The organism is Streptomyces sp. NPDC007901, assembly GCF_042959465.1.
Taxonomy (GTDB): domain Bacteria; phylum Actinomycetota; class Actinomycetes; order Streptomycetales; family Streptomycetaceae; genus Streptomyces.
The window spans coordinates 880,909-936,737 of the sequence record NZ_JBIBKW010000002.1 but is presented as its reverse complement, the minus strand read 5'-3'; the positions used below and the strand labels follow the sequence as shown (position 1 = coordinate 936,737).

At 73.0% G+C, this 55,829-nt stretch carries 55 protein-coding genes and 1 riboswitch (2 of these 56 only partly in view); of the genes, 28 read left to right on the top strand and 27 right to left on the bottom strand.

Going from position 1 to position 55,829, the window contains the following annotated elements; genetic code table 11:
- Positions 1-1,314: the 3' portion of a CoA transferase gene (locus ACFZDK_RS10095; protein WP_390971540.1), read on the top strand. 78 nt of this gene lie to the left of the window's left edge; the window shows 1,314 of its 1,392 coding nt (coding positions 79-1,392); its start codon lies off the left edge, out of view; its stop codon occupies positions 1,312-1,314.
- A gap of 132 nt (positions 1,315-1,446) precedes the next feature.
- Complete coding sequence (locus ACFZDK_RS10090) at positions 1,447-2,457, top strand: CopD family protein (RefSeq protein WP_390971539.1); 1,011 nt, start codon at positions 1,447-1,449, stop codon at positions 2,455-2,457.
- 72 nt (positions 2,458-2,529) lie between these two features.
- Here ACFZDK_RS10090 and ACFZDK_RS10085 read toward each other — a convergent pair whose 3' ends face one another.
- The 8 genes from ACFZDK_RS10085 to ACFZDK_RS10050 all read right to left on the bottom strand — a co-directional run bounded on the left by ACFZDK_RS10085 (position 2,530) and on the right by ACFZDK_RS10050 (position 10,220).
- Positions 2,530-3,576, bottom strand: a complete 1,047-nt coding sequence (locus ACFZDK_RS10085; RefSeq protein WP_390971538.1) for a zinc-binding dehydrogenase — start codon at positions 3,574-3,576, stop codon at positions 2,530-2,532.
- Between the two features lie 36 nt (positions 3,577-3,612).
- Positions 3,613-4,278, bottom strand: a complete 666-nt coding sequence (locus ACFZDK_RS10080) for a lysoplasmalogenase family protein (protein ID WP_390971537.1) — start codon at positions 4,276-4,278, stop codon at positions 3,613-3,615.
- A complete protein-coding gene (locus ACFZDK_RS10075) occupies positions 4,275-5,141 on the bottom strand; it encodes a sterol desaturase family protein (RefSeq protein WP_390971536.1) in 867 nt (288 codons plus the stop codon). Before ACFZDK_RS10075 ends, ACFZDK_RS10080 begins: the two co-directional genes overlap by 4 nt.
- Before the next feature lie 100 nt (positions 5,142-5,241).
- Positions 5,242-5,955 carry a VIT1/CCC1 transporter family protein gene (locus ACFZDK_RS10070; protein WP_390971535.1) on the bottom strand — a complete coding sequence of 238 codons (714 nt, stop codon included), beginning with the start codon at positions 5,953-5,955 and terminating at the stop codon, positions 5,242-5,244.
- Positions 5,956-6,000: 45 nt separating this feature from the next.
- Complete coding sequence (locus tag ACFZDK_RS10065) at positions 6,001-7,233, bottom strand: amidohydrolase family protein (RefSeq protein WP_390971534.1); 1,233 nt, start codon at positions 7,231-7,233, stop codon at positions 6,001-6,003.
- Positions 7,230-8,516: an amidohydrolase family protein gene (locus ACFZDK_RS10060; protein WP_390971533.1), complete on the bottom strand. Its 1,287-nt coding sequence runs from the start codon at positions 8,514-8,516 to the stop codon at positions 7,230-7,232. The genes ACFZDK_RS10065 and ACFZDK_RS10060 overlap by 4 nt, the downstream gene beginning before the upstream one ends.
- Before the next feature lie 25 nt (positions 8,517-8,541).
- The gene (locus tag ACFZDK_RS10055) at positions 8,542-9,426 is read right to left on the bottom strand and encodes an SDR family NAD(P)-dependent oxidoreductase (protein ID WP_390971532.1); all 885 of its coding nucleotides are present in this window, start codon (positions 9,424-9,426) and stop codon (positions 8,542-8,544) included.
- Positions 9,426-10,220, bottom strand: coding sequence for an acetoacetate decarboxylase family protein (locus ACFZDK_RS10050; RefSeq protein ID WP_390971531.1), 795 nt, complete (start codon positions 10,218-10,220; stop codon positions 9,426-9,428). Before ACFZDK_RS10050 ends, ACFZDK_RS10055 begins: the two co-directional genes overlap by 1 nt.
- Before the next feature lie 208 nt (positions 10,221-10,428).
- On the opposite strand from ACFZDK_RS10050, the gene ACFZDK_RS10045 reads away from it, so the two are divergent.
- The 5 genes from ACFZDK_RS10045 to ACFZDK_RS10025 all read left to right on the top strand — a co-directional run bounded on the left by ACFZDK_RS10045 (position 10,429) and on the right by ACFZDK_RS10025 (position 15,197).
- A complete protein-coding gene (locus tag ACFZDK_RS10045) occupies positions 10,429-11,421 on the top strand; it encodes a DEDDh family exonuclease (protein WP_390971530.1) in 993 nt (330 codons plus the stop codon).
- 79 nt (positions 11,422-11,500) lie between these two features.
- Positions 11,501-11,734 carry a hypothetical protein gene (locus tag ACFZDK_RS10040; protein ID WP_046727968.1) on the top strand — a complete coding sequence of 78 codons (234 nt, stop codon included), beginning with the start codon at positions 11,501-11,503 and terminating at the stop codon, positions 11,732-11,734.
- A gap of 49 nt (positions 11,735-11,783) precedes the next feature.
- Positions 11,784-12,581, top strand: a complete 798-nt coding sequence (locus tag ACFZDK_RS10035) for an SURF1 family cytochrome oxidase biogenesis protein (RefSeq protein ID WP_390971528.1) — start codon at positions 11,784-11,786, stop codon at positions 12,579-12,581.
- A gap of 70 nt (positions 12,582-12,651) precedes the next feature.
- Positions 12,652-14,436, top strand: coding sequence for a glycoside hydrolase family 15 protein (locus ACFZDK_RS10030; protein ID WP_390971527.1), 1,785 nt, complete (start codon positions 12,652-12,654; stop codon positions 14,434-14,436).
- 5 nt (positions 14,437-14,441) lie between these two features.
- On the top strand, positions 14,442-15,197 hold the full coding sequence (locus tag ACFZDK_RS10025) for an SDR family oxidoreductase (protein ID WP_390971526.1): 756 nt from the start codon (positions 14,442-14,444) through the stop codon (positions 15,195-15,197).
- Between the two features lie 85 nt (positions 15,198-15,282).
- Here the strand turns inward: ACFZDK_RS10025 and amaP are convergent, their stop codons facing one another.
- Genes amaP through ACFZDK_RS10000 form a run of 5 tightly spaced genes read right to left on the bottom strand, consistent with a single transcriptional unit; the run spans position 15,283 to position 17,505 of the window.
- Positions 15,283-15,861, bottom strand: coding sequence for an alkaline shock response membrane anchor protein AmaP (gene amaP / locus ACFZDK_RS10020; RefSeq protein ID WP_390971525.1), 579 nt, complete (start codon positions 15,859-15,861; stop codon positions 15,283-15,285).
- A gap of 4 nt (positions 15,862-15,865) precedes the next feature.
- Complete coding sequence (locus ACFZDK_RS10015; protein ID WP_390971524.1) at positions 15,866-16,471, bottom strand: DUF6286 domain-containing protein; 606 nt, start codon at positions 16,469-16,471, stop codon at positions 15,866-15,868.
- A complete protein-coding gene (locus tag ACFZDK_RS10010) occupies positions 16,471-16,830 on the bottom strand; it encodes an Asp23/Gls24 family envelope stress response protein (protein ID WP_390971523.1) in 360 nt (119 codons plus the stop codon). The genes ACFZDK_RS10015 and ACFZDK_RS10010 overlap by 1 nt, the downstream gene beginning before the upstream one ends.
- Positions 16,827-17,021, bottom strand: a complete 195-nt coding sequence (locus ACFZDK_RS10005; RefSeq protein ID WP_355716039.1) for a hypothetical protein — start codon at positions 17,019-17,021, stop codon at positions 16,827-16,829. The genes ACFZDK_RS10010 and ACFZDK_RS10005 overlap by 4 nt, the downstream gene beginning before the upstream one ends.
- A 19-nt stretch (positions 17,022-17,040) precedes the next feature.
- The gene (locus tag ACFZDK_RS10000; protein ID WP_355716036.1) at positions 17,041-17,505 is read right to left on the bottom strand and encodes an Asp23/Gls24 family envelope stress response protein; all 465 of its coding nucleotides are present in this window, start codon (positions 17,503-17,505) and stop codon (positions 17,041-17,043) included.
- A gap of 87 nt (positions 17,506-17,592) precedes the next feature.
- On the opposite strand from ACFZDK_RS10000, the gene ACFZDK_RS09995 reads away from it, so the two are divergent.
- Positions 17,593-18,288 (top strand): nucleopolyhedrovirus P10 family protein, encoded by a 696-nt coding sequence (locus ACFZDK_RS09995; RefSeq protein ID WP_390971521.1) that lies wholly within the window; start codon positions 17,593-17,595, stop codon positions 18,286-18,288.
- 86 nt (positions 18,289-18,374) lie between these two features.
- Here the strand turns inward: ACFZDK_RS09995 and ACFZDK_RS09990 are convergent, their stop codons facing one another.
- The 4 genes from ACFZDK_RS09990 to ACFZDK_RS09975 all read right to left on the bottom strand — a co-directional run bounded on the left by ACFZDK_RS09990 (position 18,375) and on the right by ACFZDK_RS09975 (position 22,422).
- Positions 18,375-19,178: an enoyl-CoA hydratase-related protein gene (locus ACFZDK_RS09990; RefSeq protein WP_390971520.1), complete on the bottom strand. Its 804-nt coding sequence runs from the start codon at positions 19,176-19,178 to the stop codon at positions 18,375-18,377.
- Positions 19,179-19,306: 128 nt separating this feature from the next.
- On the bottom strand, positions 19,307-19,525 hold the full coding sequence (locus ACFZDK_RS09985; protein ID WP_046727957.1) for a helix-turn-helix domain-containing protein: 219 nt from the start codon (positions 19,523-19,525) through the stop codon (positions 19,307-19,309).
- A 360-nt stretch (positions 19,526-19,885) separates the two neighbouring features.
- Positions 19,886-21,484, bottom strand: a complete 1,599-nt coding sequence (locus ACFZDK_RS09980; protein ID WP_390971519.1) for an ATP-binding cassette domain-containing protein — start codon at positions 21,482-21,484, stop codon at positions 19,886-19,888.
- A gap of 92 nt (positions 21,485-21,576) precedes the next feature.
- Complete coding sequence (locus tag ACFZDK_RS09975; RefSeq protein ID WP_390971518.1) at positions 21,577-22,422, bottom strand: hypothetical protein; 846 nt, start codon at positions 22,420-22,422, stop codon at positions 21,577-21,579.
- A gap of 234 nt (positions 22,423-22,656) precedes the next feature.
- On the opposite strand from ACFZDK_RS09975, the gene ACFZDK_RS09970 reads away from it, so the two are divergent.
- Complete coding sequence (locus tag ACFZDK_RS09970; RefSeq protein ID WP_390971517.1) at positions 22,657-23,547, top strand: neutral zinc metallopeptidase; 891 nt, start codon at positions 22,657-22,659, stop codon at positions 23,545-23,547.
- Between the two features lie 148 nt (positions 23,548-23,695).
- On the top strand, positions 23,696-24,109 hold the full coding sequence (locus ACFZDK_RS09965; protein ID WP_390971516.1) for a VOC family protein: 414 nt from the start codon (positions 23,696-23,698) through the stop codon (positions 24,107-24,109).
- Between the two features lie 27 nt (positions 24,110-24,136).
- On the opposite strand, the gene ACFZDK_RS09960 is transcribed toward ACFZDK_RS09965, so the two are convergent.
- From ACFZDK_RS09960 to ACFZDK_RS09950, 3 genes are all read right to left on the bottom strand, one after another.
- A complete protein-coding gene (locus ACFZDK_RS09960) occupies positions 24,137-25,525 on the bottom strand; it encodes a hypothetical protein (protein ID WP_390971515.1) in 1,389 nt (462 codons plus the stop codon).
- Between the two features lie 344 nt (positions 25,526-25,869).
- Entirely contained in the window at positions 25,870-26,997 is a 1,128-nt protein-coding gene (locus tag ACFZDK_RS09955) for an alpha/beta fold hydrolase (protein WP_390971514.1), read from the bottom strand.
- A gap of 78 nt (positions 26,998-27,075) precedes the next feature.
- On the bottom strand, positions 27,076-27,810 hold the full coding sequence (locus tag ACFZDK_RS09950; protein ID WP_390971513.1) for a class II aldolase/adducin family protein: 735 nt from the start codon (positions 27,808-27,810) through the stop codon (positions 27,076-27,078).
- A gap of 196 nt (positions 27,811-28,006) precedes the next feature.
- Between ACFZDK_RS09950 and ACFZDK_RS09945 the strand changes: the two genes are divergently transcribed.
- The 10 genes from ACFZDK_RS09945 to cobI all read left to right on the top strand — a co-directional run bounded on the left by ACFZDK_RS09945 (position 28,007) and on the right by cobI (position 41,819).
- Entirely contained in the window at positions 28,007-28,765 is a 759-nt protein-coding gene (locus tag ACFZDK_RS09945) for a GH25 family lysozyme (protein WP_390971512.1), read from the top strand.
- A gap of 176 nt (positions 28,766-28,941) precedes the next feature.
- Entirely contained in the window at positions 28,942-30,180 is a 1,239-nt protein-coding gene (locus ACFZDK_RS09940) for an inorganic phosphate transporter (RefSeq protein ID WP_390971511.1), read from the top strand.
- An 18-nt stretch (positions 30,181-30,198) separates the two neighbouring features.
- The gene (locus ACFZDK_RS09935; RefSeq protein ID WP_355716004.1) at positions 30,199-30,426 is read left to right on the top strand and encodes a hypothetical protein; all 228 of its coding nucleotides are present in this window, start codon (positions 30,199-30,201) and stop codon (positions 30,424-30,426) included.
- A 127-nt stretch (positions 30,427-30,553) separates the two neighbouring features.
- Positions 30,554-30,696, top strand: a riboswitch (cobalamin riboswitch).
- A 99-nt stretch (positions 30,697-30,795) separates the two neighbouring features.
- A complete protein-coding gene (locus ACFZDK_RS09930) occupies positions 30,796-31,737 on the top strand; it encodes a cobalamin biosynthesis protein (RefSeq protein WP_390971510.1) in 942 nt (313 codons plus the stop codon).
- Positions 31,734-33,242 carry a cobyric acid synthase gene (locus ACFZDK_RS09925; protein WP_390971509.1) on the top strand — a complete coding sequence of 503 codons (1,509 nt, stop codon included), beginning with the start codon at positions 31,734-31,736 and terminating at the stop codon, positions 33,240-33,242. The genes ACFZDK_RS09930 and ACFZDK_RS09925 overlap by 4 nt, the downstream gene beginning before the upstream one ends.
- The gene (gene cobN / locus ACFZDK_RS09920; RefSeq protein ID WP_390971508.1) at positions 33,239-36,895 is read left to right on the top strand and encodes a cobaltochelatase subunit CobN; all 3,657 of its coding nucleotides are present in this window, start codon (positions 33,239-33,241) and stop codon (positions 36,893-36,895) included. The genes ACFZDK_RS09925 and cobN overlap by 4 nt, the downstream gene beginning before the upstream one ends.
- Positions 36,892-38,895 carry a putative cobaltochelatase gene (locus ACFZDK_RS09915; RefSeq protein WP_390971507.1) on the top strand — a complete coding sequence of 668 codons (2,004 nt, stop codon included), beginning with the start codon at positions 36,892-36,894 and terminating at the stop codon, positions 38,893-38,895. Before cobN ends, ACFZDK_RS09915 begins: the two co-directional genes overlap by 4 nt.
- Complete coding sequence (cobO, locus tag ACFZDK_RS09910; RefSeq protein ID WP_390971506.1) at positions 38,895-39,503, top strand: cob(I)yrinic acid a,c-diamide adenosyltransferase; 609 nt, start codon at positions 38,895-38,897, stop codon at positions 39,501-39,503. The genes ACFZDK_RS09915 and cobO overlap by 1 nt, the downstream gene beginning before the upstream one ends.
- 4 nt (positions 39,504-39,507) lie before the next feature.
- Positions 39,508-41,070 (top strand): cobyrinate a,c-diamide synthase, encoded by a 1,563-nt coding sequence (locus ACFZDK_RS09905; protein ID WP_390971505.1) that lies wholly within the window; start codon positions 39,508-39,510, stop codon positions 41,068-41,070.
- Entirely contained in the window at positions 41,055-41,819 is a 765-nt protein-coding gene (gene cobI / locus ACFZDK_RS09900; RefSeq protein WP_390971504.1) for a precorrin-2 C(20)-methyltransferase, read from the top strand. Before ACFZDK_RS09905 ends, cobI begins: the two co-directional genes overlap by 16 nt.
- Before the next feature lie 11 nt (positions 41,820-41,830).
- Here the strand turns inward: cobI and ACFZDK_RS09895 are convergent, their stop codons facing one another.
- Positions 41,831-42,559, bottom strand: coding sequence for a ZIP family metal transporter (locus tag ACFZDK_RS09895; protein WP_390971503.1), 729 nt, complete (start codon positions 42,557-42,559; stop codon positions 41,831-41,833).
- Between the two features lie 84 nt (positions 42,560-42,643).
- Between ACFZDK_RS09895 and cobM the strand changes: the two genes are divergently transcribed.
- The 6 genes from cobM to cobC are packed head-to-tail and all read left to right on the top strand — an operon-like array spanning position 42,644 to position 48,949.
- Positions 42,644-43,468 (top strand): precorrin-4 C(11)-methyltransferase, encoded by an 825-nt coding sequence (gene cobM, locus ACFZDK_RS09890; RefSeq protein ID WP_390971502.1) that lies wholly within the window; start codon positions 42,644-42,646, stop codon positions 43,466-43,468.
- Positions 43,465-44,697 (top strand): precorrin-6y C5,15-methyltransferase (decarboxylating) subunit CbiE, encoded by a 1,233-nt coding sequence (cbiE, locus tag ACFZDK_RS09885; protein ID WP_390971500.1) that lies wholly within the window; start codon positions 43,465-43,467, stop codon positions 44,695-44,697. Before cobM ends, cbiE begins: the two co-directional genes overlap by 4 nt.
- A complete protein-coding gene (gene cobJ, locus ACFZDK_RS09880; RefSeq protein WP_390971499.1) occupies positions 44,694-46,385 on the top strand; it encodes a precorrin-3B C(17)-methyltransferase in 1,692 nt (563 codons plus the stop codon). The genes cbiE and cobJ overlap by 4 nt, the downstream gene beginning before the upstream one ends.
- Positions 46,382-46,966, top strand: a complete 585-nt coding sequence (locus tag ACFZDK_RS09875) for a precorrin-8X methylmutase (RefSeq protein WP_390971498.1) — start codon at positions 46,382-46,384, stop codon at positions 46,964-46,966. The genes cobJ and ACFZDK_RS09875 overlap by 4 nt, the downstream gene beginning before the upstream one ends.
- Positions 46,963-47,883 carry a CbiX/SirB N-terminal domain-containing protein gene (locus ACFZDK_RS09870; RefSeq protein ID WP_390971497.1) on the top strand — a complete coding sequence of 307 codons (921 nt, stop codon included), beginning with the start codon at positions 46,963-46,965 and terminating at the stop codon, positions 47,881-47,883. The genes ACFZDK_RS09875 and ACFZDK_RS09870 overlap by 4 nt, the downstream gene beginning before the upstream one ends.
- The gene (gene cobC / locus ACFZDK_RS09865) at positions 47,873-48,949 is read left to right on the top strand and encodes an Rv2231c family pyridoxal phosphate-dependent protein CobC (RefSeq protein ID WP_390971496.1); all 1,077 of its coding nucleotides are present in this window, start codon (positions 47,873-47,875) and stop codon (positions 48,947-48,949) included. Before ACFZDK_RS09870 ends, cobC begins: the two co-directional genes overlap by 11 nt.
- Positions 48,950-49,070: 121 nt before the next feature.
- On the opposite strand, the gene ACFZDK_RS09860 is transcribed toward cobC, so the two are convergent.
- The 6 genes from ACFZDK_RS09860 to ACFZDK_RS09835 all read right to left on the bottom strand — a co-directional run bounded on the left by ACFZDK_RS09860 (position 49,071) and on the right by ACFZDK_RS09835 (position 54,223).
- Entirely contained in the window at positions 49,071-49,967 is an 897-nt protein-coding gene (locus ACFZDK_RS09860; RefSeq protein ID WP_390971495.1) for an SCO1860 family LAETG-anchored protein, read from the bottom strand.
- A gap of 142 nt (positions 49,968-50,109) precedes the next feature.
- On the bottom strand, positions 50,110-51,201 hold the full coding sequence (locus ACFZDK_RS09855; RefSeq protein ID WP_390971494.1) for an amidohydrolase family protein: 1,092 nt from the start codon (positions 51,199-51,201) through the stop codon (positions 50,110-50,112).
- Between the two features lie 5 nt (positions 51,202-51,206).
- Positions 51,207-51,734 carry a hypothetical protein gene (locus tag ACFZDK_RS09850; RefSeq protein ID WP_390971493.1) on the bottom strand — a complete coding sequence of 176 codons (528 nt, stop codon included), beginning with the start codon at positions 51,732-51,734 and terminating at the stop codon, positions 51,207-51,209.
- 31 nt (positions 51,735-51,765) lie between these two features.
- On the bottom strand, positions 51,766-52,542 hold the full coding sequence (locus tag ACFZDK_RS09845) for an ATP-binding cassette domain-containing protein (RefSeq protein ID WP_390971492.1): 777 nt from the start codon (positions 52,540-52,542) through the stop codon (positions 51,766-51,768).
- On the bottom strand, positions 52,539-53,372 hold the full coding sequence (locus ACFZDK_RS09840) for an ABC transporter permease subunit (protein ID WP_390971491.1): 834 nt from the start codon (positions 53,370-53,372) through the stop codon (positions 52,539-52,541). Before ACFZDK_RS09840 ends, ACFZDK_RS09845 begins: the two co-directional genes overlap by 4 nt.
- Positions 53,369-54,223, bottom strand: coding sequence for a transporter substrate-binding domain-containing protein (locus tag ACFZDK_RS09835; RefSeq protein WP_390971490.1), 855 nt, complete (start codon positions 54,221-54,223; stop codon positions 53,369-53,371). Before ACFZDK_RS09835 ends, ACFZDK_RS09840 begins: the two co-directional genes overlap by 4 nt.
- Positions 54,224-54,420: 197 nt before the next feature.
- On the opposite strand from ACFZDK_RS09835, the gene ACFZDK_RS09830 reads away from it, so the two are divergent.
- On the top strand, positions 54,421-55,521 hold the full coding sequence (locus tag ACFZDK_RS09830) for an aminotransferase class V-fold PLP-dependent enzyme (RefSeq protein ID WP_390971489.1): 1,101 nt from the start codon (positions 54,421-54,423) through the stop codon (positions 55,519-55,521).
- A gap of 51 nt (positions 55,522-55,572) precedes the next feature.
- Positions 55,573-55,829, top strand: the 5' portion of a protein-coding gene (locus ACFZDK_RS09825) for a DUF664 domain-containing protein (protein ID WP_390971488.1). The gene runs 271 nt beyond the window's last position; the window shows 257 of its 528 coding nt (coding positions 1-257); the start codon lies at positions 55,573-55,575; the stop codon falls past the right edge of the window.

Here is a 55,829-nt window from a genome sequence, read left to right as displayed (position 1 = left end):
CGGGGCACGCTTCAAGCACGCCTTCCGGTACGAGAGTTCGCCCGCGCGTGCGTGGGGGCGTGCGCGCTCGCCGCGGCCGAGCTGGGCGCGCGGCGGTCCGGCGCCGCGGAGGTGCCCGGGGTCCTGGTGGACGACGGGGCCGTGGCGACGGCGTTCACCAGCGAGCGGCAGGTGCTGATCGACGGGCGGGCCCCGGTGTCGTTCGCCCCGCTGTCGCGGTTCTGGCGTACGGCCGACGGGTGGGTGCGGACCCACGCCAACTACCCGCACCACAGGTCCCGGCTGCTGGGCGCGCTGGGCCTGCGCGAGGACGCCTCGGTCGAGGACGTGGCGGCGCGGATCGCCGAGCGGCGCGCGGTGGAGACGGAGGAGGCGGTCTACGGGGCGGGCGGGCTCGCCGTGGCGCTGCGGTCACCCGCGGAGTGGGCCGCGCACGCGCAGGCCGTCGAGGTCGCCGCGCGCCCCCTGGTCGAGCGGGGCCGGCTGGACGCGGCACCCCCGCGCGTGCTCCCGCCGCTCGGCTCCGCCGCCGCTCCCCTGCTGCCCGCCGCCGGGCTGCGCATCCTGGACCTGACCCGGGTCCTCGCCGGGCCGGTCGCGACCCGCACCCTGGCGCTGCTGGGCGCCGACGTCCTGCGCCTGGACGCGCCGTGGCTGCCCGAACTCCCGGACCAGCACGCCGACACGGGCTTCGGGAAGCGGTCGGCGACGCTCGACCTGACGGCGGACCGGGCGGCCTTCGAGGAGTTGCTGGGCTCGGCGGACGTCGTGGTCACCGGGTACCGGCCGGGCGCCCTGGACCGGTTCGGGCTCTCCCCCGAGGCGCTGGCCCAACGGCGGCCCGGGCTCGTCGTGGCCCAGGTGTCGGCGTGGGGCGGATACGGGCCGTGGGGCGGGCGGCGCGGCTTCGACAGCCTGGTGCAGGTCGCCACCGGCATCGCGGAGATCGAGGGCTCGGCGGAGCGGCCGGGCGCCCTGCCCGCGCAGGCGCTGGACCACGGCACCGGCTATCTGCTGGCGGCGGGCGTGCTGCGGGCGCTGACCGAGCAGTCGTACGAGGGCGGTGGCAGGTTCGTACGGCTGGCCCTGGCGCGGACCGCGCGGTGGCTCATGGCGGAGGCGGAGCCGGGTCCCGAGGCCGGTGAGCCCTACGCGGGGCCGGACGCCTGGCTCGCCGGGACGGACAGCGCGCTGGGGCGACTGCGGTACGCGCGGCCGCCGTTGTCCTTCACCGGCGGCCCGTCCGACTGGGCACGGCCTCCGGTGCCCTGGGGATCGGATCCGGCGCGCTGGGGGTCGGCTCCGGCGCGCTAGGGATGGGATCCGGCGCGCGGGCGTGATCGCGCCCGCGCGAGTGGCCGGAAACGAACGAATGGGTGGATTGGCGAACGGTCAGTTGATTTCCTGTACTTGCCCGGTTCTGTCATGGATGGCGAAGATCGTGGGGTGACGGTGACACGACCGACCGCCGAAGCGGCCGACGCGAGCGGCCCCGCGAGACGCCCCGGGACCGGCCGGGCCTTCGCCGTCCTGGCTCTGGTGGCGCTGGGCGCGCTGGTGCCGCTGCTCGGGTCGTCCGTCGCGTTGCACGACACCGGGGAGGCCGCGGCGCCAGGGGTGGGCGGGGTCGCGTTGCTGCGTGGGGTGCTGTTCGCCGCCCTGTGCGTGCCGGCGGGCGAGCTGTTCGTGACCCGGCTGGCCCGCCGGCTGCCGGACGCGCCGCCCGAACGGCCGTCCAGCTGGGCGGTGTTCGCGGCCGTGGCCGGTTTCGCCGCCGCGCTGGGGCTGGCGTCGGTGGTGTCGACGGGCAACCTGGTGCCGCGTTCGCTCGCCGACGTCGATGTGGGCGGCCTTTACCAGTCCCGCGACGGCAAGCTGGCGCTGATCGAGGTCAACGCCTTTCTGCTGGCGGGACTGTGCGCCCGCACGCGCCGCCCGGTACTGCAGGTGTGGCCGCTCGGGGCGGTGGTCGTGGCCGAGGCGCTGCGCGCGCATCCCGCGCCCGAGCACAGCCCGTTGCTCGGGTCCGCGCTGACCCTGGTGCATCTGACGTGCGCGACGCTGTGGGTGGGCGGTCTGCCGCACGCGCTGCGCATGCTGCGCCGGTGGCACGACCGGGCGGCCGGGGCCGCACTGCTCGGTCTCTACGCGCGCGTGGCCGCCGTCCTGCTCGCGGCCATCACCGCGACGGGCGTGTGGAGCGCGCTGCGGCGGATGCCCGCGGGCACCGTCCTGGACCAGCTGACGACGACGGCGTACGGGCGCACCCTGGTGGCCAAGGTGATCCTCGTCGCCGCCGTCGCCGTACTCGCGCTGTGGGCGCGGTACCGGCTGCGCCGGGCGGCCGACCCGCTGACCGCGTACGTCCCCGCGCGGGCCGAGGTGGTCGCGCTGGGGGCGGTGGTCGCGGTGTCGGGGGTGCTGACGGCGCTGCCGCTGCCGATCAGGTGGACTTGATCAACCATTGATCGGATCGTTGATCCAGCCGCCGATCCAGTCGTTGGTTCAGTCGTTGATCCAGCCGTTGGTTCAGCCGTTCGTGACGAGCACCTTCAGGGCGGTGCGCTCGTCCATCGCCTTGTAGCCGTCGGGCACGCCCTCGATGCCGACGGTCAGGTCGAAGACCGGCGACGGGTCGATCGTGCCGTCGAGGACGTCGGGCAGCAGGTCGGGGATGTAGGCGCGGACCGGGGCGACACCGCCGCGCAGGGCGATGTTCCGGTCGAACATCACGCCGAGGTCCAGGCCGGTGCCGCTGCCGTGCGGCACGCCGACGAAGCCGATGGCGCCGCCGTCCCGGGTGATCTCGACGGCCGTCCGCATGGACTGCTCGGTGCCGACGGCCTCGACGACGGCGTGCGCGCCCTGGCCGCGGGTGAGTTCGCGTACGGCGGCCACGGCCGCGTCGCCGCGTTCGGCGACGACGTCGGTGGCGCCGAAGCGGCGCGCGATGTCGGTACGGACCTCGTGCCGGCCAAGCGCGATGATCCGCTCGGCGCCGAGCCGCTTGGCTGCCAGCACGGCGCACAGGCCGACCGCGCCGTCCCCGACGACGGCGACCGTGGCACCGGGGCGGGCGCCCGCGCCGAGGGCCGCGTGGTGGCCGGTGCCGAGCACGTCGGAGAGGGTCAGCAGGGCGGACAGCAGATGGTCGTCGGAGGCCGCCTCCTTGGGCAGCTGGACCAGCGTGCCGTCGGCGAACGGCACGCGCACGGCCTCGCCCTGGCCGCCGTCGTAGCCCACGGAGCCCCAGAAGCCGCCGTGCTCGCAGGAGGTCGTCAGACCTTCACGGCAGTAGTCGCAGACGCCGTCGGACCACATGAAGGGCGCGACCACGAGGTCCCCGCGCCGCACGGTGCCCACCTCGGAGCCGGTCTCCTCGACGACACCGAGGAACTCGTGCCCGATGCGCTGCCCCGGCTGCCGGGCCGCCTCGCCCCGGTACGCCCACAGGTCGCTGCCGCAGATACAGGCGCGCAGCACCCGTACGACGGCGTCGGTGGGCAGCTGCACCACGGGCTCGGGTACGTCCTCCACGCGCATGTCGAACGGGGCGTGGATGGTGGTGGCGCGCATGGCGAGGGTCCTTCTCGTGCGGTGTCGTGGGTGCGCTCAGGGGGTGGTCGAGCGCACTTCACGGTACGCCGAGGCCGGTGCGGGTCGCGCGTCGAGGGCGCCCCGGACCAGCAGGAACTGTCCAGCCGCGTAGGTGAGCATGATCCAGAAGTCGGGCCGGGGCGGCTGCGGCCAGTCGGCGACGCCGGTCGCGATGAGGGTGTCGGAGAGCATGAAGAGCGCGCCGCCGAGCCCGGCCACCGGGCCGAGCCGGGTGGCCGCGGTGTACGCCATGGCCGTCAGGAGGGTGCTGTAGCAGGCGACGGGGACCCGGAGGCCGGCCGGCAGGTCCGGCCACAGCAGAGCGACCAGGGCGACGAGGGCCGCGGCGTAGACCGGGGCGAGGACGCGCGCGCCCGCGCGGGGCGGACCCTGCCGGCGGAACAGGACGAGATAGCAGACGTGTCCGGCGGCGAAACAGGCCATGCCCGCCATGAAGGCCGGGTCGGCGTCGGAGAGCAGCAGCACGTCGCCGCCCCAGCCGCACAGCAGGGCGGCGACCAGGAGCCGCGGGCCGCCCGCGCGGGCGGCACCGGCGGCGAGCAGCGGCATCAGGAGCCCCTTGGCGACCATGTGCCCCGGGTGGAAGCCGGCGGCGAGACAGCCGAGGTCGACGACGATGGCGAGGGCGAAGGCGGCGAGCAGCGTCCAGGGCACTCTCACGCGGCCACGGACTCCTCGGCCTGCTCCACGGCGGCCGGCGGCGCCCAGCCCGGCCCCCGGAACACCCGTCCGGCCCGCTCCCGCCAGCTGCGCGCGGCCCTGAGGTCCCGGCCGATGGCCGCGTACTCGTGGGTGGCCACCTTGATCGGGTTGAACGTGTTGATGTTCTTGGTCAACCCGTACACGGGTCGTTCGACCTCGGGCACCCACGATCCGAACAGCCGGTCCCAGATGATCAGGATCCCGCCGAAGTTGCGGTCCAGGTAGCCGCCCTGGGAGGCGTGGTGCACACGGTGGTGGGACGGCGTGTTGAACACGAACTCGAACCACCGGGGCATCTTGTCGATGCGCTCGGTGTGGATCCAGAACTGGTAGACGAGGTTCGCCGAGGAGCAGAAGGCGAGTGCGGCCGGATGCACACCGGCGGCCACCAGCGGGACGTAGAACGGCCAGACGGTCAGGGAGGTCCAGGGCTGGCGCAGCGCGGTGGAGAGGTTGAACTTCTTGCTGGAGTGGTGGACGACGTGGCAGGCCCACAGGATGCGGATCACGTGGTGGCCGCGGTGCGACCAGTAGTAGAGGAAGTCCTGCGCGAACAGCATCAGCGGGACCGTCCACCACAGGACGGGAACGCGCAGCGGGGTGAGTTCGTAGATCGCCGTGTAGATCGCGACGATCGGGATCTTCCAGACGAAGTCGAAGACGAGCGACCCGAGCCCCATGCCGATGCTGGTGGCCGCGTCCTTGGCCTGGTACCCGGCGGCATCGTCGTCGGGATGGATGCGGTAGCTGATCACCTCGATCACGGTGAGCAGCACAAAGGCGGGTATCGACCACAGCACGACATCGGGCAGGTTCGGCATGGGGGCACCGTAGAACCGCCGGTCGGCCGCGGCTAGACGTTGTTACCCACAAGTATTACCAGCGGTATGCGCTTGCTTGTTGGCGATCTCCGCCAACGGGCTAGACCCCCACCGCCCCCAGCAGGCTCCCCGCCCCGTAGGTGACCCCCATGGCCAGCGCCCCGCCCACCACGTTCCGGACGACGGCCGGGCCCACCGCCGCCGCGCCCAGCCGTGCGCTGGCCCATCCCGTGAGGACCAGGGCCGCCAGCACCGAACCCACGGTCACCGGGAGCCGCCAGTCCGCCGGTGGCAGGACGATGGCCAGGAGGGGCAGCAGCGCCCCCACCGTGAACGCGAGGAAGCTGGCGAGGGCCGCGTGCCAGGGGTTGGTCAGCTGGTCCGGGTCGATGCCCAGCTCCACGCGCGCGTGGGCCCGCAGGGCGTCCCGTTCCGTGAGCTGGACCGCCGCCTCCCCGGCCACCTCGCGCGAGAGGCCGCGCCGCTCCAGCAGCTCGGTCAGCTCCTCCAGCTCGGCCTCCGGCTGCTCCTTCAGCTCGCGTTTCTCCAGGGCCAGCGCGGCCAGTTCCGAATCGCGCTGGGTGGACACCGACACGTACTCGCCCGCCGCCATCGACATGGATCCGGCGAGCAGGCCGGCCAGCCCCGCCGTCAGCAGGGTGCTCCGGTCACCCGTCGCCCCGGCCACGCCGACGACGATGCCCGCCGTCGACACGATGCCGTCGTTCGCGCCCAGTACGGCCGCCCGCAGCCAGTTCAGCCGGGAGCCGAGCGCTCCCCCATGGGCCTCGTTGTCGTGCGTTGGTTCCGTCACAGCAGGGAGGATCGCACCCGGAGGCCCACGGGCGTCGTACCGACGTCACCAGACCCGTACCGAGGCGCCCTTCGCGAACACCGGACTGGTCGCGTCCGCCGGAGGCGTCGACAGCGGCTCGGCGATCTCCGCCACCGTCGGTCCCACCTTCGCCGCGATCGGGTCCAGGAGGTCCAGGTCGAAGCCGTAGACGCGGGCCGCGTTGCCGCCGAGCATCGCCGCGAGCTCGCCCTGCGGGACGCCGGCGAAGGCGAAGCGCAGGCCCTCACGGGTGTAGGGGTACGTCCCCTCGTCGTGCGGGAAGTCGCTGCCCCACATGATCTTGTCCAGGCCGATGCGGTCGCGCAGCGGTACCTCGTGCGGGCGCATGAAGCTGGCGCCGACGAAGCAGTTGTCCCGCCAGACCGTGGACGGCGCCTCCCCCATCGAGTCCGCCAGGCCGACGCCGAACTTCGACTCCGCGGTCGTCGCCCTGGTGGCCGCCGCCAGCATGCGGCCGTGGTAGTAGTCCAGCATCGCCAGGACCCCGGGGATCCAGCCCGAGCCCTGTTCCGTCAGGACCAGCCTCAGGTCCGGGTGGCGGCGGAAGGCGCCGCCGAAGATCAGGTGCCACAGCGCCCGGTGCGAGAACCAGGTCGTCTCGACCATGAAGACCGCGCGGGCGGCCGGTTCGTCGCCGAGCGGCGGGGACGCCGAGCCCGCGTGGTGGTTGACGGGGACGCCGAGTTCCGCGCAGACGGCCCAGATCGGGTCGTACACGCGCGCGTGGAGTTCGGGCAGGCCCGAGCCGGGCGGCGTGCCGGGCAGCAGGAGGCCGCCCTTGAGCCCCGCGTCCGCCGCCCAGCGGATCTCCTTCACCGCCTCCTCCACGTCGTTCAGGAGGATCTGGAAGACCCCGGCCCTGCGCCCGGGCGCGGCGGCGCAGAAGTCGGCCAGCCAGCGGTTGTGGGCGCGCAGGCCCGCCCAGCGCCGTTCGAACTCGGCCGCCGTCGGTGCCGGGGCCATCAGGGACCCGGACGGGAAGAACGGCGGGATGGTGTTCGGGAAGATCACCTCCGCGACGATCCCGTCCTCCTCCAGCTCCGCGAGCCGCCGCGCGGAGTTCCAGTTCCGGTCGGCCGAGTCGGCGAGCAGGTCCTCGTACGGGTTGACGTACGTCGCCGCCCAGACGTCGAAGTCGTCGTGGTGGCGCTTGTCCAGGTACGGCTTGTAGTCGAGGAGGTCGGCGCCCGCGTGGCAGTCGGCCGAGATCACCGTGTAGCGGTCCTGTCCGTTCATCGATCCGCTCCCAGCACAGGGAAGTCGTTGTCCGTCAGCCAGTGCCGGCCCACCTCGCGCGAGCGGGCCCAGGAGGCCTCCACCGCCGTCTGGTCGGCCTGCTGGCCGAGGTCGGCGGGGGTGGGGCCGATACGGCGGGCCAGCGGGGCCAGGCGGTCCACGTCGAAGCCGAAGACCTCGGCCGCCGCGAGGCCCAGCATCCGGCGGGTCTCGGCCACCGGGATGTCGTGGAAGGTGCGGCGCAGCCACGCGCGCGTGTCGGGCCAGGTGCCCTCGGGGTGCGGGAAGTCGCTGCCCCAGAGGATGTTGTCGACACCGATCTCGTAGCGCTGGGCGAGTTCCCGGCGCTTGGTGTTGGTGGCGCAGACGAAGACCTGCCGGTCCAGGTACTCGTGCGGCGGGCGCCGCAGTTCCTCGAAGGGGGACAGCTTCTTGCCGCCGTGGGCGCCGAGGTAGAGGCGGTCCATGAACCACAGCAGGTTCGGCAGCCACCAGCAGCCGGACTCGGCGACGCCGAAGCGCAGCCCCGGGTGCCGTTCGAACGCGCCGGACCAGAGCAGGAACCACAGCGGGCGGGCCGGCCACCACGTCACCTCGCTGACGTAGATGCCGAGATGGTCGCCGTACTCGTGGCGGGGGGCCGCCCCGGAGTGGGTGACGACCGGCAGCCCGCACTCGGCGGCGGCCGCCCACACGGGGTCGTAACGGCGGTCGTGGTAGGGCTCCTTGTCGACCCACATGGCCGGGATCATCAGCGCGCCGAGGCCCGACTCCTTCGCGCGGTGCACCTCGGCGACCACCCGCTCCGTCGGCGCCGTGACGGGCAGCAGGGCGACCCCGCAGTGCCGTTCGGGGTTCTCCGACACGAACTCCGCCAGCCAGCGGTTGTGGGCCTGAGCGCCCGCCATGCCCAGCTCCGGGTCGTGGTCCCCGGAGAGGCCGAGGCCCACCCCGAAGGGCGCGGCCGTCCGGCTGTCGACCGCGTCGGCGTCCGGGAACACCACCTCGGCGGCCACCCCGTCGCCGTCCAGCTCCTTGAGGCGCTGCGCGGTGTCCCAGCCCCCGCGCAGCCCCTCCTCGTTGTCGTGGAACCACTTGGTCGCGAACGCCTCGTTGCGGATGCCGAGCCGGGTCATCTCCTCCCGGCGGCGCTCGCGTCCGGCGAGGAACTCGTCGAAGTCCCGGTGGAACCGGGACTCCAGATAGGGCCGGTACTCCTCGGTGGGCAGTCCGGCGTGGCAGTCGGAGGAGATGATCAGGTATGGGTCGTCGTACGCGGTCACCACTGCCCCCTGTCGGTCCAGGTGCTCAGTCCAGGATGAAGCTCTCGAGGTACGACGGGTTCGCGCGGTCCAGCATCGAGGCGGCCCGCGCCCGGATCTGCGCGTCGCTGTGCGCGCTGTCGGGCAGCAGCCAGAAGCGGTCCGCGCGGATGCCCGCCACGACGAACTCGGCGACCTCCTCGACGGGCGTGAAGGCGACCTCCTTGCCCGCCGCGCGCATCGCCGCCTCCCACTGGTCGAGACTGCGGTACGGCGTCCTGCGCGGCCGTTCCTTGGCCCAGCGTTCGGGCCGGTTGCGGTGCGACTCCCACAGCCCCGTGCGCAGCATGTGCGGCCCCGGGAAGAGCACCGAGGCGCCCACGCGCGCGTGCTCGGCCTTCAGGTGGGCGTACAGGGACTCGGTGAGGGTGACCACGGCCGCCTTCGTCACGGCGTACACGGAGGCCGTCGGGAGCGGTGCGATACCGCCGTCACCGGAGGATGTATTGACCACATGACCGGGTTGACCCGACTTGATCATCCTGGGCAGGAAAGCCTGTACGCCGTGGAAGACGCCCCACACATTGACTTCGAACGCCCACTTCCAGTCGTTCGGTTCGTGCTCCCACATACGGCCCTCGGCGCCCGAGCCGACCCCGGCGTTGTTGCACAGGACGTGCACCGCGCCGTAGGTGTCGTAGGCCGACTCGGCCAGTTCCAGGACCTGTTCGCGGACGCCGACGTCGACCACGCGCGCGTGCACGTCGGCACCGTCCGCGCGCAGGCCGTCGGCGGCCTTCTCCAGCGCGGCGGCCTCGACGTCGGCGAGGACCACCTTCAGGCCCTCCGCGGCGAACCGCCGTGCCATCGCGAGCCCGAGTCCGCTCGCGGCGCCCGTGACGACGGCGACCTGTCCGGCCCGCAGCTCCATCAGGCCTCGCTTCCTTCGGGCGGCGCGTCATGGATCTGGCGCGGGTCGTCGTACCGCTGGTGGACGTACGGCAACAGGGCCTGGGCGTCGACCCGTTCGGCGACCCGGCCGCGCTGGTCGCTGGTCTTCTCACCCAGGGTGAGGTCCAGCAGGCGCAGCACCGGGAGATCGGCGACCGGGTCGTAGGCCGACTCACGGAGGATCACCTCCCCGGTGACGCGCTCCAGCCGGCGGACCTTCTCCTCGCGTACGCAGTGCACCAGCAGCGGGTCCCCGTCGAAGCCCGAACCGTCCACGGCCGGGAGGAACTTGAAGTAGAAGTCGGTCTTGGGGGCGGGCTCGGGCAGCGGCAGCGGGCCGTCGACCGTGCCGCGCACCTCGACGAAGGCGACCCCGTGCCGGGCAAGCGCCGCGCGGACCTCCTGGCCCTCCCGTTCGACGGTCACCTCGCCGAGCTTCTTCGGCTCGCCGAACACCTCACGCCCGCCGGTCAGGGCGCGTTCGTGGGTCATCGGCATCACCAGCGGGTACCAGCCCTCGACCGCGCCATGGGCGGCGGCGACCGCGAACGAGCCCGCGCCGAGCGGGTACCCGGGCAGCTGGACCTTGCTGATGCCGACCCGGGCCAGGGGCCGGCCGGTGGGCTTGAGCGGGGGCGGCAGCACCGCCGCGACCGCGTCCGGGTCGGTCTCCCAGACGGCCACCACCCCGGTGGACCAGACGTCCGGGAGGCGCGCGGTGCGCGCGGCCCTGATCTCCGCCTCGGTCCGAGCGCCGTACCGTACGCGTGCCATCCGCCGTACCGCCCTTCCGTCGGCCGCCGTCTGCGCCGGGCGGGGTGCACGCTTGCACCGGGCGGTGAAAAGGTCCATAGCCGCGCGAAGGGCAATCAGGACAAAGGTCCGCGGGCGTGCGACGGATTATCAGGACATGCGAACGGGTGGGTGCGGCAGGTGACCTGACGGACCGGACTGTCGGTCGGGGCCCGTATCCTCAATGACCATGCTCCAAGACCGTACGACCGCAGTGTCCCCCGGCACCCCGTGGCCGGCCGCGTATCCGAAGGGGTATGCGGTCGTCGACGTGGAGACCACCGGACTGGCCCGGGACGACCGGATAATCTCCGCGGCCGTCTACCGGCTGGACGAGCGCGGCGAGGTCGAGGACCACTGGTACACGCTGGTCAACCCCGAGCGGGACCCGGGTCCGGTGTGGATCCACGGTCTGACGAGCGAGGCGCTCGACGGGGCTCCGCTCTTCACCGACATCGCCGAGGAGTTCTCGGCCCGGCTGGACGGCCGGGTGCTGGTCGCGCACAACGCGGTCTTCGACTGGCAGATGATCGCGCGGGAGTACGCGCGCGCGAAGGCCGAGCCCCCGGTGCGGCAGCGGTTGTGCACGATCGCGCTCTCCAAGGAGCTGGCCCTGCCGCTGCCCAACCACAAGCTGGAGACCCTGGCCGCGCACTTCGGTGTCGTGCAGCGGCGGGCGCACCACGCGCTGGACGACGCGCGGGTGCTCGCGGAGGCGTTCCGGCCCAGCCTGCGGGCCGCGGCGGCGGGCAACGTACGGCTGCCGCTCCTCGAGTGCCGGCCGCTGACGGAGTGGTCGGACACGCCCAGGATCGGGCAGCAGGCGAGCGGTGGCTACGGCGGCGGCTACCGGCCGACCAGCTGGCGGCCGTCCCGCAGGCGGCCGGCGTGCCCGTACCCGAACCCGGGGCGGTACGAGGACGGCAGGCCGCTCCAGCAGGGCATGCGGGTGGCGTTCTCCGGGGACACCTCGGTCGACCGCGAGCTCCTGGAGGACCGGGCGGCGGAGGCCGGTCTGCATGTCTCCACCAGCATCTCGCGGCTGACCAGCCTGCTCGTCACCAACGACCCCGACTCGGGTACGTCGAAGGTCGTCAAGGCCCGCCAGTTCGGGACCCCGGTCGTCGACGAGGCGGCCTTCGGCCAGCTGCTGCGGGACGTGGCACCGGCCTCCGGGACGTGACCGTACGGACGGGTGATTGCCGTGCGACTCGCCACGCGCCCGCTCGCCCGCGCGAGCACGACAGCCCACCCTGTGGCGCATGGCGAAATGCGAAGTATGCGGCAATGACTACGGAATGACCTTCGAGGTGCACGCGCAGGGCGCGGTCCATGTCTTCGACTGCTTCTCCTGTGCGATCCACCGCATGGCCCCGGTCTGCGAGCACTGCAAGGTCTCGATCATCGGCCAGGGCGTGGAGGCCGAGAACCAGTGGTTCTGCGGCGCCCACTGCGCCCGCGAGGCCGGGAAGGCGGGCATCGTCGACCGCGTGTGACCCGGTACCCGCCCGATCGCGCCCCACGACCGAGTTGTACGGTCGTGGGGTGTACCGCTTCCTGTTGACCCGGCAGTGGGTGATCCTCACCCTGATCTCGCTGCTTCTCATCCCCACGATGATCCGGCTGGGGTTCTGGCAGAAACACCGGTACGAGGAGCGCAGCGCCCGCAACCAGTTGGTGGCCGAGGCGCTGCACGCCAAGCCGGTGCCGGTGGAGCAGGTGACCGGGCCGGGGCACGCGGTGACCCGCAAGGAGCGGTACCACACCGTCACCGCGACCGGCACCTTCGACACCGCCGACGAGGTCGTCGTCCGCCGCCGTACCAACGACGACGACGAGGTCGGCTACCACGTCCTCACCCCGTTCGTCCTGGCCGACGGCAAGGTGCTGCTGGTCAACCGGGGCTGGATCCCGTCGGACGGCCCCAGCCAGACCGCCTTCCCCAAGATCCCGGCGCCGCCCGCCGGCCAGGTCACCATCCAGGGCCGGCTGATGCCCGACGAGACCACCGCGGCGAGCGGCATCAAGGACATCAAGGGCCTGCCCGACCGTCAGATCATGCTGATCAACAGCGCGGAACAGGCGCGCCGGCTCGGCAAGCAGGTGCTCGGCGGCTACGTCCAGCAGACCGCGCCGGAGTCCAAGGGCGACACCCCGGAGCAGATCTCCGACCCGGGCAAGGAAGACGCCCCGCTGAACTACGCGTACATGATCCAGTGGTGGCTGTTCGCCGCGGGCGTCCCGTACGGCTTCTTCGTCCTGGCCCGCCGCGAGGCACACACGCGTGCGGAGGCGGCGGCCGACAAGGAGGCGGCCGAGGAGGCGGAGCCCGCCGCCGTCTGAGCGCGGTGCCGTGTCACTCCCCCGGCCCACCCCCTGATTGGCCCCCCGGCCGGGCGGGAAACCGGCTCCCGTGGACCGACGCATCGAGGACTACGCCCTCATCGGTGACGAGCAGACCGCGGCCCTGATCGGCCGGGACGGCTCCATCGACTGGCTGTGCCTGCCCCGCTTCGACTCGGCCGCCTCCTTCGCCCGGCTCCTGGGCGACGAGGACCACGGCCACTGGCGGATCGCCCCGCAGGGCGCCACCGTCTGCACCCGGCGCGCCTACCGGCCCGACACCCTGGTCCTGGACACCGAGTGGGAGACGGCCGAGGGCACGGTCCGGGTGACCGACCTGATGCCCCAGCGCGACCGCGCCCCCGACGTCGTACGCATCATCGAGGGCGTCAGCGGCCGGGTCACCGTGCAGAGCACGCTCCGGCTCCGCTTCGACTACGGCTCGGTCATCCCGTGGATGCGCCGCTCCGGCGGCAACCGGGTCGCCGTGGCCGGACCCGACGCGGTGTGGCTGCGCAGCGAGCCGTCCGTACGGACCTGGGGCGAGGACTTCGGCACGCACTCGGAGTTCACCGTCGCGGAGGGCGAGCGGGTCGCGTTCGTGCTCACCTGGCACCCCTCGCACGAGCCCCGGCCGCCGCTCGTGGACCCGTACGAGGCGTTGCGCGCCAGCGTCACCGACTGGCGGCGCTGGACCGCCCGCTGCACGTACAACGGCCCCTACCGGGACGCGGTCGTGCGCTCCCTGATCACCCTGAAGGCGCTCACCTACCGGCCGACCGGCGGCATCGTGGCGGCCGCCACCAGCTCGCTGCCCGAGGAGCTGGGCGGGGTGCGCAACTGGGACTACCGCTTCTGCTGGCTGCGCGACTCCACCCTCGCCCTCGGCGCCCTGCTCTCCGCCGGCTACCACAAGGAGGCCGAGGCCTGGCGCGACTGGCTGGTGCGCGCGGTCGCCGGCGACCCTGCGGACCTGCAGATCATGTACGGGCTCGCGGGTGAACGCCGGCTCCCCGAGTTCGAACTGCCCTGGCTGCCCGGCTTCGCCGGATCGGCACCCGTACGCGTCGGCAACGGCGCCGTCGACCAGCTCCAGCTGGACGTGTACGGCGAGGTCATGGACTCGCTGTCGCTGGGCCGCACCGCGGGACTGCCCACCAAGCCGCACCTGTGGGCCATCCAGTGCGCGCTGATGAAGTTCCTGGAGAAGAGCTGGCGGCAGCCGGACGAAGGGCTGTGGGAGGTGCGCGGCGGCCGCCGCCACTTCGTGCACTCCAAGGTGCTGGTGTGGGTGGCCGCGGACCGCGCCGTGCAGACCCTGGAGGAGCACGCGGAGCTGAAGGGCGAGCTGGAGGGCTGGCGGGCGCTCCGCGACGAGGTGCACCGGGAGGTCTGCGAGAAGGGGTACGACCCGAAGCGCAACACCTTCACGCAGTACTACGGCTCGCGCGAGCTGGACGCCTCGCTGCTGCTGATCCCGCGCCTGGGCTTCCTGCCGCCGGACGACCCCCGGGTGATCGGCACGGTGGACGCGATCCGCGACGACCTCGGCCACGGCGGTTTCGTGCGCCGCTACGACACCGACGCGGTCGGCGTCGACGGGATGCCGGGCGGCGAGGGCGCCTTCCTCGCCTGCTCGTTCTGGCTCGCCGACGCACTGCACATGACGGGCCGCACCGACGAGGCGAAGGAACTGTTCGAACGGCTGGTGGGGCTGGTCAACGACGTGGGGCTGCTGGCCGAGGAGTACGACGTGGAGCTCGGACGCCAGCTGGGCAACTTCCCGCAGGCGTTCAGCCACATCGGGCTGGTGAACACCGCCCTCACGCTGTTCGGGAGCGACCAGGCAGGATAGGGGTCATGGATCTTGGACTGAAGGACCGGGTGTACGTCGTCACCGGAGCGACCCGCGGGCTGGGCAACGCGACCGCGCGGGAGCTGGTCGCCGACGGGGCGAAGGTCGTGGTGACCGGACGGGACGAGAAGCGGGCCGCGGAGGCCGCCGCCGAGCTGGGCCCGAACGCGGTCGGCGTCGGCGTCGACAACGCGGACCCGGACGCGCCGGCGCGGCTGATCGCGGCCGCGCGGGATCACTTCGGCGGCTTCGACGGCATTCTCGTGAGTGTGGGCGGACCCGCGGCCGGGTTCGTCGCCGACAACACGGACGAGCAGTGGCGGAGCGCCTTCGAGTCGGTGTTCCTCGGGGCCGTGCGACTGGCCCGGGCGGCCGCGGCCGAACTGACGGACGGGGGTGTCATCGGGTTCGTGCTGTCCGCGTCCGTGTACGAGCCGATTCCCGGGCTGACGATCTCCAACGGGCTGCGGCCGGGTCTTGCCGGGTTCGCCAAGTCGCTGGCGGACGAGCTGGGGCCGCGCGGGATCCGGGTGGTGGGGGTGCTGCCGTCCCGGATCGATACGGACCGCGTGCGCGAGCTGGACGGGATGTCCGCGGATCCGGAGGCGACGCGGGCGGAGCACGAGTCGAAGATTCCGTTGCGGCGGTACGGGACCGCGCAGGAGTTCGGGCGGGTGTCGGCGTTTCTGATGTCTCCGGCGGCGTCCTATCTGACGGGGATCATGGTTCCTGTCGATGGAGGGATGCGGCACGGGTTCTAGCGGTTGAGTTCTGGGTGCGGGTGTGTGGGGGCTGGTCGCGCAGTTCCCCCCGCCCCCACACAAGTGGGGCACATGAACCGCGATGTCAAGTGACCCTCTCCGCACGGTGTTTGACCGACGTCAGTCGGACTTCTGCGGGGAGCTTCTTCAAGGCTGCCGAATCCCGGGCGTGTGCGAGGGCCTGAGCCGTCAGGTCGTCGAGGGCCGCGCCCGGCGAGACGTCCGGCTCCAGTTGGAGCCAGACCCGTACCTGCGGTGCCGTCCGTGTGCCCTTCAGGACCGCCTGGGCGTGGGCCACGCCCTCCTGGTGGGCCGCGTCCGTCGCGAGGACCGTCTCCAGGGCCCGGCCGCGCAGCAGCGCGCTCTCGCCGTCTCCCGTGTCCACCAGGACCTCGGGCAGACGGCGGCGGCGCAGCTGGGCGGTCAGCCACCACAGGGAGAGCAGGACCAGCACGGCCAGCGCGGCCAGGACCGTCGGCCACCACCAGCCCGCGTCCCGCCAGTGGGTGCGCTCGGCGGTGCTGAGCAGGACGTCGTGGCGGCCGGTGTGGATCCACCAGGACGGCGGCGGGGCGCCGAGGCCGACGGCCAGCACCGAGCCGCCCAGGGCGAGGAGCAACAGCCCCGCCAGGCCGACCAGTACGCGGTTGACCGCACCGAGCATGACGTCACCCCTTCCGGCCGGGTCGCAGCACCAGCAGGGTCAGTTTGGGCGGGTGGGCGAGGCCCAGGCTGCGGATCGCGTCGTTCAGGGCCGCGTCCAGGTCGGCCCGTACCTCGTCGAGATCCCGGAAGTGGGAGATGGCGAGGACGTGGGCCCGGGAGCGGTGCAGCCGTACCCGTACCCGCCGCACGCCGGAGATCTCCATGGCCCGGTCGCGCAGCACCATCGCGGCCGCGTCGCGGCGCAGTCCGGCGCGGACGTCGGGGTGGGTGCGGCGCATGGGCAGCAGGTCGCGCAGGCCGGGGGTGACGGCCAGGATCAGCAGCCACAGGCCGAGGGCGGCGGCGACGCCCGCGCCGGCCAGCACCCAGGTGTCGTCGAGGGGCCGCTCGGCGAGTTGGCGGGCCAGTGCGCGGCGCCAGTGCATCGCGGGGTGGTGGGCGCGTACGGCCGCGATGTCGTAGAGGAAGGCGCCCGCGGTCACGAGGACGAGCACGGCGACCACGGCCGCGGGAGCGCGGCGCGGGGACCAGAAGCGGGCCTCGCGGCCGGCCGGGGGTGCGGTCTCGGGTGGCGGTTTCTCGATGACCTGTGTCTGCTCGGTGCTCATCACGCCCTCCCCTGGGTCTGGGCCGGGTGCAGCCGTTCCACGTGGACGGCGACCTCCGGGACCTCCATGTCCACCAACGCGCCTACCCGCTCGACCACATGTCGACGCACGGCCGCGCACCGGGCGCCGATGTCGGACGGATAGTCCAGTTCGAGATGGACGCGGACACGGACCGCCTCGTGGTGCACGACGACCGTGGCGTGCGGGGGTACGGCGTCCTTCGGGAGGCTGCCGAGCGCCTCGCGGGCCGCCTGGGAGGCGACCTTGGCCACCACCCGGTCGGCGATCCGGAGGGCGCCGCGCTCGCCGGGCGCCACAGCGGCCGGGGCGCTGGGTGTCTCACCGCTCGCGGAGGTCATCGCCGACGGTCACGCCGGTCGTCGCGGGTGCGGAAGAAGTCGCCGAGTTCGATGTCCCCCTCCGCGAACCGGCCGACGACGAACCCGACCGCGCCCAACGCGGCCACCAGCAGGAAGGCGCCGAATCCACCGAAGTACCCGGCGAAGCCCAGTGCCATGCCGGCGATCATGCCCACCACGGCCGTGCTCATGGTGCGCTCCTCTCAGCGGTCACTGGAGCCGGGACTCCGGCTCTTCTTCCTCTTCCTCCGGAAGCTTCACATCACTCACCGCGATGTTGACCTCGACCACTTCGAGTCCGGTCATGCGCTCCACGGCGGCGATCACGTTCTCCCGCACCGCGCGGGCGACATCGGAGATCGACACGCCGTAGTCCACGACGATCTCCAGGTCGAGCGCGGTCTGCACCTCGCCGACCTCGGCCTTCACCCCGCGGGTCACGGACTTCGAGCCGCCGGGCACCCGGTCGCGCACCACCCCGAAGGTACGGGCCAGTCCACTGCCCATCGCGTGCACGCCGACCACGTCCCGCGCCGCCAGCCCGGCGATCTTCTCCACGACACCGTCGGCGATCGTCGTACGCCCCCGGGTGGCCGGATCGCCGCCGCCCCGTCTGGTCGTCTTGCGGGTGGTCACCGTGGGGTCCTTCTCGGCCTCGGCCGCCGTCTCGCTCATCGCCGCGCGTCCCTTCCGGTCGTCGTCCTGCGACCACGGTAAGTGCGGATGCCCCGTCATGCCCCGGTGATGCGGCAGGCTGGAGGAATGACGGCGGACCGATGGGCAGAGGCGGTACGGCACCCCCTGGGCTTCGGCAGGCTGCTTCCGCTGGGCGGCCCGCACGACGGGGCCTGGCTCGCGGAGACGGCGGCCGACGGGGTGCTCCGGCGGGCGGCGGGCGAGGTGCCGGGCGTACGACTGGGGGCACTCCGGATCGCGCCGGCGGATCCGACCGACGTCCGGGAGCCCGCCGTACCCCCACCCCCCGGCGCCGTCCCACCGGGCCCGCTGCGCCTCTCGGCGGACTTCGCGGCAACCGCCACAGAACCCCTGCCGACGACGGCGGCCGCACTGCGCCGGGCCCTGGCGGCGGCCACGGACCGGCTCGGACTGGCCGTGACCGAAGTGGACTTGCGAGTGACCGACCTGCTGGACGAGGACACGGCGGAGCCGGCGGACGTACGACCGCCTCGGCCCCCGTCGGTCCGGGAGAGTGCCGACCCCGACGGGGCCAGGGTCACGGCGGCGGCGCTCACCGTGCCGGGAGTGGACCGGGTCACGGGCGCACTGAGCCGCGAGATCCACTTCGACGCCGCCCTGCCGCGCCGCCACGTCCGGGTGGAGGTGGCACTGGCCAACGGCCTACGGGCCGTGGAGGTGGCCCGGCAGGTCCGTACGACGGTCAGCGAGGCGTTGGACGATCAGCCGACCGTAGCCGTGCTTGTCACAAGCGTCGGCTGAAGCGCCCCGTCAGGGGCGCGGGGCTGCATTCGACGTGCGGCTCCGCCGCGTGGGGCGCGCTCAACCCCCACTCACCCGCAGGTGAACTACTCACCCACTCCCGCAAGGTCCCGCAGCCGCCGAGCCTGCGCCTGCCGCTCAGCAGCCCGCTGCTCGTCATACGTACGACCACCCGCACCACGCAGCAACGCCTTCGTCTCCACCACGGCATCCCGCGGCGCAGCCAACAGCGCCCCGGCCAGGTCCCGCACCGCAGCGTCGAGTTCGCCCACCGGCACGGCCACGCTCGCCAGCCCGGAAGCCACCGCCTCCTCGGCCAGGACGTACCGTCCGGTCGCGCAGATCTCCAGCGCGCGGGCATAGCCCACCAGGGAGACCAGCGGATGCGTACCGGTCAGGTCCGGCACCAGCCCCAGGCTGGTCTCGCGCATGGCGAACTGCACGTCGTCCGCGACGACGCGCAGGTCACACCCGAGGGCAAGCTGGAAGCCGGCCCCGATGGCGTGTCCCTGCACGGCGGCGATCGACACGATGTCGTTGCGCCGCCACCAGGTGAACCCCTCCTGGTATTCGGCGATGGTCGCGTCGAGTTCGGCGTCGTCGCGGTGCGCGAGCTCGATGAAGGTCGGCTCGCCCGGGATCCCTTCCGGTGTGAACATCTGCCGGTCGAGGCCCGCGGAGAAGGACTGGCCCTCGCCGCGCAGCACGACGACCCGGACCGACCCCGGCAGTGACCGCCCGGCCTCGGCCAACGCCCGCCACAGTGCGGGGCTCTGGGCGTTGCGCTTGGCCGGGTTGGTCAGCGTCACCGTGGCGAGCGCGTCGTCGACGGTGAGCCGTACGCCGTCCTTGTCGAGAACAGGAGTGAGGTCCTGGTCGGGCGAAGCCATGGGGCGCCTCCGATGTGTGCGGTCATCACGCATTGCCGTACGGCATGCTAAGTGACTGCACAGTAACCACCCGGTCGATCACCCGACCGACCGGGTGGCCACCATCGAAGCCGATGGGCCGCCCGGGGTCAGGACGCGGCTTTCTTGCCCCGCGTCGCCCCGCCACGCCCACGCAGCGTGACACCCGACTCACTGAGCATCCGGTGGACGAAGCCATACGAGCGGCCGGTTTCCTCGGCCAGTGCCCGAATGCTCGCACCGGAGTCGTACTTCTTCTTCAGGTCTGCCGCGAGCTTGTCGCGCGCGGCGCCGGTTACCCGGCTGCCCTTCTTCAGAGTCTCGGCCACCCGTGCCTCCTCATGGGAAGTGCGCTCTGGTCCCCTCATGATCACCCCTCCGGGGCGCGATGGCCACCCATTCGGCAAGGTCCGTGAGACATCGTTGTGACGACAGGAGCACATCCCCACAAGCGGAATCTGTTGTTCCGGTGAGAGTTGTCCACACGGCCGAACGGGTTCTTTCGCGAAGTACCAGGTCAGGCACGACAAGCGGCCGACCCCTTGTCGACAATGGGATCGGCCGCGAAATCGATGTAGGACACACCTCGATACGAGGAGATCTCACACAGATGATGGATCACCGATAGGCCGAATGATCCATAGCCAGTGGATCAGGCATTCGATCAAACGACGGCGACACACGCGTTCTCAGGCGAGGGCGACGAGGTCCGCGTAGTCGGCGCCCCACAGGTCCTCGACACCGTCGGGGAGCAGGATGATCCGCTCGGGCTGGAGCGCCTCGACGGCACCCTCGTCGTGGGTGACGAGGACGACCGCGCCCTTGTAGGTGCGCAGGGCGCCGAGGATCTCCTCGCGGCTGGCGGGGTCGAGGTTGTTGGTCGGCTCGTCGAGGAGCAGGACGTTCGCGGAGGAGACGACCAGGGTGGCGAGGGCGAGACGGGTCTTCTCGCCGCCGGAGAGGACCCCGGCCGGCTTGTCGACGTCGTCACCGGAGAACAGGAACGAGCCCAGCACCTTGCGGACCTCGACGAGGTCCATGTCGGGGGCGGCCGAGCGCATGTTCTCCAGGACCGTGCGGCCCGGGTCCAGGGTCTCGTGCTCCTGGGCGTAGTAACCCAGCTTGAGGCCGTGGCCCTCGATGACCTCGCCGGTGTCGGGCTGCTCGACGCCGCCGAGCAGTCGCAGCAGGGTGGTCTTGCCGGCGCCGTTGAGGCCGAGGATGACGACCCGGGAGCCCTTGTCGATGGCCAGGTCGACGTCGGTGAAGATCTCCAGCGAGCCGTACGACTTCGACAGGCCCTCGGCGGTCAGCGGGGTCTTGCCGCAGGGCGAGGGCTCAGGGAAGCGGAGCTTGGCGACCTTGTCGGAGACCCGGACGGCGTCCAGGCCGGCCAGCAGCTTGTCCGCGCGGCGGGCCATGTTCTGCGCGGCGACCGTCTTGGTGGCCTTGGCACGCATCTTGTCCGCCTGGGAGTGCAGCGCCGCGGCCTTCTTCTCGGCGTTGGCGCGCTCGCGCTTGCGGCGCTTCTCGTCGGCCTCGCGCTGCTGCTGGTAGAGCTTCCAGCCCATGTTGTAGACGTCGATCTGGGCGCGGTTGGCGTCCAGGTAGAAGACCTTGTTGACGACCGTCTCGACCAGGTCGACGTCGTGGGAGATCACGATGAAGCCGCCGCGGTAGGTCTTCAGGTAGTCGCGCAGCCAGACGATCGAGTCCGCGTCGAGGTGGTTCGTCGGCTCGTCGAGCAGCAGGGTGTCGGCGTCCGAGAACAGGATCCGGGCCAGCTCGATACGGCGGCGCTGACCGCCGGAGAGCGTGTGCAGGGGCTGGCCGAGCACCCGGTCGGGCAGGTTGAGCGCGGCGGCGATGGTGGCGGCCTCGGCCTCGGCGGCATAGCCGCCCTTGGTGAGGAACTCCGTCTCCTGGCGCTCGTACTGCCGGAGCGCCTTCTCGCGGGTGGCGCCCTGGCCGTTGGCGATGCGCTGCTCGTTCTCGCGCATCTTGCGGATCAGTACGTCGAGACCGCGCGCGGACAGGACGCGGTCGCGGGCGAGGACGTCGAGGTCACCGGTGCGGGGGTCCTGCGGGAGGTAGCCGACCTCGCCGGAGCGGGTGACGGTGCCCGCGGCAGGGATGCCGTCACCGGCCAGCACCTTGGTGAGGGTGGTCTTGCCGGCGCCGTTGCGGCCGACCAGCCCGATGCGGTCGCCCTTGGCGACACGGAAAGTGGCGTTCTCGATAAGGATGCGGGCACCGGCGCGCAGCTCGATACCGGAGACGGAGATCACGGACAGACTCCAGAGCGTACGGAGAGTGACGGGTGGGCGGCTGAGGACGTTCCCGCCGTCTAATGCGCGAGGAGAATGGCCATGGGCCAAGTCTAACGGGGCGGCGCAAGCGCTTTTTCGGTGCGCGGGTGTTCGGGGCGGCCCGCTCCGGGGGGTTCGTTGCCCAGGGGCTCGCGGTGCGGGGCGATCCCGCCCAGGTCGTCCACGGCGACGAGCTGTTCCGTCCAGGCGCCGTGCCGACAGGGCTGGGCGACGAGCAGGGCGGTGCCGTGACGAACGGCACGCTCCGGGTGGAACGCGCAGCCCGCGCGGGCGGGCAGCACCCAGCGCAGGTCGCCGTCGGCGGTGCGGTAGGCGGCGATGCGCGACGGGGTGACGACGGCGAGGATGCCGCGGCCCAGGGGGCGCAGGACGCCGGTGGCGCCCTGGCGGCGGAGCCACCCGGTGGCGGCGGGCAGAGCGCGGTGCCAGCGCACGGCGCGACCGTCCGTGTCGGTGACGAGCCCGTCGTCCCAGAGGGCGATCGCGTGCCCCCGCGCGGGCAGCACGCTGAGCGGACGGCGGCCCACGCGCGCGTACCGCCACCGCAGGGTCCGCCCCTCGTAGGCCTCGACGACGTCCGCACGCGCGCGTGCGGTGTGCGCGGGCGGGCCGGGGGTGAGGCGGTCGCCGTAGGGGGCGGGGCGGATCGTGTGGGCGACGGCGAGCAGGGCGGTCATGACGAGGAGGGTGGCGGCGAGGGCGAGGGAGCGGTGAGGGCGCTTTCGGGTGGGGCGCGCGGGCGCGGGGGCGGCCGGGCGGTGCACTTCCCGGTGTTCCGAGCGGTGCTCCGGGAAGTGCGCCGGGGGCCGCGCCGGGGGGTGCACCGCTTCGTCCGCCTCGTCCGGGGGGTTCTCCGTTTCGGGCGGCGCGGTCCTCCCGTACGGCAGAACAGCCACCGTTTCCCCCCTTCGGCGCCCGGCCGGGTGCCCGTGTCCCATCGATCAGGCGCAGAGCGTAGCCACGCCCGCGAGGCGGGGCCGGGCGTGACGCGGCGGCGGGGCGGGACGTCGCCCGATCGGGGGTCGGTCCGGCCACCGACGCGAAGTGGCGGCGCGGAAGGCGCAAGGTGGATGCGGAGGGGTGCAGCGGGATCCGGGGGACGGTGCGGTGCGAGCAGGAGGCGGTGCCCCATGCAGTTCGACGACGACGCGAACCTGGACGCCTCCGAGGTCCAGGACGTGCGCGGCAGGCGGGTCCCGGGCGGGAAGGCGACCATCGGCGGCGGCCTCGCCGGTCTGATCGCGCTGCTGCTCGCCCTGTTCTTCGGCGTGGGCCCGGACCAGTTGGGCCTCTCCTCCGGTGACAGCTCGCCCGCGCCCGCCTCCTCCTCGCTGGCGCAGGTGCAGCAGAGCTGCCGTACCGGACAGGACGCGAACACCAAGGAGGACTGCCGGATCGTGGCGGTGGTCAACAGCGTGCAGGACTTCTGGAAGCAGGAGTTCCGGCAGCGCCGGGGCACCTACACCGCCGTGCCCACGGTCTTCTTCACCGGGCGGGTCGGCACCGCGTGCGGGACGGCGACCTCGGCGGTGGGGCCGTTCTACTGCCCGGGCGACCGGAAGGTCTATCTGGACCTCGGCTTCTTCGACGAGCTGCGGTCCAAGTTCGGGGCGAGCGGCGGGCCGTTCGCCCAGGCGTACGTCGTGGCGCACGAGTACGGGCACCATGTGCAGGACCTGATGGGCACGTTGAGCCGGTCGCAGGACAACATGACCGGGGTGAACAGCAACGCGGTACGGGTGGAGCTCCAGGCCGACTGCTACGCGGGGGTGTGGGCACGGCACGCGACGACCACGAAGGACGAGTCGACCGGCCGGCCGCTGATCACCAGTCTCACGAACGCCGACATCCGGGACGGCCTGGACGCGGCGGCGGCCGTGGGCGACGACCGGATCCAGGAGAGGTTCCAGGGGCGGGTGACCCCGGAGACCTGGACGCACGGGTCGGCGCAGCAGCGGCAGGCATGGTTCTACCAGGGCTACCGGACCGGGGACATGGCCCGGTGCGACACCTTCCGCTGAGCCATTGAGCCGCCGAGCCGCTGCCCCGTCAAGCCACTGACCTGCAACGACCGTGCGGGCATGGGGCGTTGTCAGTGCCGGGTGCGAGACTGTGCAGCAGGTCGGAACGACGGCTTTCGGGGGACCGGCACACGAGGGAGTGATCGGGATGGCAGGTACGACCGGCGGACGGCCGAGCATCTATCCGTCGCTGCTGTACACGGACGCGAAGGCGGCGATCAAGCAGCTGACGGAGGCCTTCGGCTTCACCGAGCTGTCGGTGTACGAGGGCGAGGACGGCATGGTGCTCCACGCCGAGCTGGTGCAGGGCAACGGCGCGATCATGCTGGGCTCCAGGGGCCGCGGCGGCCGCTTCGACGCGGCGATGGAGGGCGCGGGCCCGGCCGGGGTGTACATCGTCGTGGACGACGTCGACGCACACCACCAGCGGGCCGTGGACCACGGCGCCGAGATCCTGATGCCCCCGACGGACCAGGACTACGGCTCGCGGGACTACATGGCCCTGGACGTCGGGGGCAACGTCTGGAGCTTCGGCACCTACGCCCCCGAGATAACGGCCTGACCCTGCCCCCCTACCCGGCCCCCGCGGCTATCGGCCGGTGTGCACCTGGAAGGCGGCCCGGCGGACGGCCTTGGCCAGCGCCGGGTCCGGGTGGGCGGCGGCCAGCGCGACCAGGACCTGCACGGTGCGCGGGTGACCGACGGCGCGCACCTCGTCGAGCAGCGCGGGGACGGTGGGCTGCAGCGCCGACTCCAGATGACGCACGAGCAGCGGCGCCTCGCCGTGGTCGGCGACCGCGGCGGCCGTGTCCACCCAGAGCCAGGTGGCCTCTTCGCGGGTGAGCACCTCGTGGGCGTCCTCGGGGTCGACCCCGTCGTGCTCGGCCAGCCACAGCAGGGCGTACGGCCGCAGGGTGGGTTCGTCGACGACCGCGCGGACGTCCGGTTCGGCGGGGGCGCCGACGACCCGCAGCGCCTCGAAGGCGAGGCCGCGCAGCAGGGCGTCCTCGCCGCGGGCGGCGTCGACGAGTTCGGTGACGGCGCCGCCGACGGGGCGGGCGGCGAGCCAGGCGCGGTACTCGGCGCGGGCCGCGTTGGGGCGGAGCTGGGCGCAGCCGCGGAGCATCTCCTCGGCGGCGACCTCGATGTTGCCGGCGGGGCTCTGCGCGGCCACGCAGATCTGCTCCAGCTTGACCCAGACCGCCCAGCTGCCCAGCGGGGTGAGGGTGGCCTGGCCGTCGCCGTAGGTCAGCGCGCCGACGGAGCCGAGGGCGTGCAGGGACCAGTCGAGGAGGGGGGCGAGCTCGGCGTTCTCGGCGGGGGCGGGGTCCTCGGCCGGTGCGCGGTCCGCCGGGTCGGCGTCGGCGGAGCGCAGGGCGGCGACGGGCCCGGCGGACCCGGTCCCGTTCTCCGTGTCGTAGGGCACCTCGCAACGCTCGGTGCGCAGTTCGGTGACCCGCTGCCGGAGCAGGTCCAGGAGCTGCTCGACCGGGACGGGACCGGCGGACAACTGGAGGAAGGAGAGCACCTGGGGCATGGCCGAGACGACCTCGGCGACGGCGGCGGCCTCGACGTCCGTGGGCTCCGGATGGGCGAGCGACCAGGCGTCGAAGAGGGCGACCCAGCCGCGCAGTACGGCGCTGTCGTCGCGGTCCCAGGCGCGCAGGCGCCAGCCGGGGCGCGCGCTGTCGCCGTGCACCTCGACCAGGCCGGCGAGCCGGGCGGTGTCCCAGTCGGCCCGGATCTGAGCCACGGTCAGGCCCAGGTCGCCGGCCGCGCGTTCGGCGGTGGCGTCGGCGAGGGTGGCCTTGCCGTCGGCGGTCGCGCCGTCGCTGCCGGGACCGAGAGCCGCGTCGGCCCAGTGGGCGACGCGGGCCGCTCCGGCGAGCCGGGAGCGTGCCATTCTGGCCAGCTCGCCGGGGGCCGGGGTGCCCTCGGGCGGGCGTGGTGCGGGGCGGCGCGCGGGCCGCTGGTTCATCGCTCGGGGGGCTGCGGCCAGGGGTCGCGTTCGGACGAGTCGAAGCCTTGAGTCGCGCGGGATACGGGACGTCACGGGTGCAGTCTTCCGGTTGACGGTCCGAAAACCCAAACGGAATGTCACGGCGGGCGACGGGGCTGGCCAACGCACGGGGTTCGGCGGGAGGCGGGGAGACATGTTCAGGCCAGTGGTACGGCCTTAAACGGAACCCGCGCGACCGACTGGAACCAGGGCCTCCGGCCCGGGCCGAGGCGGCGCGCCGGAAGGAGCGTGAGTGCGGGAAGAATCACATCGCGGGGTCGCGTCCGGGGATGACGCGGGACCCTGTGCAAGGGGGGATGCCGTCACATCAGGGGCGTGAGGAACCGGCGCAGCCGCTCCTCGTAGTGCTTGGGGTCGGCGTTCCACATCGCCCCGTGCGGGGCGTCGGGGACGGTGTAGAGGGCGACCCGGTCCGGGCGCCGGGCGGCGAGCCGGCGGGAGTGGGTCCAGGGGGCCACCGTGTCGTCGGGGCCGTGGATGATCAGGGTGGGCACGGTGGGGTGGTCCGGGCCGACGGGGTCGGCGAGGTGGTCGGCGTGCAGGCCGGCGCGGCCCTGGGCGGCGCGCACCGCGAGCGGCAGCAGGGGCTCGGGGGTGTGCCGGGCCTGGGCGAGGGCGCGCAGGGTGGCCTCCCAGCTGAGCACCGGGGAGTCCAGGACCAGCCCGGAGACGCGTTCGCGCAGTGCCGAGTGGGCGGCGGCGCGCAGCGCCATGGTGGCGCCGGTGGACCAGCCGTACAGGACGACGCGGCGGGCGCCGTAGCGGACGGCGTAGCGGATGGCCGCGTCCAGGTCGCGCCACTCGCTCTCGCCGAGGTGGTTCAGGCCGTCCGGGGGGCGCGGGGCGCCGAGGTCGCCCCGGTAGGCGAGGGCGAGGACCGGCAGCCGGCGGCCGTGCAGGAACCCCATGACGTTCATGGCCAGCTCGCGGGTGGCGCCCAGACCGTGCACGGCGATCACCCAGGTGTCCCGGTAACCGGGCACGAACCAGGCGGGCAGCGGGCCGAGTTCGCCGGGGATGTCGATGTCGGCGCACTCCAGGCCGAGCGCGGCCCCCGGCTCGCCGATGTGGACGTTGGGCGTGAGCCAGACCTTGTCGCCGGTCTCCAGGGTGCCGTGCGTCACCCGTTCCAGGCGCCGCACGACGCTGTCCGGGGTGCTCGCGGCGGACTCCAGGACGGCTCCGACGACCGCGTGCGTGCCGTCGCCGGCCAGGCCGTACCGGCCGGGGCGCAGCGAGGCGAGGTCCCGGGTGAGGGTGATGCGGCCGGCCGCGGTGGAGTGCACGGTGAGCCGGGGTTCGGTGGGCAGGGGCCGGCCCGGCGGCGCCTTGAGCGCGGCGCCACTGGCGAACCGCCCCGCGGCCACACCGGCCGCGCCGGCGGCGAGTACGGCACCGACGGCGGCGGCCGTGACTTTGACTGGGCGCACCTGTCCAGTGTCGGGGCGGACCGGGGCGGCGGCCAGTGGAGGGAACGCGTCTCCCCGAAGGACCGGGCACCGCCGCCTTCACTCCTTGCGCTGTCCGTACCCCCGCAGCTTCTCCCCCGCCTCCGCCACCTGTTCCGCGGAGAGCAGGGTCGGGGTCAGGCCGGGCACCGAGGACGCCGTCAGCCACAGGCGGCACATCCACTCCAGCTGGGCGGTGCGGTCGTAGGCCTGGGACAGGGTGGCGCCGTAGGTGATCGTGCCGTGGTTGCGCAGGAGGCAGCCGGAGCGGTCGGTCAAGGCGCGGAGCATGTTCTCGGCCAACTCGTCGGTGCCGTAGGTCGCGTACGGGGCGACCCGGACGGCGCCGCCGAGGGCCCCGGACATGTAGTGGATCGCCGGCAGCTCGGGGACGAGCGTCGAGACGGCCGTCGCGTGGACGGCGTGGGTGTGGACGACGGCCCGGGCGTCGGTGGCGCGGTAGATCGCGAGATGCATCGGCAGTTCGCTGGTCGGGACCAAGGCGCCGAGCACCCGCCGGCCGGAGAGGTCCACGCCTGTCACGTCGTCGTCGGTGAGCCGGTCGTAGGGCACGCCCGACGGTGTGACCAGCACGGTGTCGTCGACGCGGACCGAGACGTTGCCGGAGGTGCCGACGACCAGTCCGTCGGTCACGGTGCGGCGGGCCGTGGCGACGAGTTCCCGCCAGGCGCCCGCCTCCGCCGCGCGTACATCCCGCCTTCGCAGGTCCGACACACCCTGTGCGCCACCCCGTTCGGCCCGTCCGTCACGCTCGTCCCGCCGCCGCTCAGCCATGGCCCGATCCTGTCAGCCGACACCCCGACCGGCCCGCGCGGCAGGGCACTTCAGGCCCGGCGTCCCGCATCCAGTAGAGCGCAAATCACTGCAAAGAGTCCTATGTCGAGGCTTGGCTGAAGATCGCCGATCATAGGCCGATCTTCCAATAATCTCTGGACGATTTTCCGTGCGCGTTGCCATTCCGGGGGGAAACATGGCCCGTGACAGCTCTCCGCCGTACCGCCACCGCGTCCGCGTCCTCGCGGCGTCCGTGGCGGCGCTCGCCCTCGTGGGGGCCGCGACCGCGCTCGCCGGGACGCCGGCGTCCGCGGCGGGCCCGCCGAAGGGGCACGACGTCTCCTCGCACCAGAAGAACGTCGACTGGTCGAGCGCCAAGGCGAAAGGCGCCCGGTTCGTCTACATCAAGGCGACCGAGTCCACCACCTACCGCAACCCCTACTTCAGCCAGCAGTACAACGGCTCGCGCAAGGCGGGGATCCTGCGGGGCGCGTACCACTTCGCCCTGCCGGACAAGTCGTCGGGCGCGCAGCAGGCGGCCTACTTCGTGAGCCACGGCGGCACCTGGACCGCGGACGGCTGGACGCTGCCGCCCGCCCTCGACGTCGAGTACAACCCGTACGACAAGAAGCACCGGTGCTACGGGCTGAGCAACTCCAGGATGGTCCAGTGGATCAGGTCCTTCAGTGACGAGCTGAAGCGGGAGACCGGCCGGCGGCCGGTGATCTACACGACCACCCACTGGTGGAACCTCTGCACCGGCGGCAGCAGCGCCTTCGCCGCCGACCATGCGCTGTGGATCGCCCGCCACGGCTCGGCGGACGCGGGATCGCTGCCGGCCGGATGGTCGTACTGGACCTTCTGGCAGTACGACAACAGCGGCAGTCTGCCGGGTGACCAGAATCTCTTCAACGGGTCGATGGGCCGGCTGAAGTCGTTCACCCTGGGCCTCTAGCCGCGAGGCCGACCAAGGGGCACCTGGGCCGCCGGACCGGAAACGGAACTACGGCCCAGGCGCCCTTCTTCGCGGACCCGAACAGTGACACCCTTGCGCCCACCCCAGTTCACCTTCCGTTCATCCAGGTTGCCTACGGTCCAACGGCTGATGACCTCTAAAGATTGTCTGGGTAAATGGAAAGCTTCTCGCTGATCCTCGCGATTGTGGTCGTCACCGCACTCGCGTTTGATTTCACGAACGGTTTCCACGACACCGCCAACGCGATGGCCACGACCATCTCGACCGGCGCGCTCAAGCCCAAGATCGCGGTGACCATGTCCGCCGCGCTCAACCTGGTGGGCGCCTTCCTCTCTGTGGAGGTCGCCAACACGATCTCCAAGGGCCTCGTCGACGAGAACGGCATCCGCCCCGAGGTCATCTTCGCCGCCCTCGTCGGCGCGATCCTCTGGAATCTCGTGACCTGGCTGGTGGGCCTGCCCTCCAGTTCCTCGCACGCCCTCATGGGCGGTCTGATCGGCGCCACCGTCGCCTCGGCCGGCTTCGGCGCGGTCCACGGCGACGTGCTCGTCACCAAGGTCCTGCTGCCGGCGGTCGCCGCCCCGCTCGTCGCGGGCCTCGCGGCGACGCTCGCCACCCGACTGTCCTACGCGCTCTCGAAGAACGCCGAGGACGAGGCCACCCGCAAGGGCTACCGCGCCGGCCAGATCGCCTCGGCCGGCCTGGTCTCGCTCGCGCACGGCACCAACGACGCGCAGAAGACGATGGGCATCATCACCCTCGCACTGATCGCGGGCGGTTCGATCGCCCCCGGCTCGAACCCTCCCACCTGGGTCATCCTCTCCGCCGGTCTCGCCATCGCGCTCGGCACCTACATCGGCGGCTGGCGGATCATCCGCACCATGGGCAAGGGCCTGACCGACCTTCAGCCGCAGCAGGGCTTCGCCGCTCAGACCAGCGCGGCCACCGCCATCCTGGCCTCCTCCCACCTCGGCTTCTCCCTCTCCACCACGCACGTCGTCTCCGGCTCGGTGATAGGCGCGGGCCTCGGCCGCAAGGGCGGCACGGTCCGCTGGTCCACCGCGACCCGCATGGTGATCGCCTGGCTGCTCACCCTCCCCGCCGCCGCGCTGGTCGGCGCGCTCGCCGAGTCCGTGACGGACCTCGGCGACTGGGGCACCGCGGCCGTCGCCGTCTTCCTGGTGGCCGCCAGCGCCACGATCTGGAAGCTGTCCCGCCGCGAGGTCGTGGACAGCGGCAACGTCAACGACACCGCAACCGGCGAGCCGGCCGGTGTGGTGACCACGGCGATCGCCGCCGTGACCCCGCCGCCCGCGGGCACCGTCACGGACGGCCTGACGGCCACCATCCCCTCCCCCGCCGCTCCCGCGACCGACCCGGCCGCCACCGTCTGACCCCGAGGAAGAACCGACATGAACATCGACTGGGCAGCCATCGGCTCCGTCTTCGGCGTCAGCCTCGTGGTCGCGGTGGGCCTGGTGGCCCTCTTCACCCTCGGCATCAAGGGCCTCTCCGCCCGCGAACGCGCCACCGCCCAGGGCAACTCGGCGGCCCTCGCCGTGACCGCCGCCTACCTCTGCTTCGCGGGCTGCGCGGCCGCCGTGGCGTACGGCATCCACCTGATCGTGGCCAAGGCCTGACCGATTCCGAGAAGGCTCCTCCCCGGCACATGCGGGGAGGAGCCTTCGGCATGTCCCAGGAGTCCCGCCGGGCAACCGGTGTGGGTCTTCGCACACTCTCCCCTCGCAGGTCAACGGCAAGTTGACGGGTCTTCCGGGGGCATGGTGGACTTCCTGAGCCATGTACGGCGGCAAGAGAGGAAGCCGGTGTGAATCCGGCGCGGTCCCGCCACTGTCACCGGGGTAGCAATCCCCGGGAGCCAGGAACTCTCACCGCCGGTCTCGTCGAACCAGGGCGTGGACACCCTGAGTGAGGACATATCGCCATGCGCGGCTGCCGATCGAGGTTCCGTACCCGGCCCTTCCCCGACCCCGCGGCCGGCTGAGCCGATGGGTGCCGATCGCGTCTTCGCGTACGGCGCCGCCGCCGGCCTCCTCGGTGACCTGCTGCTCGGCGATCCTCGCCGGGGGCATCCGGTCGCCGCGTTCGGGCGGGCGGCCGGGGCCGTGGAGCGGGTGCTGTGGCGGGACCACCGCGGGTGGGGCGCGCTGCACACCGCCGTGTGCGCCGGCGGCGCCGTGGCGCTGGGGGCCCTGGCCCAGCGGGTCGTACGACCGTCCACCGCCGCGTCCATGGCCCTCACCGGCGCCGCCACCTGGGCCGTCGTCGGCGGCACGTCGCTCGCCCGCGAGGCGCGGGCCATCGGGCACGCCCTGGAGGCGGGGGACGTCGAGGCCGCTCGCGCCCGGCTGCCGCATCTGTGCGGGCGGGACCCGCAGGCCCTGGACCCCGACGGGATCGCCCGGGCCGTGGTGGAGTCGGTCGCCGAGAACACCAGCGACGCCGTTGTGGGGGCGCTGGTGTGGGGGGCCGTGGCCGGGGTGCCGGGGCTGCTGGGGTTCCGGGCCGTGAACACGCTGGACGCCATGGTCGGGCACAAGTCGGCGCGGTACCGGCGCTACGGCTGGGCCTCCGCCCGGCTGGACGACGTCGCCGGGTGGCCGGGGGCGCGGCTGACGGCCGTACTGGCGACGGTCGCCGGTGGCGATGCCCGGGGCGCCGTACGGGCCTGGCGGGCCGACGCCGCGAAGCATCCGAGTCCCAACGCCGGGCCCGTGGAGGCCTCGTTCGCGGGGGCGTTGGGGGTGCGGCTCGGGGGGACGCTGTCGTACGGCGGCCGGGTCGAGCACCGGCCCGTGCTGAATCAGAAGGGGCGGGCCGTGGCGGTCGCGGACATCCGGCGGGCGGTACGGCTCTCCCGTCGCGTCGGTGTGCTCGCGCTCGGCGCGACCGTCACCGCACGACTCATCGCGAAGGGACGGACGTCATGAACGGTGGTCTCCTCGTCGCCGGCACCACCTCCGACGCCGGCAAGAGCGTCGTCACCGCCGGTATCTGCCGGTGGCTGGTGCGGCAGGGGGTGAAGGTCGCGCCGTTCAAGGCGCAGAACATGTCCCTCAACTCCTTCGTCACCCGCGAGGGTGCCGAGATCGGGCGGGCGCAGGCCATGCAGGCGCAGGCCTGCCGGGTCGAGCCGACCGCGCTGATGAATCCCGTGCTGCTCAAGCCGGGTGGCGAGCAGAGCAGCCAGGTCGTGCTGCTCGGCAAGCCGGTCGGTGAACTCAGTGCACGCGGCTACCACGGCGGGCGGCAGCAGAAGCTGCTCGGGACCGTGCTCGACTGCCTGGCGGAGTTGCGGGGCACGTATGACGCGGTGATCTGTGAGGGGGCCGGCAGTCCCGCCGAGATCAATCTGCGGCGGACGGACATCGTGAACATGGGGATCGCGCGCAATGCGCGGCTTCCCGTGCTGGTCGTGGGGGACATCGACCGCGGGGGCGTGTTCGCCTCCTTCTTCGGGACCGTCGCGCTGCTCTCACGGGAGGACCAGGAACTCGTCGCCGGGTTCCTCGTCAACAAGTTCCGCGGGGATGTGAGCCTGCTGGAGCCCGGGCTCGACATGCTGCACGGGCTGACCGGGCGGCAGACGTACGGCGTCCTCCCCTTCCGGCACGGCCTCGGCATCGACGAGGAGGACGGGCTCCGGGTCTCCCTGCGCGGGACCGTCCGCGAGTCGGCCGTCGCCCCGCCCGTCGGCGCGGACGTGCTCCGGGTCGCCGTCTGTGCCATCCCCCTGATGTCCAACTTCACGGACGTGGACGCGCTGGCCGCCGAACCCGGGGTCGTGGTGCGGTTCGTGGACCGGCCGGAGGAGCTGGCCGACGCCGACCTCGTCGTCGTCCCCGGTACCCGGGGGACGGTCCGGGCCCTGGAGTGGCTGCACGAACGGGGGCTCGCGGACGCGCTGCGGCGCCGGGCCGCCGAGCAGCGGCCGGTCCTCGGCATCTGCGGCGGCTTCCAGATCCTCGGCGAGCACATCGAGGACGAGGTCGAGAGCCGGCGGGGGCGGGTGGAGGGTCTCGGGGTGCTGCCCCTAAGGGTGCGGTTCGCCCCCGAGAAGATCCTTACCCGGCCGGAGGGGACGGCACTCGGCGAGCGGGTCGAGGGCTACGAGATCCATCACGGGGTCGCCGAAGTCACCGGAGGCGAACCCTTCCTGGACGGGTGCCGGGTCGGGCAGACCTGGGGCACGCACTGGCACGGCTCCCTGGAGTCGGACGGTTTCCGGCGGGCCTTCCTGCGCGAGGTGGCGGCCGCCGCGGGCCGCCGGTTCGTGCCGGCCCCCGACACCTCGTTCGCCGCGCTGCGCGAGGAGCAGCTCGACCGGCTCGGCGACCTGATCGAACAGCACGCGGACACCGACGCGCTCTGGCGGCTCATCGAGTCGGGCGCGCCGCAAGGACTGCCTTTCATTCCACCGGGAGCGCCCGCATGAGCACAGTGTTGTTGTTGTCGACCGCCGACACGGATCTGCTGGCGGCCCGGGCCGCCTCCGGTGCCGGCTACCGGATCGGCAATCCGACGCGCGTCGACGTCGCCGAGGAGCTGCCCGCGCTCGTCGAGGGCGCGGACATCGCCGTCGTGCGGCTGCTCGGCGGCAAGCGGGCCTGGGAGGACGGGCTCGCCGCGCTGAAGGCCGCCGGGATCCCGACCGTGCTGCTGGGCGGCGAGGCGGTGCCGGACGCCGAGCTGATGGCCGAGTCGTCGGTGCCCGCCGGTGTGGTGGCCGAAGCCCTCAAGTACCTCGTCGAGGGCGGGCCCGCCAACCTGCTGGAGCTGTCCCGGTTCCTCTCCGACACCGTGCTGCTGACCGGCGAGGGGTTCACCGAGCCGCACAAGATGCCCGAGTACGGGGTGCACGGCTCCTACGAGGTCCGAGGCGGCCGTCCCACGGTCGGCGTGCTCTTCTACCGGGCCCATGAGCTGAGCGGCAACACCGCCTTCGTGGACACCCTGTGCGAGGCGATCGAGGCGCGGGGCGCCAACGCCCTTCCGGTGTACTGCGGTTCGCTGCGCGGGGCGGACGCCGGGCTGTACGAGATCCTCGCCGGGGCGGACGCGCTGGTCGCCACCGTGCTGGCCGCCGGCGGCACCCACGCCTCGCACGCCTCGGCCGGCGGCGACGAGGAGGCCTGGGACATCGGCGCGCTCGCCGACCTGGACGTGCCGGTGCTGCAGGGCCTCTGCCTGACCTCCTCGAAGAGCGCCTGGGACGAGTCCGACGCCGCGCTCTCCCCCATGGACGCGGCGATGCAGGTCGCCATCCCGGAGTTCGACGGACGGCTGATCACGGTCCCCTTCTCCTTCAAGGAGCAGGGTCCGGACGACGTCCCGGTGTACGTCGCCGACCCCGAGCGGGCCGGACGCGTCGCCGGAATCGCCGTACGGCACGCCCGGTTGCGGCACAAGCCGAACGCGGAGAAGAAGGTCGCACTGGTCTTCACCGCGTATCCGACCAAGCACTCCCGGGTCGGCAACGCGGTCGGTCTGGACACCCCCGCGTCGGCGGTGCGGGTGCTGGACGCCCTCCGGGACGCCGGGTACGGCGTCACCGCGTACCCGTCCGGCGGCGACGAGTTGATCCACCGGCTCATCGAGGCCGGTGGGCACGACGTCGAGTGGCTGACCGAGGAGCAGCTGGCCGCCGCGCCCGCGCGGGTGCCGCTGGCCGACTACCGGGCGTGGTTCGAGAAGCTCGACCCGGAGCTGCGGGACGCGATGACGGAGGCGTGGGGTGAGCCGCCGGGCTCGCTGTACGTCGACGGGGACGACATCGTGCTCGCCTCCCTGCAGTTCGGGAACGTCGTCGTGATGATCCAGCCGCCGCGCGGCTTCGGGGAGAACCCGATCGCGATCTACCACGACCCGGACATGCCGCCGTCGCACCACTACATGGCGGCCTACCGGTGGCTGGACAACTCGTTTGGCGCGGACGCGATCGTGCACATGGGCAAGCACGGCACGATGGAGTGGCTGCCGGGCAAGGGCCTCGGGCTGAGCGCCGGCTGCGCGCCGGACGCGGTCCTCGGCGACCTGCCGCTGATCTACCCGTTCATCGTCAACGACCCCGGCGAGGGCACCCAGGCCAAGCGGCGCGGGCACGCCACCGTCGTCGACCACCTGGTCCCGCCGATGGCCCGCGCCGACACCTACGGCGACCTGGCCAAGCTGGAGCAGCTGCTCGACGAGTACGCGCTCGTCTCCGACCTGGACCCGACGAAGGCGCCGGCCGTCCGGGCGCAGATCTGGACGCTGGTCAAGGCGGCCGAGCTCCACCACGACCTGCATGTGGACGAGCAGCCCGAGGACGACGACTTCGACTCGTTCGTCATGCACATCGACGGCTATCTCTGCGAGATCAAGGACGTGCAGATCCGCGACGGCCTGCACATCCTCGGCGGCGGCCCGGTCGGCGAGGCGCGCGTCAACCTGGTGCTGGCCGTGCTGCGTGCCTCGCAGGTGTGGGGCGGGCAGGCCAACGCGCTGCCGGGGCTGCGGGCCTCCTTCGCGGCCCACTTCGGGCTGGTCGAGAAGGAGTTGCTGGCCGAGCCGGGAGCGCCGGTGAAGGTGCCGGTCGAGCTGTCGGATCTCGTCGAGGGTCCCTCGCGGACCGCGGCCGACGCGATCGACCTGCTGGAGCAGCTGTGCCGCCGGGTCGCGGAGGGCATGGAGCAGCGGGACTGGGCCGTCGCCGGGAGCCGCGCGCTCGTGCGTGAGGTGCTGGGCACCGAACTCCCGGACGCGGTCGCCGTGTTGGAGTTCGCCTGCAACGAGGTCGTACCGCGTCTCGCCCGGACCACGGACGAGATCGGGCACATCCTGAAGGCCCTGGACGGCGGTTACGTCCCGGCGGGTCCGTCGGGCTCGCCGACGCGCGGACTGGTCAACGTCCTCCCCACCGGCCGGAACTTCTACTCGGTCGACCCCAAGGCCATTCCGTCCCGGCTGAGTTGGGAGGTCGGCCAGTCGCTCGCGGACTCGCTCGTGCAGCGGTACCTCCAGGACACCGGGGAGTACCCGAAGTCCGTCGGCCTGACGGTGTGGGGCACCTCCGCGATGCGCACCCAGGGCGACGACATCGCCGAGATCCTGGCGCTGCTGGGCTGCCGTCCGGTGTGGGACGAGGCCTCGCGCCGGGTGACCGGCTTCGAGGTGATCCCCCTCGACGAGCTGGGCCGGCCGCGCATCGACGTCACGGTCCGTATCTCCGGCTTCTTCCGGGACGCGTTCCCGCACGTGGTCGGACTGATCGACGACGCGGTGCGCAAGGTGGCCGAACTGGACGAGCCCGCCGAGTCCAACTACGTGCGGGCGCACGCCGACGAGGACACCGCCGAGCACGGCGACCGGCGGCGCGCGACGGCCCGTATCTTCGGCTCCAAGCCGGGGGCGTACGGGGCCGGGCTGCTGCCGCTCATCGACGCGCGGAACTGGCGCTCGGACGCCGACCTCGCCGAGGTGTACGCGGTGTGGGGCGGTTACGCCTACGGGCGCGGGCTCGACGGGCGGGCGGCGCGCGGGGACATGGAGACCGCGTTCAAGCGGATCGCCGTCGCCGCGAAGAACGTGGACACCCGCGAGCACGACCTCGTCGACGCCGACGACTACTTCCAGTACCACGGCGGCATGGTCGCCATGGTCCGTCATCTGACCGGCGCCAACCCCGAGGCGTACGTGGGTGATTCGGCCACGCCGGACCAGGTGAAGACGCGCACGCTGGGCGAGGAGACGCACCGGGTCTTCCGGGCGCGGGTGGTCAACCCCCGCTGGATGGCGGCGATGCGCCGGCACGGCTACAAGGGTGCCTTCGAGATGGCGGCGACCGTCGACTACCTCTTCGGCTACGACGCCACGGCGGGCGTGGTCGACGACTGGATGTACGAGAAGCTCAGCGCGGAGTACGTCTTCGACGCGGAGAACCGGGACTTCATGAAGAAGTCCAACCCGTGGGCGCTGCGCGGGATCACCGAACGGCTCCTGGAGGCCGCCGACCGGGGCCTGTGGGCCGAGCCGGACGCGGACACCCTGGAGAGGCTGCGCGCCACCTATCTGGAGCTGGAAGGCGACTTGGAGGGCGACGACCAGTGAGCACCCCCTTCCCCTTTACCGCCGTCGTCGGCCAGGACGACCTGCGGCTCGCGCTGCTGCTGAACGCCGTGTCCCCGGCGGTCGGCGGGGTGCTGGTGCGCGGCGAGAAGGGCACCGCCAAGTCGACCGCCGTACGCGCTCTTTCGGCGCTGCTGCCGGCCGTGGACGTGGTCGCCGGCTGCCGGTTCTCCTGCGACCCGGCCGCCCCGGACCCGGCCTGCCCGGACGGCCCGCACAACCCGCCCGGGGCCTTCGAGTCCCGACCGGCGCGGATGGTCGAGCTGCCGGTCGGCGCCTCCGAGGACCGGCTGGTCGGGGCGCTTGACATCGAGCGTGCGCTCGCCGAGGGCGTGAAGGCCTTCGAACCCGGGCTGCTGGCCGACGCGCACCGGGGCATCCTCTACGTCGACGAGGTCAACCTCCTCCACGACCATCTGGTCGACCTGCTGCTGGACGCGGCCGCGATGGGCGCCTCCTATGTGGAGCGCGAGGGTGTCTCGGTCCGGCACGCGGCGCGGTTCCTGCTCGTCGGCACGATGAACCCCGAAGAGGGCGAGCTGCGGCCGCAGTTGCTCGACCGGTTCGGGCTGACCGTGGAGGTGGCCGCCTCCCGCGAGCCCGACCAGCGGGTGGAGGTCGTACGGCGACGGCTCGCGTACGACGACGATCCGGCCCAGTTCGCGACGCGGTGGGCCGGTGAGGAGTCCGCCCTCCGGCAACGGGTCGTGGCGGCACGGGAGTTGCTGCCGTCGGTGCGGCTGGGCGACGGGGCGCTGCGGCAGATCGCGGCGACCTGTGCGGCCTTCGAGGTCGACGGGATGCGCGCCGACATCGTGATGGCGCGGACCGCGACGGCGCTGGCCGCGTGGGACGGGCGGACCGAGGTGCTGGCGGAGGACGTCCGGCAGGCCGCGCTGCTCGCGCTGCCGCACCGCAGGCGCCGCAACCCCTTCGACGCGCCGGGACTCGACGAGGACAAGCTGGACCGGACGCTGGAGGAGTTCTCCGGGGAGGACCGGAGCGACGACGATCCGGATCCCGACGGTCCCGGCGGGGGCGGCGGGCAGCCGCAGCCGGACGAGGGGCCGCAGGGCGACGGGGGCGCGGACGGTGCCGCCCGGCCCGAGGCCGGGGAGGGCGACGGCGTACCGCGGCAGGCCGGGGGCGGGGAGCAGGCTCCGGTGCGGGCCGCCGAGCCCTTTCGCGCCAAGGTGCTGAGCGTGCCGGGGATCGGCGAGGGGGCCGCCGGGCGGCGGTCCCGGGCGCGGACCGAGCACGGGCGGACCACGGGTGCGCGCCGGCCGCGCGGTGCGCTGACCAAGCTGCACCTGGCGGCGACCGTGCAGGCCGCCGCCCCGCACCAGCGGGCGCGTGGGCGGTCCGGGCCGGGGCTGGTGATCCGGCGGGACGATCTGCGGCAGGCGACCCGGGAAGGGCGTGAGGGCAACCTCGTGCTGTTCGTGGTCGACGCGTCCGGGTCGATGGCCGCCCGGCAGCGGATGAGTGCCGTGAAGGGGGCCGTGCTGTCGCTGCTGCTCGACGCGTACCAGCGGCGGGACAAGGTGGGGCTGGTGACCTTCCGGGGGTCGGCCGCCGAGGTGGCGCTGCCGCCGACGTCGTCGGTCGACGCGGCCGCCGCCCGGCTGGAGTCGCTGCCGACCGGTGGGCGTACACCGCTCGCGGCCGGGCTGCTCAAGGCGCACGACGTGCTGCGGGTGGAGCGGTTGCGGGATCCCGCGCGGCGGGCGCTGGTGGTGCTGGTGACCGACGGACGGGCCACGGGCGGGCCTGAGCCGGTCGCCCTGGCCGGGCGGGCGGCCCGGCTGTTCGCGGCCGACGGGGTCGCCTCGGTGGTCGTGGACTGCGAGTCCGGGCCGGTGCGGCTGGGGCTCGCCGGACAGGTGGCCCGTGAGCTGGGCGGGACGGCGGTGACGCTCGACGAACTGCGGGCGGACTCGATCGCCGGGCTGGTCAAGGACGTACAGAGGAGGGCCGCGTAATGCCGCAGGGGCAGCCGAGTGTCGTACCGGAGGACGGGCTGACGACCCGTCAGCGCCGTAACCGGCCGTTGGTGGTCGTGCACACGGGCGTGGGCAAGGGCAAGTCCACCGCCGCCTTCGGGCTCGCGTTGCGGGCCTGGAACCAGGGGTGGCCCATCGGGGTGTTCCAGTTCGTCAAGTCGGCGAAGTGGAAGGTCGGCGAGGAGCGGGCGCTGCGCGTCCTCGGGGACTCCGGGGAGGGCGGGTCCGTCGACTGGCACAAGATGGGCGAGGGCTGGTCCTGGGTTCAGCGGGACATCCAGGGTGACAACTCGACCAACGAGGAGAAGGCCCGGGAGGGCTGGGAGCAGGTCAAGCGGGACCTCGCCGCCGAGTCGTACCAGCTGTACGTGCTCGACGAGTTCGCGTACCCGATGCACTGGGGGTGGGTGGACACCGACGAGGTGGTCGAGGTGCTGCGCAACCGGCCCGGGACCCAGCATGTCGTGATCACCGGGCGGAACGCGCCGGAGAAGCTGGTCGACTTCGCGGATCTCGTCACCGACATGTCCAAGGTCAAGCACCCGATGGACGTGGGGCAGAAGGGACAGAGGGGCATCGAGTGGTGAGGTCGTGGTGAGTTCCCTTTCCGTCCCACGGCTGGTCATCGCCGCGCCGTCGTCCGGCAGTGGCAAGACCACCGTTGCCACGGGGCTGATGGCCGCGTTCGCCGCACGGGGGCTCGCCGTGTCTCCGCACAAGGTGGGGCCGGACTACATCGACCCCGGGTACCACGCGCTCGCCACCGGGCGGGTGGGGCGGAACCTCGACGCGTACCTGTGCGGGCCGGAGCTGATCGGTCCGCTGTTCGCGCACGGTGCGCGCGGCTGCGATCTGGCCGTCGTCGAGGGGGTGATGGGGCTGTACGACGGGGCCGCGGGCGAAGGCGAACTCGCGTCCACGGCGCATGTGGCGAAGCTGCTGCGGGCGCCGGTGGTGCTGGTCGTGGACGCGTCGTCGCAGTCGCGGTCGGTGGCGGCGCTGGTGCACGGGTTCGCGTCGTGGGATCCGGAGGTGCGGGTCGGGGGCGTGATCCTGAACAAGGTGGCGTCGGACCGGCACGAGGAACTGCTGCGGGAGGCGCTGGAGTCTTCTGGTGTGCCCGTGTTCGGGGTGCTGCGGCGGGTGGCGCGGGTGGATACGCCGTCGCGGCATCTGGGGTTGGTGCCGGTCGCCGAACGGCGGGCGGAGGCGGTGGACGCGGTGGCGGCGATGGCCGCGCAGGTCGCCGACGGGTGTGACCTGGAGGGGCTGCTGGGGCTGGCGCGGGGGGCGGGGGTGTTGTCGGGTGCGGCTTGGGATGCGGGTGAGGCCCTGGTTTCCCCGCCCCCGCCGCCCCTGCCCGTCCCGTCCTCCAGAGGCGCTGCCCCTTCGACCCCGTCCTCGGGGGCTGCCGCCCCCGGACCCCCGCTTCGGCCCGAAGGGCCCCGTCCTCAAACTCCCCCAGAGGGGGCACCCCCAGACGGGCTGGAGAGGGTGCGGGCCGGGCTGGAGGGAGTGCCGGACGGCCTGAATGGGGTGCCGGACGGGCTGAATGGGGTGGTGGCTGTTGCCGGTGGGGCCGCGTTCACCTTCTCCTATGCCGAGCATGGCGAGTTGCTCGCCGCCGCCGGGGCCGAGGTGGTGGTGTTCGATCCGCTTCGGGACGAGCGGCTGCCCGAGGGGACGTGCGGGTTGGTGATCGGGGGTGGGTTTCCCGAGGTGTACGGGGCCGAGTTGTCCGCGAACGAGACGCTCAGGAAGGACATCGCCGCCCTCGCGCGGAGCGGTGCCCCGGTCGCCGCCGAGTGTGCCGGGCTGCTGTACCTCTGCCGGGAGCTCGACGGGCTGCCCATGTGCGGGGTGCTGGACGCGGGCGCGCGGATGTCGGAACGGCTGACTCTCGGGTACCGGGATGCCGTCGCCGTCGGGGACAGTGTGCTGGCCGTGGCCGGGACGCGGATGCGGGGGCACGAGTTCCACCGGACCGTGGTGGAGCCGCGGGCGGGGGCGGCGCCCGCGTGGGGTGTGCGCACCCCCCGGCCGCATGTCGAAGGTTTTGTACAGCAGGGTGTGCACGCGAGTTATCTGCACACGCACTGGGCGTCCGAGCCCGGTGTGGCCCGAAGGTTCGTGGAGAGGTGCCGGACGTCATGAGCAGCAGCAGGTTGGTCGGAGTCGGGGTGGGTCCCGGTGACCCCGAGCTGGTGACCGTCAAGGGGGTCAACGCCCTGCGCGCGGCCGAGGTCGTCGTCGTGCCCGTGATGGCTGCGCTTGATGGAAAAGACGGGGGTGAGCGGGGGCGGGCCGAGGCCACGGTGCTGCACTACGTCGGCGCGGAGAAGGTCGTACGGGTCGTGTTCGCGCTCAACGAGCGCAGTGACCGGGGGCGCCGGGAGGCCGCCTGGGACGCGGCCGGGGCCACGGTCGCCGAGCTGCTGCGGGCGCACGGGTCGGTCGCCTTCGCTACGATCGGGGATCCGAATGTCTATTCGACGTTCACGTATCTCGCGCAGACCATCGCGGAGCTGGTGCCGGAGGCGGTCGTGGAGACCGTGCCCGGTATCACCGCCATGCAGGATCTCGCCGCCCGCTCCGGGGCCGTGCTCACCGAGGGGACCGAGCCGCTGACGCTGGTGCCCGTGACGGCCGGTGCGCAGGCGCTGAAGGACGCGCTGAGCGGGCCGGGGACGGTCGTGGCGTACAAGTTCGGCCGGCAGGCCGGTGCGGTGGTGGAGGCGTTGCGGGAGACCGGGCGGGTGGACGACGCCGTGTGGGGGTCGGCGCTGGGCCTCGACGAGGAGTCGATCCGGCCCGCCGCCGAACTCGACGGCTCCCCGCTGCCGTACCTCTCCACCCTGATCGCGCCCCCGCGCCGGGACGGTGGCAGAGGCGGGAAACTGTGAGCCGCGCGGCCTCAGCCGGAGACGCCCACCACCAGCCAGATGAAGGCGGCGCCGGCCACCGTGCAGAGCAGGGTGGAGCGGGCCGGGTGTTCGTGGTGGGCCTCGGGGAGGATCTCGGCGGCGGCCAGGTAGAGCAGGACACCGCCGAAGAGGCCGAGATAGCCGCCGAGCAGGGTCTCGGGGATGGTGAAGAAGATCGTGGAGAGGGCACCGAGGACCGGTGCGCAGGCGTCCGCGACCAGCATGCCTATCGCCCGGCGGCGCGCGTTGCCGTACAGGCTCGTGAGGGTGAACGTGTTGAAGCCGTCCGCGAAGTCGTGGGCGATCACGGCCAGCGCGACCGCCGCGCCCATGCCGCCGCCCACCTGGAAGGCCGCGCCGATCGCCACACCGTCCATCGCGCTGTGGCCGACCATCGCCCCGGCCGCCGTCAGCCCCACCTCGGGGGCCCGGTGACCGTGCTCGTCGCCGCCGTGCGCGGCCTGGCGCAGGGCCAGGGTGCGCTCCACCAGATGGGCCAGCAGGAAGCCGGCCACGAACAGGAGCAGGGCGGCCGGTACGCCGAAGACCTCGCGGCCGGCCGCGCGCAGCGCCTCCGGCAGCAGGTCGAGGCCGACCACCCCGAGCATCAGACCGCCGGCCAGGCCCAGGACCAGGTGGCGACGGTCGGTCACGCGCTGTGCCGTCCAGCCGCCGGCCAGCGTCATCAGGAACGCGCCGAGCGCGACGAAGACCGCCATGGGGCCTTCGTATCCGATCGACCCGCCTCAGCGCACATCCAGCAGCACCCGTAACACCCTTTGTCCAGAGAGGACCGAAATTTCATGGCCGATGCCGCCGCTCCCGCAGGCAAGGTGACCTTCGTCGGTGCCGGCCCCGGCGCCGCCGATCTGCTGACGTTCCGGGCCGCGCGCGCGATCGCCGAGGCCGATGTCGTGATCTGGGCCGCGAGCCTGGTGCAGGCGGAGGTCCTCCAGCACGCGCGCGAGGACGCGGAGATCCTCGACTCCGCGACGATGTCGTTGGAGGACGTCGTCGCCGTGTACGAGCGGGCCCGGGCGGAGGGGCTGCGGGTGGCCAGGATCCACTCCGGGGATCCGGCGCTCTGGGGCGGCACGCAGGAGCAGGTCGACCGGTGTGCCGGGATCGGCATCGAGGTCGAGATCGTGCCGGGGGTCTCCTCCTTCTCGGCCGTGGCCGCGATCGCCCGGCGCGAGCTGACCATCCCCGAGGTCGCGCAGTCCGTGGTGCTCACCCGGCTCGGCGGCGGCAAGACGCCGATGCCGCCGGGCGAGGAGGTGCGGGAGTTCGCGCGGCACGGGACGACCATGGCGGTCTTCCTGTCCGCCGCGCGCAGCGGGCAGCTGGTGCGGGAGCTGCTGGAGGGCGGCTATCCGACGTCCACCCCGGTCGTCGTCGCCTACCAGGCGACCTGGCCGGAGGAGCTGATCGTGAAGTGCACGATCGAGACGCTGGAGGAGACGGTCAAGGAGCACAAGCTCTGGAAGCACACCCTCTTCCTGGTCGGCCCGGCCCTGGACGCCGAGGGCACCCGCTCGCACCTGTACCACCCCGGCCACTTCCACGGCTTCCGCAAGGCGGACCCGCAGGCCCGCAAGGCGCTGCGCGAGCGGGGGGCGAGTACGTGATCACGGTCATCGGTACCGGGACGGGCGCGCCCGTCCCGCCGGAGGCGGTGGCCGGGGCCGAGCTGGTCGTCGGCGGGCGGCGGCACCTGGACGCCGTACGGCTGCCGGCGGGGGCCGAGCGGGTCGTCCTCGGGCCGCTGGCGCCCGCCCTGGACATCGTCGAGGAGTACGTCGGCAAGGACCGGCCCGTGCTCGTGCTGGCCTCGGGCGACCCCGGGTTCTTCGGGATCGTGCGGGCGCTGGCGGAGCGGTTCGGGGCGGACCGGCTCGATGTGCGGGCCGGGGTGTCGTCCGTCGCCGCCGCCTTCGCGCGGGTCGGGCTGCCCTGGGACGACGCGGTGGTGGTCAGCGCCCACGGACGGGAGCTGCGGACGGCGGTGAACGTCTGCCGGGCGCATCCGAAGGTGGCGGTGCTGACCGGGCCGGGCGCCGGGCCCGCCGAACTGGGGGCCGCGGTGCCGGCGGACCGGCTGCTCGTCGTGGCGAGCGCGCTCGGCGACCCGGAACGGGAGCGGGTGGAGCGGGTCACCCCCGCCGAGGCCGCCGCCCGCGACTGGGGTACGACGGTGAGCGTCGTCCTCTGCCTGGACGGGACGCGGGCGCTGGGTCCGGTGCGCACGGTGGCGGGCGCTCCGGCGCGGCCCGCCGGGTGGGCCCTGGACGAGGGCGGGTTCGCGCACCGCGACTCGATGATCACCAAGTTCGAGGTGCGGGCGCTGGCGCTGGCCCGGCTCGGGCCCCGGCTGGGCGACCTGGTCTGGGACGTGGGCGCGGGATCCGGGTCCGTGGCGGTGGAGTGCGCGCGGCTCGGCGCCGCCGCCGTGGCCGTGGAGAAGACGGCGGACGGGGTGGAGCGGATCGCCGCCAACGCGCGGGCGCACGGGGTGTACGTGGACGTGGTGTGTGACATGGCACCGGACGCCCTGACCGCGCTCCCCGATCCCGACGCCGTGTTCATCGGCGGCGGCGGAGCCGAGCTGCCCGCCATCGTCGCCGCCTGCGCGCTGCGCGCCCGGCGGACGGTGGTGGTCGCGATGGCCGCCCTGGACCGGGTACCGGCGGCGCGCGAGGCGCTCACCGGTGCCGGGTTCTCCTGCGACGGGGTACTGCTGCAGTCCTCCCGTCTCGCGCCGCTGCCGGGCGACGTGACCCGGCTCGCCGCGACCAATCCCGTGTTTCTGCTGTGGGGAACCAGAATCCCCGTTTCCGACGAAGGAGTTGCCCAGTGATCGGCCTCATTTCCGCCACCGCGGCGGGGGCGGCGGCGCGCGACCGGCTGGCCGCGGCGTGGCCGGACCGTACGCGGGTGTACGACGGTCCCGTCGGGGACGCCGTGCGGTCCGCGTTCGCGGAGTGCGAGCAGCTGGTGTGTTTCCTGGCCACCGGCGCGGTGGTCCGGCTGATCGCCCCGCTCCTCGGCGGAAAGACGACCGACCCGGGGGTGGTCTGTGTCGACGAGGGCGGGCGGTTCGCCGTGTCGCTGGTCGGCGGGCACGCGGGCGGCGCCAATGAACTCGCCGTGGCGGTGGGTGAGGTGCTGGCCGCGCGGCCGGTGGTGACCACGGCGACCGACGCCGTCGGCCTGCCGGGGCTGGACACCCTCGGCTTCCCCGTGGAGGGCTCGGTGGCCGCCGTGTCGCGGGCCCTGCTGGACGGCGAACCGGTCGCCCTGCGCGCCGAGTCGAGCTGGCCGCTGCCCCCGCTGCCGCTGGCCGGGGAGGGCGCGTACACCGTCCGGCTGACCGACCGCGCGGTCGAACCCGCCGAGAACGAGGTGCTGTTGCGCCCGCCGTCCCTCGTGGTGGGCGTCGGCGCCTCCAAGGGCGCCCCCGCCGACGAGGTGCTCACGCTGATCGAGGCGGCCGTGCGGGACGCGGGGCTGTCTCCTCGGAGCATCGCCGAACTCGCCACCGTCGACGCCAAGGCCGGCGAACCCGGGATCGTCGAGGCGGCCGCACGGCTCGGGGTCCCGCTGGTGACCCACTCCGCCGAGGAGCTGGCCGAGGTCCGGGTCCCCAACCCCTCAAACGCGCCCCTCGCCGCCGTCGGCACGCCCTCCGTGGCCGAGGCGGCGGCGCTGCTGCGGGGCGGTGAACTGCTGGTCCCCAAGCGGAAGTCGGACGGCCGGCCCGCCATGGCGACCTGCGCCGTCGTACGGCGCCCCGCGCGCGGCCGGCTCGCGGTCGTCGGGCTCGGCCCCGGCGCCCGGGATCTGCTCACCCCGCGGGCCACGGCCGAACTGCGGCGCGCCGCCGTGCTGGTGGGTCTCGACCAGTACGTCGACCAGATCCGCGACCTGCTGCGGCCCGGTACCCGGATCCTGGAGTCGGGGCTCGGGGCCGAGGAGGAGCGGGCACGGACGGCGGTCGCCGAGGCGCGGGCCGGGCATGCCGTCGCGCTGATCGGCAGCGGGGACGCGGGCGTGTACGCGATGGCCTCGCCGGCGCTCGCCGAAGCCTCGGACGACATCGACGTGATCGGCGTGCCCGGGGTCACCGCGGCGCTCGCGGCCGGGGCGATCCTGGGTGCGCCGCTGGGCCACGACCATGTCTCGATCAGCCTGTCCGACCTGCACACGCCGTGGGAGGTCATCGAGCGCCGGGTGCGGGCGGCGGCCGAGGCGGACATCGTCGTGACGTTCTACAACCCGCGTTCCCGGGGCCGTGACTGGCAGTTGCCCAAGGCCCTCGCGATCCTCGCCGAGCACCGCGCGCCGGCGACGCCCGTCGGCGTCGTACGCAACGCCTCGCGCCCCGACGAGTCGAGCCGACTGACCACCCTGGGTGCGCTCGACCCGGCGTGGGTCGACATGATGACGGTGGTGACCGTGGGCAACACGGCGACCCGGAACATCGCCGGACGTATGGTCACCCCGCGCGGCTACCGCTGGCAGACGTCCGAGGAGGGCGCCAAGTGAACCGAGTCGTCCACCCCATCGAGCAGGAGTCCTTCCGGCGGCTGCGCGCGCGTCTGGACACCTCGCACTTCCCGCCGCTGACCCGGGCGGTGGTCGAGCGGGTCATCCACTCCGCCGCCGACCTGGAGTACGCGACCGATCTCGTGACCGACGAGGGCGACCTGGCGAAGGCGCATGCGGCGCTGCACGCCGGGGCGCCGGTGGTCGTGGACGTGGAGATGGTCGCGGCCGGGATCACCCGCCGGGAGACGGTGTGCCGGCTGCGCGACGCCGAGTCCGGTCCCGGCCTGACCCGTTCGGCACACGCGATCCGGCTCGCCTACGAGCAGGTCGGGCCCGGCGCCCTGTGGGTGATCGGCAACGCGCCGACCGCGCTGGAGGAGTTGCTGACCCTGGACGCCTCCCCCGCGCTCGTCATCGGCCTGCCCGTCGGTTTCGTCGGCGCGGTCGAGTCCAAGGCCGCGTTGCGGGAGAGCGGGCTGCCCGCCGTCAGCAACGTGTCCGAGAAGGGCGGCTCGGCGGTCGCCGCCGCCGCGCTCAACGCCCTGCTGTACCACCCCACTTCCGAGGAGAACCTGTGACCACCCCGCCCGCCCTGCTCATCGCCGGCCATGGCACCCGGGACGACGCCGGGGCCGAGGCGTTCCGCGACTTCGTACGGGAGCTGGGGCGCCGCCACCCCGAACTGCCCGTCGCGGGCGGCTTCATCGAGCTGTCCCCGCCCCCGCTGGGCGAAGCCGTCGCCGAGCTGGTGGAGCGGGGGGTACGACGGTTCGCCGCCGTTCCGCTGATGCTGGTCTCCGCCGGGCACGCCAAGGGGGACATCCCGGCCGCGCTGACGCGGGAGAAGGAGCGGCACCCGGGGATCTCGTACACCTACGGCCGTCCGCTGGGCCCGCACCCCGCGCTGCTGTCGGTCCTCGAGCGGCGGCTGGACGAGGCACTCGGCGCCGGCGAGGGGCGCAGCCCGCTGGACCGGGCGGACGTGACCGTGCTGCTGGTCGGGCGCGGGTCGACCGACCCCGACGCCAACGCCGAGGTGCACAAGGCGGCGCGGCTGCTGTGGGAGGGGCGCGGGTACGCCGGGGTGGAGACGGCGTTCGTGTCGCTGGCCGCGCCGGACGTGCCGAGCGGACTCGACCGGTGCCGGAAACTGGGGGCGCGCCGGATCGTCGTCCTGCCCTACTTCCTGTTCACCGGGATCCTGCCGGACCGGGTGCGGCAGCAGGCCGAGGGCTGGGCGGACGCGCACCCCGAGGTCGAGGTGCGGTCGGCGGACGTCATCGGGCCCGAGCCGGAGCTGCTCGACCTGGTGATGGAGCGGTACCGGGAGGCGGTCGCGGGCGACCTGCGGATGAACTGCGACTCGTGTGTGTACCGGATCGCGCTGCCCGGCTTCGAGGACAAGGTGGGGCTGCCGCAGCAGCCGCACTTCCACCCGGACGACGACCACCACCACGGGCACCACCACCACGGCGGACACGCCCATGCGCACTGAGGGCGGCTCCAGACGCGAGCACGATCTGCGCCACCACGGCGACGCCGAGGTCCGTGACGCCGGTTCCGCGCTCGTCGACCTCGCGGTCAATGTGCGGACCGGTACTCCCCCGGTCTGGCTGCGGGAGCGGATAGCCCAGTCGCTGGGCGGTCTCGCGGCCTACCCGGACGGGCGGGCGGCGCGGGCGGCGGTGGCGGCGCGGCACGGGCTGCCGGTGGAACGGGTGCTGCTGACGGCGGGTGCGGCGGAGGCGTTCGTGCTGCTGGCGCGGGCGCTGAAGGTGCGCCGGCCGGTGGTGGTGCATCCGCAGTTCACCGAGCCGGAGGCGGCGCTGCGGGACGCCGGGCACACCGTGGACCGCGTGCTGCTGCGGGCGGCGGACGGGTTCCGGCTGGATCCGGCGGCCGTCCCGGAGGACGCGGACCTGGTGGTGATCGGCAATCCGACCAACCCGACGTCGGTGCTGCACCCGGCCGAGGCCATCGTCCGGCTCGCCCGTCCCGGGCGGACGCTGGTGGTCGACGAGGCGTTCATGGACGCGGTGCCGGGTGAGCGGGAGGCGCTGGCCGGGCGGACGGACGTGCCCGGGCTGGTGGTGCTGCGGAGCCTGACGAAGACGTGGGGGCTGGCCGGGCTGCGGATCGGGTACGTGCTGGCGGCACCGGAGGTCGTCGCCGAACTGGAGCGGGCGCAGCCGTTGTGGCCGGTGTCGACACCGGCGCTGGCGGCGGCCGAGGCGTGTGTGGCGCCGCGGGCGCTGGCGGAGGCCGCGCACGCGGCGCACCGGGGGGCGGCCGACCGGGCCCATCTGGTGGCGGGACTGGAGGAGTTCGCGCCGGAGGGGGTGCGGGTGGCGGGGCCCGCGGAGGGGCCGTTCGTGCTGGTCCGGGTACCGGGGGCGGCCGCCGTGCGCCGGCAGTTGCGGGTGCTGGGGTATGCGGTGCGGCGGGGGGACACGTTTCCGGGGCTGGACGAGGAGTGGGTGCGGATCGCTGTGCGCGACAGGGTGACGGTGAACGGGTTCTTGCAGGCGTTCGATCAGGCGTTGATGTTGATACGCGGATGAGATGAGGGGGGACTGCGCGCTGCCGTGCGATTGCGGGTGCGGGTGCGGGTGCGTCGTGGCTGGTCGCGCCCGCGCGGCGGCAGCCGCAAATCGACTACCGCCCCGCGCCCCTGACGGGGCGCTATCGGCGCCGTCGGGTGAGAGTTACCGCTCCTCCGCCTGCCACCACCAACGCCAGCGCTCCTCCGACCACGTACGGGGTCAGCGAACTGCCGCCCGTCTCCGCGAGCTTGGTCTCCTTTGCCGGGGCGCCCTGGGGCTTGACGTCGGTGACGGGGTCGGCCGGGTCGGTCGGTGCCGGCGGGGTCTGGCAGGTGGCCTTCGCCAGGGTCAGTGTCCCCTCCACGTCCGCGACGTTGAGCTTCAGCGGGTTCACGGAGACCTTGAGTTCGAGGGCGCTGGCGGCCGCCGTGGTGGAGGTCGTCTCGCGGTGGGAGAGGTCGAGGCGGACCTCGCCGACGCCGGGGACCTTGACGTCGGTGGGGCCGCCCGCGCTGAGGGTCACCCGCTTGCCGAGCACCGTGACGGCGCCGAGGACGTTGGCGGAGGCCTCGGGGCGCTTGCCGGTCTCGCAGGTGGCGGTGGAGGTGACGGTGTCGAGTTCGACGAGGGACAGCAGGGGCAGGCCGGGCAGGTGCAGCCGGGCGTGGGCGAGGTGGACGGAGCCCTCGGCGCGGGTGTCGGAGACGGTCGCCTTCGCGGCGGCGACGTCCGCGCCGAGGACGTTGAACGGCTTGCCGTCGTCGACTCCGTCGAGGGTGGCGGTCAGCGCGGTCCGGTCGGCGCTCCGCGGTGCCCGGACCTCGTTCAGCGAGACCGCGAGCGGGACGTTCACGGTCTTGTTCAGGAGGGAGACGTCCAGGCCGGTGCGGAGGACGGCCGCGCTCGCGCGACCGTGGTCGGCGGTGGCGTGCGCGGTGCCCGCGCCGGCCAGGGCCGCGGGACCGGCGACCAGGGCCGTGGCCGTCGCGACGGTCGCGAGACGGCGTGCGGGCATGCGGAAGGTGTCGCTGTTCACTGTGGTGGGACCCCCAGAGGAAACTTGCTCGGGACCCGCCAAGAATTACGCACTGTGGGTGAACGGGCAGCAATCCTGCGTTACTTCACTCATTAGTGGACTTTCCGTGAATCTATTCGAACCGACCGGCACAGGAGTTCCCTTACTCCACGACCTGCCCGTTCAGCACCACCCGCCGGGGGGACGCGAGGACGCGCACGTCGGCGCGCGGGTCGCTCTCGTACACCACCAGGTCCGCCGGTGCGCCCTCTTCCAGCCCTGGCCTGCCGAGCCAGGCGCGGGCCGCCCAACTGGTCGCCGCGAGCGCGTCGAGGGGCGGGATCCCGGCGGTCACCAGCTCGGCCACCTCGGCCGCGACCAGGCCGTGCGCGAGGGAGCCGCCGGCGTCCGTGCCGACGTACACCGGGATGCCGGCGTCGTAGGCGCCCCGGACGGTGTCGTAGCGGCGCTCGTGGAGCCGGCGCATGTGCGCGGACCACTGCGGGAACTTGGTGTCGCCGCCCGCCGCGAGCTGCGGGAAGGTGGCGATGTTGACAAGGGTCGGGACGATGGCGACGCCCCGGGCGGCGAAGAGGGGGATCAGGTCGTCCGTGAGGCCGGTCGCGTGCTCGATGCAGTCGATGCCGGCCTCGACCAGGTCCTGGAGGGAGTTCTCGGCGAAGCAGTGGGCGGTGACCCGGGCGCCGAGCCGGTGCGCCTCCGCGATCGCCGCCTCCACCGCGTCCCGGGGCCAGCTGGGGGCCAGGTCGCCGAGGTCGCGGTCGATCCAGTCGCCGACCAGCTTGACCCAGCCGTCGCCGCGCCGGGCCTCCTCGGCGACGTACGCGACCAGGTCCTCCGGCTCGATCTCGTGGGCGAAGTTCCTTATGTAGCGGCGGGTGCGCGCGATGTGCCGGCCGGCCCGGATGATTTTCGGCAGGTCCTCGCGGTCGTCGACCCAGCGGGTGTCGGAGGGCGATCCGGCGTCCCGGATCAGCAGGGTGCCCGCCTCGCGGTCGGTGAGGGCCTGCTTCTCGGCGGTCGCCGCGTCGACCGGGCCGTGCGTGCCGAGGCCGACATGGCAGTGGGCGTCGACGAGTCCGGGCAGCACCCAGCCCTCGACGGTCGTGATGTCACGGGCGGCGAGGGGACGGTCGTAGGAGATCCGACCGCCCACCACCCACAGTTCGTCGCGGACGTCCTCGGGCCCCGCAAGGACCCGGCCCTTCACGTGCAGCACCGCTTGATCGCTCATGGGCCTCAGCCTAGGACGACGGGGAGCCCCTCATCGATACGGCTCAGCAGCCGACCGCCGTGCACGCGCGGGGCGTCGAAGCCGCGCGGGCAGTCCTCGCCGTCCGCGCGGAGCACCTCGGGGACGAGGACCGAGGCGGGGTCGACGTCCTGGGCGAGGTCGAGGTAGGCCGGCGCGACGACGGCGCCGTGCAGGGTGCCGCCGACGAGTTCGGGGCTGAACTCGCCGGACAGGATGGTCACCCTGGCCCGCAGGTCGCCCAGGACGATCAGCGCCGGGCAGCCGTCGTCGACGTTGACGATGTTGCCCCCGACGGTCAGGTCACCGTCGACCACCACTCCGGTGCCGGAGGTCTCCAGGGCGTCCAGGTCCAGCTCACCCGGGACCGTGAGCGGGCCGGGGAGTATGTCGTACGACTCCTCGTCGAGGTTCTCGTACGACGACTCGGGCAGCCCGCGCCGCTCGAACAGGGCGACGGTCTCTTCCCAACCCTGTTCCAGGTGCTCTGTGTTCGTCGCGGAACCCTCGCACACGGCACTGACAGCGGCTCCGGCCCGGCCCCGCCTAGGGCTGGTCCGGGGTCTCCTCCACCTGGGCCATGGCCGGGTCGAGGAGCCGGGAGAGGAAGTGGCGGGTGCGGTCGTGGGTGGGGGCGCCGATGACCCGGTCGGGGGTGCCGTCCTCGACGATCACCCCGCCGTCCATGAAGACGACCCGGTCGGCGACCTCGCGGGCGAAGGTCATCTCGTGGGTGACGACCATCATGGTCATGCCCTCCTGGGCCAGCATCCGCATCACCGCGAGGACATCGCCGACCAGCTCCGGGTCGAGGGCCGAGGTCGGCTCGTCGAAGAGCATCACCTCGGGGCCCATCGAGAGGGAGCGGGCGATGGCCACGCGCTGCTGCTGGCCGCCGGAGAGGGAGGCGGGGTAGGCGTCCGCCTTCTCGGAGAGGCCCACGCGGGCGAGGTTCTCGGCGGCGACCCGTGCCGCCGTCGCCTTGTCCCTGCGCAGCACCCGGCGCTGCGGCAGCGTGAGGTTCTCGGTGGCGGTGAGGTGCGGGAAGAGGTTGAACTGCTGGAAGACCATGCCGATCCGGCGGCGGACGGCGTCGATGTCGACGTCGGGGTCCGTCAACTCCGTGCCGCCTACGAACACCTGGCCCTGGGTGGGCTCTTCCAGGAGGTTGACGCAGCGCAGCAGGGTGGACTTGCCGGAGCCGGACGGGCCGATGACACACACGACCTCGCCCTGGCCGATCTCCAGGTCGATGCCGCGCAGCACCTCGTTGTCGCCGAAGGACTTGTGCAGGCCCTTCACCTCGATCTCGGGTCGGCTCATTTCACGGCCTTCCGGGCGTTCGCCTCCATGCGGCGTACGACGAAGCCGAGCGGGATCGTGACCAGCAGGTAGCACAGGCCGGCGACGAGGATCGGCGTGGAGTTGGCGGTCGTACTGGCCAGGTCGCGGCCGTACTTGGACAGTTCGCGCTCCTCCAGGGTGACTCCGAGGAGCAGGACCAGGGAGGAGTCCTTGAAGAGGATCACGAACTCGTTGGTCAGCGGCGGGAGGATGATCCGGAAGGCCTGCGGGATGATGATCGAGACCATGGCCCGGGTGGGCGAGAAGCCCAGCGAACGGGCCGCCTCCAGCTGTCCCTTGGGCACCGCCTGGATGCCCGCGCGGAACGTCTCCGCCAGGTAGGCGGCCCCGACCAGGCCGAGCGCGATGGCGGCCTTGCCGTAGGTACCGCCGACGATCTCCGTGCCCGGGAAGGCGAGCGGGACCGCCACGCCGATGAAGATGAAGATCAGCAGGGCGGGCAGGCCGCGGAAGATCTCGATGTAGACGCCGGCGACCCAGCGGTACGGGGCGACGGACGACAGCCGCATCAGCGCGACCACCAGGCCCAGCACCAGGGCGAAGACGAACCCTGACACCGTGTAGAGCACGGTGTTCTTCAGCGCCAGCGTGATGACGTCCGGGAACATCTGCTTGGCGATGTCCCACTGGGCGAACTGGTTCTGCAGCCGCCCCCAGTCGGCGCCGACCGCGAAGGCGATCACGGCGGCGACGAAGACGACGTACTGCACCCCGCGCGACAGGCTGCGTTTCTGACTCCGGGTCAGACCCTTCCTGCGGGGCTGGAGTTCCGTGTCCGCAGCGGTCATGACGCGGAGGGGGAGGCCGCGGACGCGTCGTAGGGGCCGATCCACTTCTCGTAGAGCTTCTTGTACGTGCCGTCGGCCTTGGCGTCGGAGATCGCCTTGTTGATCGCGGCGAGCAGCTTGGTGTTGCCCTTCTTCACCGTGAAGCCGTACTGCTCGCCGGTGTTGATGTTGCCGGCGAGCAGGAAGGCGTTCGCGTTGGCCTTGTCCTTCAGCCAGCCCTGGACCACCGGGTAGTCGATGATGACGGCCTTGACCTGGCCGGTGCGCAGGCCGTTGAGGACGGCGTCGGAGGACTCGAAGGAGACCGGGTCGAAGCCCTGCGCCTTGGCGTAGTCCTCGCCGGTGGTCTGGGCCTGGGCACCGAGCCGGGCCTTCTTGGCCTTGGCGTCGGCCAGCGAGGTGATGCCGCTGTTCTTGGCGACGAGGAGGGCCTGGGTGGCGTCGAAGTAGGGGTCGGAGAAGTCGACGTTCTTCTTGCGCTCGGCGGTGATGGTCATACCGGCCGCGGCCAGGTCGCACTCGCCGGAGTTGAGGAAGGCGCCGGTCTTGAAGTTCTCGAAGGGCGTGTCGAGGATCTGCTGCTTCACGCCGAGGTTCTTGGCGACGAGGTCGATCATCGACACGTCGAAGCCCTGCACCTTGCCGTCGATCTCCGACTGGAACGGCGGGTAGGGCAGGTGGGTGCAGGTGGTGAGCTGGCCGGCCTTGACGAGTTCGACCCCGCCGGCGGCGGTTCTGGAGGCGCTGGAGCCGTTGCCGCTCGACGTGCAGCCGGCCACGAGGGCCAGCCCGGCCGCGGCGGTGACGGCGGCCAGGGCGCGAGCCCGGCGGCGCCCGAGGAGCGTGGTCACGAGACCTCCAGAAGTCTGTGGGGGAGCTTTGTGTTCCGGTTCTGCGGGTTCCGATTATAAGGAGATGTTTGGGTCTCTCAAATCAAACCGATGGCCGTGGAGCCGTCCGGCCTAAGAAGTCGCCGGTCAGGGCCGGTGATCCCCCTGCGGTTACGCTCATCTGGATCTCCCCCGTCCCGACCGAAGAGAGCACCGCCGTGACCCACCCCTTCCTCGACCTGCCCCCGCTGAGCGCCGCGCACTTCGCCGCGATCGAGGACCGGGTGGCCCGGCTGCTGGATACCCGCCAGGACGTGGTGATCATGCAGGGCGAGGCGCTGCTGCCCCTGGAGGGCGCGATCCGGGCGACGGCGGGGCCGGAAACGGTCGCCCTGAACGTGATCACCGGCCCGTACGGGCAGACCTTCGGGAACTGGCTGCGGGACTGCGGCGCGACCGTGATCGACCTCGCCGTGCCGTTCCACACGGCGGTGACGGCCGCACAGATCCGGGAGGCGTTCGCCGAGCACCCGGAGATCGACTTCGTCTCCCTGGTGCACGCGGAGGCGGCCACCGGCAACACCAACCCGGTCGCGGAGATCGGCGAGGCGGTACGGGAGCAGGGCGCCCTCTTCTACCTCGACGCGGTCGCCTCGGTCGGGGCGGAGCCGGTGCTGCCGGACGCGTGGGGTGTGGACCTGTGCGTGATCGGGGCACAGAAGGCGATGGGCGGGCCGGCCGGCGTCTCGGCGGTGTCGGTCAGCGAGCGGGCCTGGGCCCGGATGGCGGCGAACCCGCACGCCCCGCGCCGCTCCTACCTCTCCCTGCCGGACTGGAAGGAGCGCTGGGTCGACGGCGGCCGCAAGGTGCTGCTGCACGCGCCGGCCCAGCTGGAGATGCTGGCCCTCGAGGCGTGCGTGGAGCGGATCGAGGCGGACGGCCTGGAGACGGTGATGCGGCGGCACCGTACGGCTGCGCTGGCCACCCGGGCCGGGGCGGTGGCCCTCGGCGGCGGCCTGGCGCCGTACGTCCACGAGGAGTCCGACGCGGCGCCGGTCGCCACGACCCTGCGGGTGCCGGCCGGCGTGGTGGCCTCGGAGCTGGTCGCCGAGGCCCTGGCGAGCGACGGCACCCTCCCGCTGGCCGCCGGCGGCGGCGCCCTGGCCGGGGAGATGATCCGGGTCAACCACTACGGGGTGGACGCCACGGTGGGCGCGGTGCAGTCGAGCCTGGCGGCCCTCGGCGCGGGCCTCGCGAAGCAGGGCCTGACCGTGGACCTGGAGGGCGCCCGGCGCGCGGCGGAGTCCGCCTGGCGATAGGGGCCGAAAAGCGGCGGGTGGCACCGCGGCCGTCCGTGCCACCCTGCCCCCATGACCACCGAGACGCCCAGCACCCTCCCGGACGGCCGCCCCTTCCCGCTCCTGACCGGCGCCGAACGCCCCATGCTGGAAAGCTGGTTGGACTACCACCGGGCGACCCTCGCCCTGAAGTGCTCGGGCCTGGACGACACCCAGGTACGGACGGCGTCGGCGGCGCCGTCCGCGCTGACGCTGCTGGGGCTGGTGCAGCATCTCGCCGAGGTCGAACGGAACTGGTTCCAGCGGGTGTTCGCGGGGCTCGACGTGAC

Coding starts and splice junctions, on each gene's coding strand:
- ACFZDK_RS10085 (WP_390971538.1), bottom strand. CDS start 3,576: ATGCGCGCCACCACCATCCACGCCCCGTTCGACATGCGCGTGGAGGAC.
- ACFZDK_RS10075 (WP_390971536.1), bottom strand. CDS start 5,141: ATGCCGAACCTGCCCGATGTCGTGCTGTGGTCGATACCCGCCTTTGTG.
- ACFZDK_RS10065 (WP_390971534.1), bottom strand. CDS start 7,233: ATGAACGGACAGGACCGCTACACGGTGATCTCGGCCGACTGCCACGCG.
- ACFZDK_RS10055 (WP_390971532.1), bottom strand. CDS start 9,426: ATGGAGCTGCGGGCCGGACAGGTCGCCGTCGTCACGGGCGCCGCGAGC.
- ACFZDK_RS10050 (WP_390971531.1), bottom strand. CDS start 10,220: ATGGCACGCGTACGGTACGGCGCTCGGACCGAGGCGGAGATCAGGGCC.
- ACFZDK_RS10045 (WP_390971530.1), top strand. CDS start 10,429: ATGCTCCAAGACCGTACGACCGCAGTGTCCCCCGGCACCCCGTGGCCG.
- ACFZDK_RS10040 (WP_046727968.1), top strand. CDS start 11,501: ATGGCGAAATGCGAAGTATGCGGCAATGACTACGGAATGACCTTCGAG.
- ACFZDK_RS10025 (WP_390971526.1), top strand. CDS start 14,442: ATGGATCTTGGACTGAAGGACCGGGTGTACGTCGTCACCGGAGCGACC.
- amaP (WP_390971525.1), bottom strand. CDS start 15,861: ATGCTCGGTGCGGTCAACCGCGTACTGGTCGGCCTGGCGGGGCTGTTG.
- ACFZDK_RS10015 (WP_390971524.1), bottom strand. CDS start 16,471: ATGAGCACCGAGCAGACACAGGTCATCGAGAAACCGCCACCCGAGACC.
- ACFZDK_RS10010 (WP_390971523.1), bottom strand. CDS start 16,830: ATGACCTCCGCGAGCGGTGAGACACCCAGCGCCCCGGCCGCTGTGGCG.
- ACFZDK_RS10005 (WP_355716039.1), bottom strand. CDS start 17,021: ATGAGCACGGCCGTGGTGGGCATGATCGCCGGCATGGCACTGGGCTTC.
- ACFZDK_RS10000 (WP_355716036.1), bottom strand. CDS start 17,505: ATGAGCGAGACGGCGGCCGAGGCCGAGAAGGACCCCACGGTGACCACC.
- ACFZDK_RS09995 (WP_390971521.1), top strand. CDS start 17,593: ATGACGGCGGACCGATGGGCAGAGGCGGTACGGCACCCCCTGGGCTTC.
- ACFZDK_RS09990 (WP_390971520.1), bottom strand. CDS start 19,178: ATGGCTTCGCCCGACCAGGACCTCACTCCTGTTCTCGACAAGGACGGC.
- ACFZDK_RS09970 (WP_390971517.1), top strand. CDS start 22,657: ATGCAGTTCGACGACGACGCGAACCTGGACGCCTCCGAGGTCCAGGAC.
- ACFZDK_RS09965 (WP_390971516.1), top strand. CDS start 23,696: ATGGCAGGTACGACCGGCGGACGGCCGAGCATCTATCCGTCGCTGCTG.
- ACFZDK_RS09960 (WP_390971515.1), bottom strand. CDS start 25,525: ATGAACCAGCGGCCCGCGCGCCGCCCCGCACCACGCCCGCCCGAGGGC.
- ACFZDK_RS09950 (WP_390971513.1), bottom strand. CDS start 27,810: ATGGCTGAGCGGCGGCGGGACGAGCGTGACGGACGGGCCGAACGGGGT.
- ACFZDK_RS09945 (WP_390971512.1), top strand. CDS start 28,007: ATGGCCCGTGACAGCTCTCCGCCGTACCGCCACCGCGTCCGCGTCCTC.
- ACFZDK_RS09940 (WP_390971511.1), top strand. CDS start 28,942: ATGGAAAGCTTCTCGCTGATCCTCGCGATTGTGGTCGTCACCGCACTC.
- ACFZDK_RS09935 (WP_355716004.1), top strand. CDS start 30,199: ATGAACATCGACTGGGCAGCCATCGGCTCCGTCTTCGGCGTCAGCCTC.
- ACFZDK_RS09930 (WP_390971510.1), top strand. CDS start 30,796: ATGGGTGCCGATCGCGTCTTCGCGTACGGCGCCGCCGCCGGCCTCCTC.
- ACFZDK_RS09925 (WP_390971509.1), top strand. CDS start 31,734: ATGAACGGTGGTCTCCTCGTCGCCGGCACCACCTCCGACGCCGGCAAG.
- cobN (WP_390971508.1), top strand. CDS start 33,239: ATGAGCACAGTGTTGTTGTTGTCGACCGCCGACACGGATCTGCTGGCG.
- cobO (WP_390971506.1), top strand. CDS start 38,895: ATGCCGCAGGGGCAGCCGAGTGTCGTACCGGAGGACGGGCTGACGACC.
- ACFZDK_RS09895 (WP_390971503.1), bottom strand. CDS start 42,559: ATGGCGGTCTTCGTCGCGCTCGGCGCGTTCCTGATGACGCTGGCCGGC.
- cobM (WP_390971502.1), top strand. CDS start 42,644: ATGGCCGATGCCGCCGCTCCCGCAGGCAAGGTGACCTTCGTCGGTGCC.
- cobC (WP_390971496.1), top strand. CDS start 47,873: ATGCGCACTGAGGGCGGCTCCAGACGCGAGCACGATCTGCGCCACCAC.
- ACFZDK_RS09855 (WP_390971494.1), bottom strand. CDS start 51,201: ATGAGCGATCAAGCGGTGCTGCACGTGAAGGGCCGGGTCCTTGCGGGG.
- ACFZDK_RS09845 (WP_390971492.1), bottom strand. CDS start 52,542: ATGAGCCGACCCGAGATCGAGGTGAAGGGCCTGCACAAGTCCTTCGGC.
- ACFZDK_RS09840 (WP_390971491.1), bottom strand. CDS start 53,372: ATGACCGCTGCGGACACGGAACTCCAGCCCCGCAGGAAGGGTCTGACC.